Below are 57671 nucleotides of genomic sequence, written 5' to 3' on the forward strand. Positions count from 1 at the left end.
CACCGCGGTCGTCGACGCCATGCCGGCGCTGCACCTGGTGCCGCTCGCGACCCGGTTCGCGGTGCCGCCCGTGCTGGCGACCGAGGTCGTGCGGCAGCTGCGCATGGTCAAGGACGACGAGGAGGTCGCGGCGCTGCGCCGCGCCGGCGCCGCCATCGACCGGGTGCACGCGCAGATGGGACGGTGGCTGCGGCCCGGCCGCACCGAGGCGCAGGTCGCGGCCGACATCACCGCCGCGATCGTCGCCGAGGGCCACACCGAGGCCGCCTTCGTCATCGTCGGGTCCGGCCCGCACGGCGCCGACCCCCACCACGAGGTCTCCGACCGGGTCCTCGAACCCGGCGACGTCGTGGTCGTCGACATCGGCGGCCCGGTCGAGCCCGGCTACTACTCCGACTCCACCCGCACCTACAGCCTTGGCGCGCCCCCCGACGACGTCGCGGCGAAGGTGGCGCTGCTCGAGGCGGCGCAGCGGGCGGCGGTCGACGCGGTCCGGCCCGGGGTCACCGCCGCCTCGATCGACGCCGCCGCCCGCGACGTCCTCGCCGCGCACGGCCTCGCCGGGGTCTTCGTGCACCGCACCGGGCACGGCATCGGGCTGTCCGTCCACGAGGAGCCGTACATCGTCGACGGCAACACCGATGTGCTGCGGCCCGGGATGGCGTTCAGCATCGAACCGGGCATCTACTTCCGCGGCGAGTGGGGTGCGCGCATCGAGGACATCGTGGTGGTCACCGAGGACGGCTGCGAGCCGCTCAACCACCGTCCGCACGGACTGACGGTGCTGCCGGGGTGAGCGGCCCTACTTGTCGAGCACCGAGCCCATCACCCGTTCGACGGTGATCTCCACCACCACCCGGGTCGGGTTGGGCCGCGGCGTCCGGTACCGCGCGGTGTAGCGGCGCACCCCCTCGGCGACGGCCTCCGGTTCCGTCCGCACCCGGGCGGGACCTTCGAGGGTGAGCCAGCGGCCCCGCTCGACCTGGCTGACCGCGCCGTACCCGCGGCGGTCGGCGTTGAGCGCCTTCTGCGAGGTCGCATTGGTGATCACCCGCACCACCCCGGCCTCCGGGTCCCACGTGAAGCCGACGGCCACCACGTGCGGGCTGCCGTCCTTGCGCAGCGTCGTGAGCGTGCCGAGATGGTATTCGGTGAGGAACTGCAACGCGGCGTCGCCGAGCGCGGCGGGGGTGCGGGCCATGCCTGCGACGGTAGCCGAACCCGGCCCGCGCACCCCGCGGCGCCACCCGGCACACTGGTGCGGTGAGCAACGGGCAGGGTTCGATCGTCGTCTTCGGGGGCCGCAGCGAGATCGGGACGGCGGTGGCCGTCCGGCTGGCCCGCGGCCGCACCGTGGTCCTGGCCGCACGCCGCGCCGGCGATCTCGAGGCGCAGCGCCGCGCCGTGCTCGACGCCGGTGCCGTCGCCGTGCACACCGTCGAGTTCGACGCCGACCGGCTCGACACCCACGAGCAGACCCTCGCCGACCTCGCGATGCTGTACGGGCCGATCGACGTGGCGGTCCTCGCGTTCGGCATCCTCGGCGACCAGCACCGCGCCGAACACGACCCGGCACATGCCGTGGCGATCGTGCACACCGACTACGTCGCCCACGTGGCCCTGCTCACGGCGCTGGCGGCGCATCTGCGTGCCCAGGGGTCGGGTCGGATCGTGGTGTTCTCGTCGGTGGCGGGGGTGCGGGTGCGCCGCGCGAACTATGTGTACGGCTCCGCGAAGGCCGGTCTCGACGGCTTCGCCTCCGGCCTGGCGGATGCGCTGCACGGCAGCGGCGTGTCGCTGCTGCTGGTGCGACCCGGGTTCGTCGTCGGCCGCATGACCGAGGGCATGAGCCCCGCGCCGCTGTCGAGCACCCCGGACCGGGTCGCCGACGCGACGGTGACGGCGCTGCGCCGCGGCCGCGGCGAGGTGTGGGTGCCGGCGGTGCTGCGGCCGGTGTTCTTCGGGATGCGGCTGCTGCCGCGGCCGATCTGGCGGCGACTGCCGCGCTGACCGGCGCGGTCAGCGGCGGCGGGACTCGAGCAGCCGCAACCACACCTCGCCGACCGTCGGATACGCCGGTACCGCATGCCACAGCGTCTCGAGTGGCACCGCGCCGACCACCGCGACCGTCGCGGCGTGCAGCAGCTCGGCCACGTCGGTACCCGCGAACGTCGCCCCCACCACGGTGTCGGTGGCGCGGTCGACCACGAGGGCGGCGCGTCCGGTGAAATCGTCCCGCGCCAGCGCGGAGCCGGCCACGGCGATGTCGACCTCGAGCACCTCGATGTCGAGGCCGTCGGCGCGGGCGTCGGCCGCGGTGCGGCCCACGGCCGCGACCTCCGGGGCGGTGAACACCACCTGCGGCACCTGGCCGTGGTCGGCGCGCGCCCGGAACCGGGGCGCGTCGAGGGCGCGTCCCTCGGCGCGGGCGGCGATCACGTCGCCGCAGACCCGCCCCTGGTACTTGCCCATGTGCGTCAGCGCGGTCCGGCCGGTGACGTCGCCGACGGCGTAGAGCCAGTGCCCGTCCACCCCGGCGACGGTCATGTGGTCGTCGGTGCGCAGCGGGCCGTCCCCGTCCCACCCGACCGTGTCGAGCCCGAGTCCGGTGGTCGCGGGCCGGCGCCCGGCCGCGACGATCAGCTCGTCGACCTCGAGGCTGCCGCCGTCGTCGAGGCGCAGCCGCACCGGGCCGCCGTGGATGCGTCCGATGCCGGTGTCCGCGACGTCCGGGCGGGACACCTCCGCCGTCGTCGTGCCGAACCGCAGCCGGACGCCGTGCTCGCGCAGCGTCTCGGCGACGGCGGCGCCGGCGAACGGCTCGGTGCGGGCGAGCAGCCGGTGCCCGCGCACCAGCATCGTCAGATCCTCGGTGCCGAGCTCGCGCAGCCAGGTCGCGATCTCGCAGGCGACGATGCCGCCCCCGACGATCGCGGCGCGCCGCGGCACCTGGTGCAGGTTCGTCGCGTCCCGCGAGGTCCACGGCCGGGCCGCGCGCAGTCCCGGCACGTCGGGCACGGTCGCGGTGCTGCCGGTGGCCACCACCACCGCGTGCCGAGCCCGCAGCCGGCGCGGCTGCGGACCGTCCACGGTGACCTCGCACCGGGCGGTGAGGCGGCCGTGCCCGCGCACGACCGCGATCCCGGCGCCGCGCGCCCACTCGACCTGGGCGGTGTCGTCCCGGTTGTCGGTGAACGCGTCCCGGCGGGCGAGGACGTCGGTGACGTCGACGCCGTGGGCGGCGACCTTGGCGGCGACGCCGGGCATGTGCCGGGCCGCAGCGAGCACCTGGCCCGGGCGCAGCAGCGCCTTGCTCGGCATGCACGCCCAGTAGGAGCATTCGCCGCCGACGAGTTCGTGTTCGACCAGCACGGCGGTGCGGTCGCTGCCGGCGATCGCATAGGCGGCGGCGTTCTCCCCGGCGGGTCCGCCGCCGAGGACGACGACATCGAACACCTCGGACTCGGACCCGGCACCGATGCTCATGAGCCCACGGTAGGCCGCGTGCGGGTCGGGCGCGCCCGGAACACGACCGCGGCCGCAGCGTCCCGCTCGGCTCAGTTCAGCTCGGGGGAGTCGGCGTCGAAGATCAGTCCCATCGGGGCGAGGACCCGCACCACCTGTTCGGCGGCCCACTCGTCGAGGTCGCACAGCAGCACCACCGACCACGGCGTCACCACCAGGGGACGATCCACGGCCGCGAGGAACTCCGCCATCCGCGCCGGCAGCACCGCCCCGGGCAGACCACCGCCGAGGGTGACCGCACCGTCGGGCTGGTCGAACCAGCCCACGGGCCGGGCCGGAGCCGGCGGGCGCGGCGCCGGCGGCGCCGACGGCTCCAGGCCCAGGGCGGCGAGGGTGGCGGCGACCCCGGCCCGGTGGGGCCGCTGCGCCGCCGCGACCAGCGTCTCGACGACGTCGCCGGGAGACAGGCGCACCCCGGTGTCGGTGCCGTCGAGCAGCAGCGCCCACCGCCGGTCGGGCAGCGCCGCCGCCCCCACCTCGGGGCCCAGGGCCGCGATGTCGCCGCTGCCGTCGTCGATCCCGACGACGAGGTCGCGGTCCGGCGCGGGCGCGGGGAGGCGACGATGCACCTCGGCGAGGATCTCCCGCACGTCGACGTGCCCGCCGCGGCGGCCGGACAGCGGCGAGGCGAGCAGGCGGCGTCGGTGCTGTCCGGGCAGGTCGAAGCCGTGGCCGGTCAGCTGCGCGGTGAGCTCGGCGCGGTTCCCGCGCAGCCCGAGACCGTCGGTGGTGAGGACCAGGGTGCCCCCGGCGTGTTCGTGGGCGAGGTCGGCGAGGAGCTGCAGCTGCGCCGCCGCGAGCCGGCCGCCGGGCAGGGACACCTCGACCAGGTCGGCGGGTTCATGAGCGTGCGGCATGGCCTCCAGGCTAGACGGCGGCGGTCGGCGCGGCCCGCCCGTCCGTAGGGTGTGGCCCATGACCCCGACCTTCGGCGACCTCGCCGCCGCGAAGTACGTGCTGCTGACCACCTTCCGCAGGGACGGCACCCCGGTGCCGACCGCGGTGTGGGCGGCCGCCGACGCCGACCGGCTGCTGGTGTGGACCGTCACCGACTCCTACAAGGTCAGGCGGTTGCGCCGTGATCCGCGGATCACCGTCGCGGTGTGCGACGCGCGCGGCACACCGCGCAGCGACGCGGTGCCCGGCACCGCCACGGTGCTCGACGCGGCCGGCACCGAGCGGGCGCGGGCGGTGATCGCCCGCAAGTACGGGATCCTGGGGTGGCTCACGGTCAAGGGCAGTGTGCTGCGCCGCGGGCGCGCCGGCACCGTCGGGCTCGCCTGTGTCGTCGAGGCGGGCGACCCCGCCCCGGAGCCCGGTCCCGGCCGGTGAGCGGAGACCGGCGGGGCCCGGGTCGCCGCGGGGTCAGCGGGCGCGGCTGACCGACGACATGTGGAAGTCGGGGATCCGCAGCGGCGGCATCGCGGTGCGGGTGAACCAGTCCTTCCATTCCCGCGGCAGGGTGCGCTGCGTGCCACCGGCCTCGGTGGTGCGCCGCAGCAGATCCAGCGGGCTCTCGTTGAACCGGAAGTTGTTCACCTCCGCCGTCACCGCACCGTCCTCGACCAGATACACGCCGTCGCGGGTCAGTCCGGTCAGCAGCAACGTCGCCGGATCGACCTCGCGGATGTACCACAGGGTCGTCAGCAGCAGTCCCCGCTCGGTACGGGCCACCATCTCGTCCACGCCGGCGGGGCCGCCGCCGGTCAGGAGCAGGTTCTGCCCGGGCGCGGCGGCCGGCGCCCCGAACTCGGCGGCGGCGGCCCGCGGGTACGCCAGCGCGTGCACCGTGCCCGCCCGCACCCAGTCGACCCGCCCGAGGTCCATGCCGTTGTCGAACACCGACACCGAGTTCGACGAGGCGGTGGCCGTGACGAACGGCGCGTACTCCAGGTCGGGGGCGGCGGGATCGGAGAACAGCGTCAACGGCAGCGCGGTGAGCCGTTCGCCGACGCGGGTGCCGCCGGGCCGCGACAGCGCGGTGTGCCCTTCCTCGGCGCCGCGGCCCTCCATCGACCACATCAGGTAGATCATCAGGTCCGCCACCGCCGACGGCGGCAGCAGCGTCTCGTAGCGCCCGGCCGGCAGCTCGACGGTGCGGCGCGCCCAGTCCAGCCGCCGCGACAGCTCCGCCAGCAGGGACGGGGTGTCGACGTCGGTGAAGTCGCGGGTGCCGGCCCCGGCCCACGCGCTCGGCCCGGTCAGCCCGCCCCGTTTGCCGTTGATCTCCACCGATCCCTCCGGCTCGGTGAACCGGCGCCGCACCCCGCTCGAGGTGCCGAGCCAGGTCGTCGAGATCCGGTGGTGGGCGAAGCCGTAGAGCTGATCGGCGCCGTCGAAGCCGGCGGCGAGATCGTCGACGAGCCGCCCGAACACCGTGATGTCGGTCCCGGCCGCGGCGTCGGCCCAGTCGCCGGGCTCGCCGTCCCCCCCGACGAGCGGCACCGCGTCCTCGGCCGGGGCCGCCGCCGCGGCCGCCGCCACCGCCGCCTGCACGGTCGGGGCGATGTCGGCCGGGTCGACGCTGCTCGATGTCACCACCCCGACCCGGGTGGTGTCGCCGCGCAGGACCGCGATCACCGTCCAGCTGCGGGAACGCGAGATCCCGTTGGTGGTCATCGAGTTGCCGGCCCACCGCAGCGACGCCTCGCCGGTGTCGGTGACCAGCACGATCGTCTCGTCGGCGGTCGAGCAGCGCAGCGCCCGCTCGAGCTGTTCCTGCGCCTCGATCATCGCCGGCCCTCCGCGCGGGTGTTGAGGACGTTCACCGACCGCAGCAGCGCCGACGGGCAGCCGTGGCTGACCGGGGCGACCTGCCCGGGCTGGGCCTTGCCGCAGTTCACGGCGCCGCCGAGTTGCCACGTCGACGGCCCGCCCACCGCCTCGAGCGAGCCCCAGAAGTCGGTCGTGGTGGCCTGGTAGGCCACATCGCGCACCTGCCCGGCGAGCGTGCCCCCCCGGATCCGGTAGAACCGCTGGCCGGTGAACTGGAAGTTGTAGCGTTGCATGTCGATCGACCAGGACTTGTCGCCGACGACGTAGAGCCCGTCGTCGACGCGGGCGATGAGCTCGGCGGTGGTGGTGTCGGCCGCCGGGTCCGGTTGCAGCGACACGTTCGCCATCCGCTGGATCGGCACGTGATGCGCCGAGTCGGCGTACGAGCAGCCGTTCGAACGCGGCAGGCCCAGCCGCGGCGCGAACACCCGGTCGAGCTGGTAGCCGACCAGGATGCCGTCCCGCACCAGGTCCCAGGACTGGGCGGCGACCCCGTCGTCGTCCCAGCCGACGCTGGCGAGCCCGTGCGCGACGGTGCGGTCCGCCGTCACCTGCATCACGTCGGTGCCGTAGCGCAGCGTGCCGAGCCCGTCGGGGGTGGCGAACGAGGTGCCCGCGTAGGCCGCCTCGTACCCGATGGCCCGATCGTATTCCGTTGCGTGCCCGATTGATTCGTGAACCGTCAACCACAGGTTGGTGGGGTCGATCACCAGGTCCGTCGGCCCCGCCTGCACGCTGGGGGCCGTCGCCTTCTCCGCCAGCCACCCGGGGATCTGCGCCAGCTCCGCACTCCAGTCCCAGTGCGCGTCGCCGGCCGCATACTCCCAGCCCCGCCCCACCGGTGGGGCGAGGGTGCGCATCGTCTCGAACTCGCCGGTGCGCCGGTCCACGGCGGTCGCCTCGAGCTGCGGGGCGATCCGGACCCGCTGCTGGGTGATCGTCGAGCCGGCCAGGTCTGCGTAGAACGTCTGCTCCTTGACCTGGACACAGTTCGCCGTCACATGATCGACCTCGTCGGCGTCGAGCAGGTGCCGGGAGAACTCCGCCAGCCGCGCCACCTTCTGCGCGGTGGGCACCGTGAACGGGTCGATCTCGTACGACGAGACCCACACCGCGTCCGGGTAGACCGGCTCGTCGGCGAGTTCGACCCGGTCCCGGTTCAGCGCCCGCAACGTCCGGGCCACCTCGATCGCCTGCCGCGCCGTGGCCGCCGCGACGGCCGGGCTCAGCTCGGCGTGCGAGGCGAAGCCCCAGGTGCCGTCGACCACCACCCGCACGGCCAGCCCGGTGTCGACGCTGTCGACGGCGGCCTGCACGGCGCCGTCCCGCAGGCTCAGCGACTGGCTGTGCACGCGGTGCACCCGCAGATCCGCGTGGGAGGCACCGGCGGCGCGGGCGGCGGACAGCGCCGCGTCCGCGAGTGTCCGCAACGGCAGGGCGAGGAAGTCGGCGTCGACGGTGCTCACGGGCACCACCGTACTGGGTCGCACCCGGCGCGCCGGCTCACCCGAACTGCTGCCAGCCCAGACGCACCACCATCACCAGCACCACGACCAGCAGCACCGCCCGCACGAATCCCGCGCCGCGGCGCAGCGCCGTCCGCGACCCGGCGACCGCGCCCGCGATGTTGCACACCGCCAGCGCCAACCCCAGCGACCACCACACGTACCCGGCCGCCGCGAAATACACCAGCGCCCCGAAATTGGACCCGAGGTTGATCACCTTCGCCATCGCCGCCGACCGCACGAACTCGGTGCCGAGCAGCGTCGCGAACGTGATGATCAGGAACGTGCCGGTGCCCGGGCCGAGCAGGCCGTCGTAGAAGCCGATCACCGCGGCCGCGGTCAGCACCACCAGGACCGTGCGCCGCGCCGTCGGGGGTTCGTGCACCAGGGTCGTGCCGACCTGCGGCCGCAGCGTCACGAACACCGCGACCGCCACCAGCACCACCATCACCATCGGAACGAACAGGTCCTTGTCGATCCGCGAGACCGTCGCCGCGCCCGCCGCGGCCGCGACCGCGGCCAGGACCGCCGCCGGAGCCAGGACCGGCCACTGCAGCCGGATCCGCCGCGCGAAGGTCACCACCGCCGCGCCGGTGCCGCAGATGGCGGTGAGCTTGTTCGTCGCCAGCGCGGCCGCCGGTGTCAGCTGCGGGGCGACGACGAACAGCGCCGGCAACAGGATCAACCCGCCCCCACCGACGACGGCGTCGACCCACCCGGCGGCGGTCGCCGCCGCCATCAGAACCGCCCAGTCGCCCGCGCCCACGCGGCCATTCGATCACAGTGGCCGGGAGCAAAACCGCGGCGCCGTTCGTTGAGCGGGTATGACCGCCGCACCGTTCCCGGCAGCTGGAAGGATCACCCCATGATCGCGCTGCTGTTCCTGGCCTACGTCGTCGTCGAGATCGGGGCGCTGGCGTGGCTCGGGTCCACCCTGGGCATCGGCACGACCATCCTGGTGTTCCTCGGGGTGAGCGTCCTCGGGTACCTGGTGCTCGCCGCGCAGGGCCGGCGTGCCCTGCAGAACCTGGGCCGGGTCCGCAGCGCCACCGGCGCGGACCGGGCCTTGACCGACGGCGCGCTGGTCGGTGTCGGGGCCGGGCTCGTGCTCGTACCCGGACCGGTGACCAGCGCCGCGGGGATCCTGCTGCTGCTGCCCCCGACCCGCGCGCTGCTGCGCCCGCTGGTGCGGGCGCTGGCCGCCCGCCGGGTCGCCGCCTCCGTCGCCCGGGGCGGCACCTTCCGCGGGGAGCGCGTCGTGATCGTCGACGGCGAGGTCGTCGAGCACACCGTGGTCGGCCCGGCCCGCCTCGACAGCCCCGCCTCCGGGACCGGGACCGTGCTCGAGGGCGAGATCGTCGACCCCCCGCACCGTCCGCGCCTGCCGTAGCGGGGCACACTGGGTAGCCGTGAAGTCCCCCGCACCGCGCACTCAGCTTCTCGTCGGCGGCCGCATCTACAGCGCCAGCGCCCCCGACGCCACCTCGATGGCCGTCACCGACGGGCAGATCGTGTGGGTGGGGGAGGACCGGCCCGGCCGCGCCCTGCATCCGGACGCCGAGATCGTCGATCTCGGCGGGGCGTTCGTCGCACCCGCCTTCGTCGACACCCACGTGCACGTCACCGCGCACGGCCTGGCCCTGACCGGTCTCGACCTGTCCGGCACCCGGTCCCGCGACGAGGCGCTGCACCGGGTGCGCGACCACGCCGCCCGTCACGCCGGCGCCGTGGTGTGGGGGCACGGCTGGGACGAGACCCGCTGGCCGGACCCCGCCGCCCCCACCACCGACGACCTCGACGCCGCCGCCCCCGGCCGCGCCGTCTACCTCACCCGCGTCGACGCCCACTCCGCGGCCGCCTCCACCGCGCTGCGCGCCGCCGCCGACCTCGCCGGACTCGACGGCTACCACCCGCAGCGGCCGCTGACCGCGGCCGCGCACCACGCGGTCCGCGCCGCCGCCCGCGCCCTGCTCACCCCGGACGAGCGGGCCCGGGCCCGGGCCGCCGCCCTCGACGACTACGCGGCCCACGGCATCGTCGCCGTGCACGAGTGCGGCGGGCCGGACATCGCCGGCCGCGACGACTTCGCCGAACTGCTCGCCACCGACCACGGGGTGCAGGTCCGCGGCTACTGGGGAGAGGCCGTCACCACCGCCGAGCAGGCCCGGGCGCTGCTCACCGCCACCGGCGGGCACGCCCTCGGGGGCGACCTGTTCGTCGACGGCGCCCTCGGCTCCCACACCGCGTGGCTCACCGCGCCGTACACCGACCGCCCCGGCTGTTGCGGCACCGCCTACCTCACCGTCGAACAGATGGCCGCGCACCTGCGGGCCTGCACCGAAGCCGGCATCCAGGCCGGCTTCCACGTCATCGGCGACGCCGCCGTCGACGCCGCGGTGCAGGCGTTCGCCGCGGTCGCCGCCGACCTCGGCGGCCCGGCCGTCGCGGCCCGCGGACACCGGCTCGAACACCTCGAGATGGTCACCGCCGCGCAGGGCGAGCGGCTCGGCAGCTGGGGTGTGATCGCCAGCATGCAACCGAGCTTCGACGCGCTGTGGGGCGGACCGGACCGGCTCTACGCCACCCGCCTCGGCGCCGGCCGCGCCGCCGGCCTCAACCCGTTCGCCCCGCTCGCCGCGACCGGCATGTCCCTCGCGTTCGGCTCGGACGCGCCGGTCACCGCGGCCCGGCCGTGGCCGATGCTGCGCGCCGCCGTGCACCACCGCACCCCGGGCAGCGGGATCTCCCCCCGCGCCGCGTTCGCCGCCGCCACCCGTGGGGCGTGGCGCGCCGGCGGGGTGCGGGACGGAATCGCCGGCACCCTCGATCCCGGGGCACCCGCGTCGTACGCGGTCTGGGACGCGGGCGAACTCGTGGTCAGCGCACCGAAGGACAGTGTGCAGCGCTGGTCCACCGACCCGCGGTCGCGGGTGGCGCCGCTGCCGAACCTCGAGCCGGGCACGCCCGACCCGGTGCTGCTGCGCAGCGTGCACCGCGGCCGCGTCGTGTACGCCCGGTGATCGGCGCGCGCGCCGCCGCCCGGCCGGTGGTGGTCCGCAGCGTCGCCGCCGTCACGGCGGGGCTGCTGTTGTTCGCGAGCTTCCCGCCGCGTCCGCTGTGGTTCCTCGCGCCGCTGGGCATCGCCCTGCTCACCGGGGTGCTGGGGGCGCCGGCGCTGCGCCGCCGTGCCGGTTTCGGCTACGGCTGTCTCGCCGGCCTGGGATTCTTCGTGCCGCTGCTGCCGTGGGTCGGGGAGTACGTGGGCCCGGTGCCGTGGCTGGCGCTCGCCGCCGCCGAGGCGGTCTTCGTCGGCCTGTTCGGGGTGGTCGCGGTGCAGGTGCGGGCCCTGCCGGGGGCACCGGTGTGGATCGCGGCCGGCTGGAGCCTGACCGAGTACCTGCGGGCGAGCGTGCCCTTCGGAGGGTTCCCCTGGGGCCGGCTCGCGTTCGGGCAGCCGGACGGGCCGCTGGTCGGTCTCGCCGCGGTCGGCGGTGCGCCACTGGTGTCGTTCGCGGTGGCGCTGACCGGCACGGGGCTGTGGGCGTGCGCGCGGGCCGGGCTGCGTTACGCCCGCGGGCACCGGGAGAAGTCACCGCTGCTGCGGGCCGCGGCAACGACCGTCGCCGCGCCGCTGCTCGCCCTGGCGACCTGGCCGGCGCTGCCCGCCCCCGAGTCGGGCGAGCGCACCGTGACGGTCGCCGCGATCCAGGGCAGCGTGCCGCGGCTCGGTCTGGACTTCAACGCCCAGCGCAAGGCCGTGCTGAACAACCACGTGGCGCGCACCTTCGAGCTGGCCGATCGGGTGCGGGCAGGCACCGCGCCGCGCCCGGACGTGGTGATCTGGCCGGAGAACGCCTCCGACATCGACCCGTTGCGCAACCGCGACGCCGCCGCCGACATCGGCGCCGCGGCGGCCGCGGTCGGCGCCCCGATCCTGGTGGGCGCCGTGCTGGTCAACGGGGACGGCACCACGACCAACTCGGTGATCGTGTGGGATCCGGCGACCGGGCCGGGGGAGCGGCACGACAAACGCATCATCCAGCCGTTCGGCGAGTACCTGCCGTACCGCTCGTTCTTCCGGCTGTTCTCCGAATACGCCGATCGGGCCGGGCACTTCGTGCCGGGCAGCGGCGACGGCACCGTCCACGCCGCCGGCATCCCGATCGGGGTGGCCACGTGCTACGAGGTGGCGTTCGACCGGGCCCTGCGGGACTCGGTGCGCGCCGGCGCGCAGCTGCTGGCTGTGCCCACCAACAACGCCACGTTCGGTGACACGGAGATGACCTACCAGCAGCTGGCGATGTCCCGGGTGCGGGCCGTCGAGCACGGCCGCGCCGTGGTGGTGGCCGCCACCAGCGGGGTCAGCGCCGTGGTCGCGGCCGACGGCACGGTCACCGCGCGCAGCGCCCTGTTCGTGCCCGAGGTACTGGTGGCGCAGGTGCCGCTGCGCACGACGGCTACGCTGGCTACTCGGCTCGGACCGATCCCGGAGCTCGTGCTCTGCGTCGGGGCCGTCGCCGCCGTCGGCGTGGCGCTGGTGCGCACACGCGGGCGGAGCACCACCGTGCCGGCCGCAGCCGGCACCGCGAGATGACCGGCCGCCGGCCGGTGCGACAGGAAGGACCTTCGATGGCAGCGGCGACGCCGGCCGGGAACGACAGCGCGCCGAGCGCCCGGACCCTGGTGATCATCCCGACGTACAACGAACGTGACAACATCGGCCTGATCGTCGGCCGGTTGCACGCCGCGCTGCCGCACACGCACGTGCTGATCGTCGACGACGGCAGCCCGGACGGCACCGGAGACGTCGCCGATCGTCTCGCCGCGGCGAGCGAGGGCCGCATCCACGTGATGCACCGCACCGAGAAGAACGGTCTCGGGGCCGCCTACATCGCCGGTTTCCGATGGGGACTCGAGCGTGGCTACACCGTGCTGGTGGAGATGGACGCCGACGGCAGCCACGCCCCCGAGCAGCTGCACCTGCTGCTCGAGGAGATCGACGCGGGCGCCGACCTGGTGCTCGGCTCGCGGTACGTGCCCGGCGGCACGGTCGTGAACTGGCCGTGGCATCGGGAGGTGCTCTCCCGCGGCGGCAACATCTACTCGCGGCTCGCGCTGGGGGTGCGGATCCACGACATCACCGGCGGCTACCGCGCCTACCGGCGTGAGGTGCTCGAGCACCTCGATCTCGCCGCGGTCGCCTCGCACGGCTACTGCTTCCAGGTCGACCTCGCCTGGCGGGCCGTGCAGGCCGGGTTCACGGTCGCCGAGGTGCCGATCACCTTCACCGAGCGGATCATCGGCGAATCGAAGATGAGCGGCAGCATCGTGCAGGAGGCCCTGATCAAGGTCACCGTGTGGGGCGTGCGCAACCGGTGGGCGAAACTGCGCGGCCTGCTGCGCCGCTGAGCCGCGCGCGGGCGGGGGTGGACGGTCGACGACCGGCCACCCCGATTCGGGCGCCGGGGCTCATTCGGCGTTCTTGACCTCGATCTTCTTCCCGGCCTCCTGCTGTTCGGCCAGACCGATCGAGACGGTGAGGATGCCCTTGGCGTAGGACGCCTCGACGTCGTCGTCCTTCGCACCCGGCGGCAGGGTCACCGAACGCCGGAACGAGCCGTAGTGGAACTCCGAGCGTCCCCCCTCGGATTTCTCCTCGGTCCGTTCGGCCGTGATCTCGAGCTGTCCGGCGTTGATCGAGACGTCGATGTCCTTCTCCGGGTCGAGGCCGGGCAGCTCGGCCCGCACGACGTACCGGCCGTTCTCGACACGGTCCTCGACCCGGATGAGGTTGCCGCCGAGAGCGGGACGTAGACCGGCGAAGGGGAAGGCGTCGAAGAACTCGGACAGGTCCGGGAACACCGAACGGGAACGGCGCGCTGGCACAGTGGACATGTCTGCTCCTCTCCTGGAAGCGGATCCACGGAAGGTGGTTCCGTGTCCATTCGACTCTGTGCGGGGCGCAACCGACAGGGCCGGAAGTCCCGACCCCCCGCACCCCGAACGTTCGCACCCGGGACGTTATCCAAACGATCGTTCGCACTCACCGGACGCAGGCTACGAACGTTCGTCGGCCGGGTCCGGGTCGGGTCGGCCGCGTTCGCGCCGCAGTTCCGCGACCTGCATCCGCAGCTCGGCGATGTGGACCCGCGCCTCGCGCAGCTGGGTGGCCCGCTCGTCGGCCAGTTCGGCCCGCACCATCGCGAGATCGGCCTCGAGTTCGGCCACCCGCTGCCAGGCCTCGGCGGCCGAGCGCAGTGCCTCGTCGCGTTCGGTGCGCAGCCGGCTCGCCGCGAGGTCCACCGCCCCGGGGCCGGCCGTGCGGGGCGGATCCGGGACGGCGCCGAGGCGGGTGTCCGCGCGCTCGGGCGGCGACTGGGGCGCCGGCCGGGGTGGGTCGGGGGTCGCAGCCGGTGGTGCCGGGGTGGCGGTCCGGCGCTGGCGTTCGCGCCAGGCGCGCGCACGTTCGGCGCTGTTGGCGTACTGCTTGCGGCGGCCGCCCGTCGCGGGGGTTTCCCCGATCGGTGTGCCGGGCGACGGGGATGCATCGCTCACCACCGCAGATTACCAGGGCGAACCCGCCTCGAACGTTCGAGGGACGACGCCGGATCACGACTCGGGCATCATTCCGAACGTTCGAATCGTTCGTTCGATATCGATCGTTCTACCAGGTGACGGGCAGCTCGTCCGCGACGCCCAGTTCGGCGCACAACCGGCGGATCGCACTGCAGTCCTGCACCACCCGCCGCGGGGGCGCCGCGGCCACGTCCGCGAGCATCTCCCGCCCACCCGGAACGCGCTCCGCGTCCACGACGGCCGCCCAGGTGCCCAGATCCGAGCCGGTGAACGCCTCGATTCCCGCAGCCAGGGCCGCGAGCAGCTGCGCCCGGTCGCCGGGCCCGAGCTCGGTGAACACCATCTTCAGCAGTTCCGCGGCGAGGGAGGCGTGACTGAGTTCGTCCCGCCGGTGCAGCGCCACCGTCGTGCGGTTGACCGGCTGCAGGTCCGCATCCTCGGTCATCAGACCGAGGAACGCGCTGATGGAGGTCTCGGCGACGGTGGTGAACGCCAACCGGACCAACGCCTGTGCCCGCGGATCCGGCGCCGCCGCCACCGCCGCCCGGTGCTCGCGCACCGTCCGGCACGGGGGCAGCGCCGACTCGGGCATGCGCCAGCCGCGGCGGCGGCGGATCACCGCGCTCGCGTTCAGGTGCATGAGGGTGTGGTACTGCTCGTCGACCATCGCCTGCAGCACGCCCGTGGTCACGGTGTCCGACGGTCCGACCTCGAAGAAGTCCGTCGTGATCAGCGCGAAACCGGGGTTGACCACGTACTGCTCGATGTCCATGACATTTTTGTTGTACGCAATCCAGCCCCAGCCGCGCAGCCGGGCCCGGTGCTCCTCGTCCAGGGCGCGGTACCCGGGGTGGGCGTGGAACGGCACGAGCTCGTCCGGGAAATCCAGCCGGCCCGGATCGAACAGCTCGTCCAGATCCGGTTCACTCTTCTTCACCGTGGCGCGCCGCCCCCACGACCGGGCCAGCCCCCGCACGACGGCGCTCTCGACGACGTCGTGCGGATCGTGGTCGGGCAGCGCGGGCGCGAGCAGCGGACCCTGCGAGGCGGGCAGTTCAGGCTCGGCCATGACGGCTCTCCGTTTCCTCGTGCGTCAGCTCCGCGAACAGTTCCGCACACAGCTCACGGTACCGGTCGGTGTCCGCCCCCAGCGGCGTTCCCGCCCGCTCCAGCAGGTCCGCGAACCCGGCCACCGATCCGGTCTCGACCACCGCCTCGAGCTCGTCGAGGGAGGCCCGCAGCGCCGACCGGGCGGCCGCCGCGTGCGGATTGCCGGCCTGCACGTCGAGATACACCTCGGGGGCGCCGCCGGCGATCCGCGCCAGCAACGCCCGCAGCAGCACGTGGGGCGGCGGGGCGGTCGCGGCCGCCACGGACGGGGGCACCCCCAGCCGCCCCAACGCCAGCCCGAACGACAGAACGGCCGCGTGCGTGGCCGCCTGGGTGGCCGCCGCGACCCGGTCGTGGTCGTCCGCCGTCATCCGCACCACCCGCGCCCCCCACCGGTCCAGCGCCGCGAGCAGCGCGTCGACGGCCGGGCCGGGCCGGTACTCGACCGCGGCCACCGGCCGCCCCGCCATACCCAGCGCCGGCGCGAACATCGGGTTCAGTCCGACACACTGCGCAGGCCACCCCCGCTCGCGTCCCGCCCGCGCCCACGCCGACTTCACCGACAGCGTCTCCACCAGCACCGCGTCCGGCGACAGCAGCGGACCGAGCCGGGCGGCGGCCGCCAGCGCCGTGGCCTCGGGCACGGCCAGCACCAGCATCGACGCGCACCGCACCGCGTCCCGCACGACCGCGGTGGGGGCGGTGACATCGTCGCGCAGTGCACCGGGATCGTCGCCGGCGGCCGGGTCGACCACCAGCACGGCGGCGCCGTCGCGGCGCAGCGCCTCACCCAGCATCCGGCCGACCGCGCCGGCACCGCCGACGACCACGACGAGGCCGGTCGTGTCGCTCACGCGGGGGGACCGTCCTCGGCGGGGTCGTTCATCGACAGGGTGCGGCGCATCGCCACCGCCTTGACCATCGTTTCCTCGAGTTCGTCCGCCGGGTCCGACAACGCGACGATGGCGCCGCCGATGCCGAAGCCCACCTCGTGTTCGGTGGCGACCATGGTGCGGATGACGATCGACAGGTCCGCCGCTCCCGTCGGGGACAGGTAGCCCAGCGCACCCGAGTACACACCGCGGGGGCCGTCCTCGAGCTTGTCGATGATCTCCATGGTGCGCAGCTTCGGCGCCCCGGTCATCGATCCTCCCGGGAAGGCGGCCCGCACGCAGTCCACCGCGGTCGCATCCGGACGCAACGTCCCCCGCACCGTGGAGACCAGCTGGTGCACCGCCGCGTACGTCTCGACGTCGAACAGCTTCGGCACGTGCACCGAGCCGGGTACGCACACCCGCGACAGGTCGTTGCGCACCAGGTCGACGATCATCAGGTTCTCCGACCGGTCCTTCTCGCTGTCGAGCAGGCTCTGCCGCAACGCCCGGTCCGCGTCCTCGGTGGTGCCGCGTGGCCGGGTGCCCTTGATCGGCTTGGATTCGACCACCCCGTCCGGGCCGATCCGCAGGAACCGCTCCGGCGAGGCACTGAGCACCGACACCTCGGGGAACCGCAGCAGGGCACTGTACGGGGTCGGGCTCAGTTCGCGCAGCGTCTCGTAGGTGCGCAGCGGATCGACACGGCGCTCCACGGTCGCCGCATTGGTCAGGCACACCTCGTACGTCTCGCCGCTGCGGATCTCGGCGATCGACTGGGCGATCAGCTCGAGGTAGCGCTGCGGCTCGTGCCGCAACCGCACCCGCGGATCCTGCTCCGCCCGCACCAGCGGGGCCGCGACCGGCGCCGCGGCGGACTCGGCCAGGGACTCGAGCACGGCAGCGGTCGCGTCGAACCATGCGGTCGTGGCCGGCTCCCCGGCCCGCTCGCTCAGCGCCAGCAGGTAGCAGCAGCGTGTCTCGTGGTCGAGGACCACGGCGCGGTCGGCGAAGACCATCGCCGCGTCCGCGATGGGGGAGGTGTGCACGAGCTGCCCGCCGGTGTCGGCCTTGAGTTCGTACCCCAGATAGCCCACGTAGCCCAGGGCGAACGCGAACGGCAGGTCGGCGCGCCGGGCGACCGTGCGCTCGGCGAGGCGGCGGTCGACGTGGTCGAAGAAGGTGGTGTGGAACTCGGCGGTCGGGTGCCCGGCGCGCTGTTCCCGCACCAGGGTCTCGGCGACGCTGTAGGTGACGAACTCGGCGCGCGGACCCGACCCGTCCCCGAGGATGGAGAACCGCGAGTTCGGTTCGGTGGCGGCGCTGCCGTCGAGCCAGAAGCTGTGCGGGCCGTCGGCGAACAGCGTCTCGAACACCCGCTGCGGGTCCGGGTGGTGGTCGATCCGGCGGCTTTCGAGGATCAGCGCGGGCGGCGGTGCCGGCGGCGCGGGCGGCGGGACCGGCTCGGGGGGGTGCGGCCGGGCCGGGGTCGCGTCGCGGAAGTTCGCCAGCAGCTCGCGGCCGTATTCGGTGCAGATCGACTCGGGGTGGAACTGCACCCCCCACAGCGGCCGGGTCCGGTGGGCGACCCCCATGAGGAGCCCGTCCTCGGTCCAGGCGACGGCCTCGAGGTCGTCGGGCACCCGGTCGACGACCAGCGAGTGGTAGCGCACCGCCGCGAACGGGGAGGGAATGCCGGCGAACAGTCCGGTGCCGGTGTGCCGGATCCGTGACAGCCGGCCGTGCACCGGCTGCGGTGCCCGCACCACCTCGCTGCCGAACAGGTTGCACAGGCCCTGATGACCGAGGCACACCCCGAGCACGGGCAGACCGGAGTCGAGCAGGGCGTGCGAGCTGATACCGAAGTCGCGGGCCCGGTCGGGGCGGCCCGGCCCGGGGGAGACGACGATGTTGTCGAACCGGTCCAGATCCAGCGACTCCCACGGGGTGTCGTTGCTGACGACCGTGGGCGGGACACCGTTGACCTCGGCGAGCAGGCTGTAGAGGTTGTAGGTGAACGAGTCGTAGTTGTCGATCAGCAGGGTGCGGATCGAACCGGGGGGCGGCGGCGCGGCCATGACCGGTCTCAGGTCCGGGTCTCGCGCAGTTCGGCCGGTGCCGCGCCGGGACCGTCGATGATGAGGTCCTCGACCCGGCACGCCTCCGCGATGAGCAGCGCGTACAACGAATGCAGGAATTCCGGCGACATGTCGTTGCGGTGCGCGTAGGACTCGGCGCGGGCATGCACGACCTGCATCCGGCCCGGCTGCAGCATCGGGATGGCATGCCGCTGTTTCAGGTGCGCGATGCGGGCACAGATGCGCAGCCGGTCGCGGACGGTGTCGAGGAGCCGGGCATCGACCCGGTCGAGTTCGGTGCGCAGCCCGTCGAGCAGGTGGTCCGGTGCGGATTCGGCGGTGGCGACCGCCGGGTGGTCGTTGCTGTTGTCCATTGCGTTTCGCCCCCTGTACCGCGTCCCGAAACCCCAGGGGGTCATTCCGTTTCGCGTCGTCCGAGGTCGCCGGTCCGAGAATCCGGCCGGTGTTCGATCATGATGACACGCGGGCGGAGCCGCTGTCGGCGTTTGATCTATTTGTGCCGTGCGTGCAACACGGCCGACGCGGCAGGACGCGCACCGCCCCCTCGGTACGCACGAGGCCGCCCCCGGGACGGATCCCGGGGGCGGCCTCGTGCGTACCGGTCGACCCGGTGTCAGGCGCCGCGCCGCTTGGTCTTGAGCAGTTCGAGACGCTCCTTGAGCAGCTCGTCGAGCTCGTCGATGGAGCGGCGTTCGAGCAGCATGTCCCAGTGGGTGCGCGGCGGCTTGACCTTCTTCGCCTCCGGTGCCGCGCCCTCGACCAGGGTGCCTTCCAGGCCGTTCTTGCAGATCCAGGTGCCGGGGATCTCCGCCTCGTCGGCGAACGGAACGTCGAACTCCTCGCCGTTGTCACAGCGGTAGCGGGCGATCCGCCGCGGCGCCAGATCGTGGTCACGGTCGGTCTCGTAGCTCACCGCCCCGAGCCGGCTGCCTCGCAGTACACGATCTGCCATGGTGGTGTCCTCTCTTGTGTGCTCCGCCCGGTGCGCTCGCCTCCGGGGCGAACGCGCGTCCACAGTGCGGTCGACATCGGCGGATGCCGGCCACTTCTGTCAACGCACACGCGGTCGAATCGGTTCCCGACCGCCCCGCGGTCGTGGGCGCGGGTGAGTCTACCGCCCCGGCCGCGGTGGCTCCGGCGGGCGGTAGGGTGTGCGGCCATGATCGGACGTACCCGTGAACCGGAGAACTGCCTCTGGTGTGGCCGTCCGGTCGCCGACGCCCCGCTCGGGCGGCGCCGCCGCTATTGCCGCCGGTCGTGCCGCCAGCGGGCCTACGAACAGCGCACCCTCACCCGGGAAGCGGGCCTGCCGGAGGACGCGGTGGTCCTGACCGCCGAGGAGGCGAGCGCCGTCGCCGACCGTGCCTTCGAGGTGCGGTGCGCGGCCGAGGACGTCGCGACCGCGGTGGGTGAGGGCGCCGGTCCGGCGGAACTGGCGGCCCTGTGCGACGAGCTGGTGCGCCTGGCCCGCGCCGCCGAACGGCTCCGCTGAGCCGGCCGCCTCAGGCGAAGAACGCTCCCATCGTGTACACCACCTGGCAGAAGGTGCCGTCGACGTACTGCACGGATCCGAACAGCGCCGACAGCACCGGGCCGGTGCCGGTATCGAGGGTCTTCGACAGCTGCGGCACCCCGCCCACGGTGTCGTCGAGGGTGTCCACGCCGCCTCGGAAGTTCTCCATGTTCAGCCACACGAACTTCAGGTCGGCCCGCGCGGGCAGGGTGGGGATCGTGGGGGAGACGAAGATCTTCAGCTGGCCGATCTGCACCGGGGGCACCGCGTTGGGGCCCGGCTGGGCCCAGCCGGTGGTCATCGCGTACGGGGTGAAACCGCCGCCGCAGCCGAGCCCGAACGTGGGGGCGGGCTGCATGAACGGCTGCGGGGTGTTGCGCGGGGGCGGCTCGAACAACGCCGGGGTGCGGGCCGCGTCGAGCAGCGACTCCACCGCCCGCAGCGCCTCGGGGGACTCCGCGGCCGCGGCGGCGCGCAACGCGTCCGGCGGCAGCCCCGGGGGGTCGGGTTCCGCGACGGCGTGAGCGGGCACGGCCACCGCCGCAGCGACCGCGGCCGCGGCGGTGAGCGAACGAACGGTCCATCGGCGCTGCTGCATCCAGAGCTCCTCGAGGATGGGACGGGCACGGGCGACGGCGTGGTCGGCTCGACAATAGGGGGGGCCGGGGCCGGCGCGGGCCGTTTCCGGAAACCGGACCGAAAAGCGGGTCCCGAAACCGTGATTCGAGCGCATCCGGTGACCGGAGCGCGATGGAACGGTAACAATCTCCCGTCGATCCGCCGTCGAGACGGCCACGGACCCCCGCCCAGGTCTCGACTCGGGAACGATGCGGCCCCGGGGGTCGATTTTTCGCTCCGGTTTCGGGTCGGGACGTCGGCGCGGTGGTCTAGCTTGAGGGAGCGCCCGCTGTCACATCTTCGAGGGCGCGGACGATCGAAGGGGTGAGGGCTACAGCCACGTCGATCCGATCGAGAGGTTTTCCTGCACGGTGCCGGGGGGTGCCAGGACATCACTGGAATCACTTTCGTGAAGGGGAGTTCGTTGCAAGAGCGGCTGCACATTCCGCCCGGGGCCTTCCCGTTGTCGTCCGCCCAGCGTTCGATCTGGGTCGCGCAACAGCTGGCACCCGAGGTCCCCGTCTGCATCGCCCAGTACGTCGACCTGTCCGGAGACCTCGATCTGGATCTGCTGCGCGCCGTCGCGCACGAGGCCGCTCGCGAGTTCCAGTCGCCGTACCTGCGCGTCGTCGAGGTCGACGGCGAGCCCTACCAGTACGTCGATCCGGACCTCGACCGCAGCGACGTCCCGCTGCTCGACTTCTCCGATGCCCCGGACCCGATGACCGCGGCGCAGCAGTGGATGAACACCGACTACGCCACCCCGGTCGATCTGGCCCACGACCCGCTGGTGAACATGACGATCCTGCGGATCGGCGAGCGACGACACCTGTGGTACAGCCGGATCCACCACGTCGCCCTCGACGGTTTCGGCGCCATGACGATGGTCAACCGGATCGCGGCCCTGTACTCGGCGGCCCACGAGGGCCGGGCCCCCGAACCACCCACCGCCGCCGACCTGTACGCCCTCTACCAGTCCGACCTCGACTACCGCGGTTCGGGCCGGTACACGAGCGACCGGGACTACTGGATCGAGCGGGTCGCCGGGCTCGAGGACGGATCGACCCTGGCGCGGCGGACGGCCCCGACCGCCGCGCGCAGCACCCTCGACAGCGTCACCCTGCCCGACGACCTGGTCGCGCGGTTGACCGACGCGGACGCCGCGAGCGGATCGTCGGCGGCCGCGACGGTGGTCGCGGCGTTCGCGTGCTACCTCTCCCGGATCACCGGCCGCGCCGACGTGATACTCAACCTGCCGGTGTTCGCGCGGACCACCGTGGCGGCGAAGCGTTCCGGCGGCATGCTCGTCAACACCGCGCCGCTGCACATCCGCCTCGAGGACGACGACACCCGCGGTGACCTGGTGCACCGCGCCCAGCTGGAGCTGACCGGTGCGCTGCGCCACCAGCGGTTCAGCCTCGAGGACATCCGCCGCGAGACCGGCACCGCCGGCCGGGTCCACAGCTACGGCGGGCCGATGATCAACGTGATGCTCTTCCGGCAGGAGATCGCGCTCGGCCCCATCCGCGGCGAGTTCCACATCATGACCTCGGGCCCGGTCGAGGACCTGCTGGTCAACATCTATCAGAGCGGCACCCCCGCCCGGACCTTCCTGGATTTCCGCGGCAATCCCAATCAGTACGAGCCCGGTGAACTGCGCGAGCACCACGGTCGCTTCCTCGAGCTGTTCACCGAGTTCCTGCGGGCCGAACCGGACACGCCGGTCGCGCGGATCCACCCCGCGACCGCCGCCGTCGCCGAGCGCCTGCGCCGCGACGCCGACCTCGAGCGGTTCTGGCGGGCCGCCCTGGCCGGGGCACCCGAACACCTCCAGCTGCCCACCGACCGTCGCCGCACCGGTCCGCGCAGCACCCCCGCCGCCGCCCGGCTCGACCTGCCCCTCCCCGCCGAGGTCGAGGACCGGGTGGGCGCCCTCGCCCGGCGCCACGGCGCCACCGCCCCCGAGGTGCTGCACGCCGCCGCCGCGGTCCTCGTCGGCCGGCTCACCGCCGGCACCGACACCCTCGTCGGCCTCTCCGCCCCGGCCGGGGCGTTGCCGCTGCGGGTCCAGCTCGACGAGAACGAGCCGTTCGCCGAGCTCCTCGGCCGGATCACGGCGATCCACGCCGCCGCCACCGCCCACGCCGACATCCCGGCCGACCGGCTCGCCCGGTGCTTCGACGCCCAGCACGTGCCCGCCCTGCCGGTGCTGCTCGACCCCGCCGGCACCGCCGCCGACGACGGCCTCGCGCACGCCGAACTCGTGCTGCACACCGCGACCGGCCCCGACGGCACCCACCTGCGGTGCACCTACGCCACCGACCTCTTCGACCCCGCCACCGCACGATCGTTCTGCGAACGTTTGCTGCGGGTGCTGGGCGCCGTCGTCGCCGACCCCACGGCGCCGGTCGGCAACGTCGACGTCGTCTTCCCGGAGGAAGCGGGGGAGCTGAGCCCGGTCCGCGGACTACCCGGATCGTCCCCGCAGCTGTGGCCCGAAATCCTCACCGCGGTGGCCTCGCACGTCCCGGAAGCGAGCGCGATCGAGTTCGAAGGCCGCACGATGACGTACGGGCAGCTCGACGCCTGGTCCAACCGGGTCGCCCGGGTGCTGATCGACGCCGGCGCCGGCCCGGAGACGTTCGTCGCCCTCGGCATCGCCCGATCCCTCGAATCGGTGGCCGCGATCTGGGCGGTGGCCAAGTCCGGTGCCGCCTACATGCCGGTCGACCCGACCTACCCGGCCGAGCGGATCGAGTACATGCTCGCCGACTCCGGGGCGGTGCTCGGTATGACCACCACCGCCCACCGTGACGGCCTGCCGGACGACGTGCCGTGGCTGGTCCTCGACGCCGCGGAGTTCGTCACGGCGCTGGATCCGGTCCCCGACGGCCCGGTGTCCGACCTCGACCGCCGCGGCGCGCTGCACTTCGACCATCCCGCCTACCTGATCTACACCTCCGGCTCCACCGGTCGACCGAAGGGCGTGGTGGTCCCGCACCGCGGTCTGGCGAACCTGTGCGCCGAACTGCACGGCCGGCACGGCCCCACCCCGCACTCGCGGGTCTCGCACTTCTCGTCCCCGAGCTTCGACGCCTCGGTGTACGAGTACATGACCGCCTTCGCGATCGGCGCCACCCTCGTCGTGGTGCCCCCGACGATCTACGGCGGCGAGGAACTCGCCCGTTTCTTCCGGGAGGAACGCATCACCCATGCCTTCTCCACCCCCGCGGCGCTGGCCTCGGTCGACCCGGAGGGCATCGCGACCGAGTCGGTCACCGTCGCCGGCGACGCGTGCCCGCCCGAACTCGTCGCCCGCTGGGCCCCGGGCCGGCGGATGTTCAACGCGTACGGCCCGACCGAGTGCACCATCGTCGTCAACATCTGCGGCCCGCTGACGCCGGCACCGACGATCCCGATCGGCACCCCCGTGCGCGGCACCCACGAGGTCGTCCTGGATTCCCGGCTGCGGCCGGTGCCGGTCGGGGTCGCCGGTGAGCTCTACATCGCCGGACCGGGCATCACCCGCGGCTACCGCCGCCGGCCCGGGCTCAGCGCCGAAAGGTTCGTCGCCGATCCGTTCGGGGCGCCGGGGGAGCGGATGTACCGCACCGGCGACGTGGTGCGCTGGCGCACCGACGGCGCCCTCGAATATCTGGGGCGTTCCGATTTCCAGGTCAAGGTCCGCGGGTTCCGGATCGAACTCGGCGAGATCGACACCGTCCTGACCGAGCACGACGATGTCACGTTCGCGGTGACGATCGGGCACACCGCCCCGTCCGGCGACACCGTCCTGGTGTCCTACGTGCTGCCGCCGGCCGGGCACACCGCCGAACCCGGCGCCCTCCTCGCGCACCTGACGCGGAGCCTGCCGGCGCACATGGTGCCCACGGCGATCGTCGTCCTCGACGCGATCCCGCTCACCCCCGTCGGCAAGCTCGACCGCCGCGCGCTGCCCGCTCCGGTGCTCGCGCCCGACGGCGGCACCTACGTCGCGCCGACCTCCGACGCCGAACGGACGGTGGCGCAGGTGTTCGCCGAACTTCTCGGCGTCGACCGCGTCGGTCTCGACGACAGCTTCTTCGACCTCGGCGGCAACTCGCTGATCGCCACCCGCGTCGTCGCCCGCGTCAACGCCGCCTTCGGCACCGACCTGGGGGTGCGGGCGTTGTTCGAGGCGCCGACGGTGCGGACCTTGGCCGCCCTGACCGCCGGCGCCGCCGCGAGCACCCGGACGGCGCTGGTGGCGGGACCCCGCCCGGACGTGCTCCCGGTCTCCGCAGTGCAGCAGCGGATGTGGTTCGTCAACCAGCTCGACACCACCTCCCCGGCCTACAACATCCCGATGGCGATCCGGCTGCGCGGCCGACTCGACCGCGACGCCCTCGCCGCCGCCGTCACCGATGTGCTCGCCCGCCACGAGGCCCTGCGCACCGAGTTCCCGGCCACCGCCGACGGACCCGTCCAGCGGATCCGCCCGGTCGAGCAGGTGCCCGTCGACCTCACCGCGACGACCGTCACCGCCGGGGAGCTGGCGCAGCGGGTGGCGGCGGAGGTGACCGCGGGGTTCGATGTGGCGGCGCAGGTGCCGGTGCGGGCGCGGTTGTTCGTGCTGGGCGACGAGGAGCATGTGCTGGTGTTCGTGGTGCATCACATCGCGGCGGACGGGGCGTCGATGGCGCCGCTGGCGCGGGATCTGATGACCGCCTACGCCGCCCGCACCGACGGCTCCGCCCCCGCCTGGACGCCCCTCGAGGTGCAGTACGCCGACTACGCGCTGTGGCAGCGGGCGGTCCTCGGCGACCCGGCCGACCCGGACTCGCTCGCCGCCGCCCAGCTCCGGTACTGGCGCGAGACCCTGTCCGGAGCACCGGAGGTGCTGGCGCTGCCCACCGACCGGGCCCGCCCGCCGCACCAGTCGTTCCGCGGCGCCACCGTCCGCTTCGACATCGGTGCCGAGCTGTACCGGGCCGTCGGCGACCTGGCCCGCACCCACGGCGCCACCCCCTTCATCACGGTGCACGCCGCCCTGGCGGTGCTGCTGGCCCGGCTGTCGGGCAGCGACGACATCACCGTGGGCACCCCCGTCTCCGGTCGCGGCGACCGCGCCCTCGACGATCTGGTCGGCATGTTCGTCAACACCGTGGTACTGCGCACCCCCGTCGACGCCGGGCACACCTTCGCCGAACACCTGACCCGCGTGCGGGACCGGGACCTCGACGCCCTCGCCCACACCGACCTGCCGTTCGACGCCCTGGTCGATGCCGTCCCCGGCCACCGGTCCGAGGCGTACGCGCCGCTGTTCCAGGTGATGCTGGCGTTCCAGAACAACGAGTCGGCCCACCTGCAGCTGCCCGGCCTGACCGTCGACATCTCCGAAATCGACACCGGCACCACCAAATTCGACCTGCATCTGACCCTGACGGAGGTCCCCGGCCAGGACGGGGCCGCCCCCGCTCTCACCGGTGCCCTGTCGTATGCGACCGACCTGTTCGACGCCGGCACCGTCACCGCCCTCACCGAACGGTTCGTGCGGCTGCTCGCCGCCGTGACCAGCGCCCCGCACGTGCCCGTCGGCGACCTCGACCTGCTCGACGGCGCGGAACGCGAGCTGATCCTGCGGCGCTGGAACGCCACCGACGCGTCCCGCACCGCACACACCCTCGCCGACCTGTTCGCCCGGCAGGCCGCCCGCACCCCCGACGCCGACGCCGTCGTGTTCGGCGACGAGACCGTGACCTACGCCGACTTCGACGCCCGCACCAACCGGCTCGCCCGGCACCTGATCGCCGCTGGGGTCGGCCCGGACCGTCTCGTCGGCCTCGCGATGCGCCGCTCGGTCGAGCTGCTCGTCGGGATGTACGCGGTCGTCAAGGCCGGCGGCGCATACCTGCCGCTCGACCCCGACCATCCCGCCGACCGGCTCGAATACGTCCTGGCCGACGCCCGCCCGGTGTGCGTGCTCACCACCACCGCCGACCGGACGCCGCTGCCCACCCCCGCGCCGGTCCTCGAGCTCGACCGGCTGGAGCTGAGCGGCGAATCCGCCGCCGCCCTCACCCCGCAGGAACGCCCCGCCCCGCTGACGGGTGACCACCTCGCCTACGTGCTCTACACCTCCGGCTCCACCGGCCGCCCCAAGGGCGTCGCGGTCACGCACGCCGCGATCGTCAACCGGCTGCGGTGGATGCAGCACACCTACCCGCTCACCGCCGAGGACACCGTCCTGCAGAAGACCCCCTTCACGTTCGACGTGTCGGTGTGGGAGTTCTTCTGGCCCCTGCAGACCGGGGCGCGGCTCGTCGTCGCCGCCCCCGACGGACACCGCGACCCCGCCTACCTCACCGCCGTCGTCGAGCAGCAGCACGTCACCGTGGCGCACTTCGTGCCGTCCATGCTCGCGGTGTTCGTCGCCGCCACCGACGCGACCCGCTGCACGTCGCTGCGGCTGCTGTTCTGCAGCGGCGAGGCGCTGCCCCCGGCCACGGTCACCGCCGCCCGCGCGGCATTCCCCGCCGCCGCGCTGCACAACCTGTACGGGCCCACCGAAGCCGCCGTCGACGTCACCTCGTGGGCCTGCACCGACGACGACCTCGACGTCGTGCCGATCGGGGCACCGGTGTGGAACACCCGCGTCCACGTCCTCGACGCGCGGCTGCACCCCGTCCCCGTCGGTGCCGTCGGGGAGCTGTACCTGTCCGGCATCCAGCTCGCCCGCGGCTATGTCAGGCGCGGCGACCTGACCGCCGACCGGTTCGTCGCCGACCCCTTCGGCCCGCCCGGCACCCGCATGTACCGCACCGGCGACCTCGTGTCCTGGCGTCGCGACGGCAATCTGGTCTACCTCGGCCGCACCGACTTCCAGGTCAAGCTCCGGGGCCTGCGGATCGAACTCGGCGAAATCGAGCACGCGTTGCTCGCGGACCCGGGCGTCGCGCAGACCGCCGTCGTGGTGCACCGGCCCGCCGGCGCCGCCGACGGTTCCGACGGGGTGCTCGTGGCGTACGTGGTGCCCGAGTCCGACCGCACCGTCGACACCGCGGCAATGCTCGAGGCGGCCGCGGCCCGGCTGCCCGGCTACATGGTGCCCACCCACGTCGTCGTCCTCGACCGGTTCCCGCTCAACCCGAACGGCAAGCTCGACCGCAAGGCCCTGCCCGCCCCGGATCTCGCGGCCGGCCGGGCGACGGACCCCGTCGCGCCGCGGACCCCGGTCGAGCAGGTGCTGGCCGAGATCTTCGCCGATCTGCTCGCGGTGCCGAGGGTCGGGGTGCACGACAACTTCCTGGAACTGGGCGGCAACTCCCTGCTGGCCATGCGGATGGCCGCGCGCATCGCCGCCGCCACCGGCACCGACGTGGGCGTGCGCGACCTGTTCGACGCCCCCACCGTCGCGGCCCTGGCCGAGCGGCTGCGCGACCGCGACGCCGCGGCCCGGCCCCCGCTCGCCGCCGCCGCGACCCGGCCGCCGGTGGTCCCGCTGTCCCCGGCGCAGCAGCGCATGTGGTTCATCAACCAGTTCGACACGACGTCCCCGGCCTACAACATCGCCGTCGCGTTGCGCCTGACCGGGACGCTCGACCACGCGGCGCTGCGGGCCGCCGCCGCCGACGTCGCAGCCCGCCACGAGACGCTGCGCACGCGCTACCCGCTCACCGACGACGGCCCGGTACAGGTCGTGCTGCCCGTTGCGGTGTGGCAGCCCGACCTCACCGTCACCCCCGTCGAGACCGAGGACACGGTGCCCGCGCACATCGACCGGATCGTCGGCACCGGCTTCGACGTCGCCACCGAGGTGCCGGTGCGGATCCGGCTGCTCACCGTCACCGACACCGACCACGTGCTGGTCCTGGTCGTGCACCACATCGCCGCCGACGGATTCTCGATGGGGCCGCTGGGGCGGGATCTGATGACCGCGTACGCCGCCCGCGCCGAGGGGCACGCCCCCACCTGGTCGCCGCTGCCGGTGCAGTACGCCGACTACACGCTGTGGCAGCACGCCGTCCTCGGCGACGAGTCCGAGCCCGCCACCCTCGCCGCGCGGCAGCTCGCGTTCTGGCACGAGGAACTGGCCGGGGCACCGGAACTGCTCGAGCTGCCGTGGGATCGGCCGCGTCCGGTGCAGCAGTCCGGCCGCGGTGCCCGCGTGGCCTTCGAGATCGGCACCGAGACCCATCGCGGGATGCTCGCGCTGGCCCGCGCGCACGACGCGTCGCTGTTCATGGTCGTGCACGCGGCGCTCACGGTGCTGCTGGCGCGGCTGTCCTCCAGCGACGACATCGTGATCGGCACCCCCGTCGCCGGCCGTGGCGACCGCGCCCTCGACGATCTGGTCGGCATGTTCGTCAACACCGTGGTGCTGCGGGCCCCGGTCGACGAACGCGAACGGTTCGACGCGCTGCTGCGGCGCATCCGGTCGGCGGACCTGGCGGCGTTCGGGCAGGCCGACGTCCCGTTCGAGCGGCTCGTCGAGGCCCTCGACCCGCCCCGGTCGACGTCCTACCCGCCGCTGTTCCAGGTGCTGCTCGAATTCCAGGACATCGAGCGCCCCGAGATCGCCCTGCCCGGCGCCACGGCCCGCGTGCTCGACCTCGATCCCGGCCTGTCCCCGTTCGACCTGCAGCTGTCGATCGCCGAACGGCCCGGACACGCCGGCGTGCAGGCGGCGTTCACCTACGCCACCGATCTGTTCGACGCCGCCACGGTCGCCTCGTTCGCGGACCGGTTCGTGCGGATCCTCGACGCCGTCACCGCGGATGCGGCCGTGACGGTGGGGGACGTGGAGATCGTCACCCCCCGTGAATTCGCCGCCCTGGCCCCGGCGCGGGGCCGGCCCGCGGTCTCCCCGCAGCTGTGGCCCGAACTGCTGTCGTCGGTGGCGGCGATCGTGCCGGAGGCGGTCGCCCTGTCGTTCGAGGGCCGCACCGTCACCTACGGGGAGCTCGACGCGTGGTCCAACCGGCTGGCCCGGGTCCTCGTCGAGCGCGGCGTCGGGCCCGAATCCTTCGTCGCGCTAGGGATTTCCCGGTCGATCGAGTCGGTGGCGGCGGTGTGGGCGGTGACCAAGTCCGGAGCGGCGTTCGTCCCCGTCGATCCCGGCTACCCGGCCGAGCGGATCGCCTACATGCTCGACGACTGCCGGGCCGTCCTCGGGCTGACCACCACCGCGCACCGCGACGTGTGGCCCACCGACTCGGTGCCGTGGCTGCTGCTCGACGACCCCGGCCTGCGCCGCGGGCTCGACGCCGTCTCGCCCGCCCCGGTCACCGACGACGACCGTCGGGCCCCGCTGCGGTACGACCATCCGGCCTATCTGATCTACACCTCCGGCTCGACCGGCCGCCCCAAGGGCGTCGTCGTCACCCACCGCGGCCTGACGAACCTCAACGCCGAAGTGCGCGAACACTTCTCGATCACCCACCGGGCCCGCGTGTCGCACCTGGCGTCGCCGAGCTTCGACGCGTCCCTGTTCGAGCTGACCAAGGCGTTCTGCGCCGGCGCCACCCTCGTCATCGTGCCGCCCACCGTCTACGGCGGCGAGGAACTCGCCCGCATCCTGCGTGAGGAACACATCACCCACGCCTTCGTGACCCCCACCACCCTCGCCTCCCTCGACCCCACCGGGCTCGACGAGCTGCGCGTGCTCGTCGTCGCCGGGGAGGCCTGCCCACCGGAACTGGTCGAGCGGTGGGCGCCGGGCCGGCACATGTACAACGGTTACGGCCCGTCCGAGGCCACCATCGAAACCAGCGTCAGCCCCGACATGCGTCCGGACACCACCGTCACCGTCGGCGGGCCCGCGATCGGCTTCCACGAAGTCGTCCTCGACGAACGACTGCGGCCGGTCCCCACCGGGGTCGCCGGTGAGCTCTACATCGCCGGCGCCGGCCTCGCCCGCGGCTACCATCGTCGCCCCGACCTCACCGCCGCCCGGTTCGTCGCCGACCCGTTCGGGGCGCCGGGGGAGCGGATGTACCGCACCGGCGACGTGGTGCGCTGGCGCACCGACGGCACCGTCGAGTACCTGGGGCGTTCCGATTTCCAGGTCAAGGTCCGCGGGTTCCGGATCGAACTCGGCGAGATCGACACCGTCCTCGCCGCCCACGACGACGTCGCCTTCGCGGTGACGATCGGGCACACCGCCCCGTCCGGCGACACCGCCCTCGTCGCCTACGTGCTGCCGGAGACCGGCCACCACGTCGACACCGCCGCGCTGCGCGGGCACGTCGCCGGGCAACTGCCGGCCCACATGGTGCCCGCCGCGGTCGTCGTCCTCGACGAGATCCCGCTCACCCCCGTCGGCAAACTCGACCGCCGCGCCCTCCCGGTGCCGGACCTGTCGGCCACCGGCGAATACCGCGCCCCGGCCACCGACACCGAGACCGTCATCGCCGAGATCGTCGCCGAGGCCCTCGGCCACGAGAAGGTCTCCGTCGACGACAGCTTCTTCGACCTCGGCGGCAACTCGCTGATCGCCACCCGCGTCGTCGCCCGCATCAACAACGCCCTCGGCACCGACGCCGGCGTGCGGGTGCTGTTCGAGGCTCCCACGGTGCGGACCCTGGCCGCCCGCATTCTCGACGACCACGCCGGCGGCCCCCGCGTCCCCCTCACCGCGGGCCCGCGCCCGGACCGGATCCCGCTGTCCCCGGCGCAGCAGCGGATGTGGTTCGTCAACCAGTTCGACACCACCTCGGCCGCATACAACATCCCCCTGGCGATCCGGCTGACCGGCCGACTCGACCGGGCGGCGCTCACCGCCGCCGTGCACGACCTGATCGTCCGCCACGAAACCCTGCGCACCTGGTACCCGAGCGAGAACACCGGACCGGCGCAGCTGGTCACCGATCCCGCCCAGGCCACCCCCGACCTCGACCCGGTCCCGGTGTCCGCCGGGGAGCTGGCGCAGCGGGTGGCGGCGGAGGTGACCGCGGGGTTCGATGTGGCGGCGCAGGTGCCGGTGCGGGCGCGGTTGTTCGTGCTGGGCGACGAGGAGCATGTGCTGGTGTTCGTGGTGCATCACATCGCGGCGGACGGGGCGTCGATGGCGCCGCTGGCGCGGGATCTGATGACCGCCTACGCCGCCCGCACCCGCGGGCAGGACCCGGCCTGGACGCCGCTGCCGGTGCAGTACGCCGACTACGCGCTGTGGCAGCGGGCGGTCCTCGGCGACGCGGCCGACCCGGACTCGCTCACCGCCCGGCAGCTCGACTACTGGCGCACCACCCTGGCCGACCTGCCCGAAGTCCTCGCCCTGCCCACCGACCGGCCCCGCCCGCCGCACCAGTCGTTCCGCGGCGCCACCGTCCGCTTCGACATCGAACCCGAGCTGCACCGCCGCCGCGCCGACCTCGCCGCCGCCCACGGCGCCACCGTGTTCATGGCGGTGCACCCGGTGCTGGCGGTGGTGCTGGCGCGGTTGTCGGGCAGCGACGACATCGCGGTGGGGACTCCGATCGCCGGGCGGGGGCATCGTGCCCTCGACGATCTGGTCGGCATGTTCGTCAACACCCTGGTGCTGCGCACCCCGGTCACCCCCGCACTGCCGTTCACCGACCACCTCGAACGCACCCGCGAGGCCGATCTCGCCGCGTTCGGCCACGCGGACCTGCCCTTCGAGAAACTCGTCGACGCCCTCGCCCCCACCCGCGCGACCGACCACGCCCCGCTCGTCCAGGTGGTCCTCGAATTCCAGAACAACGAACGCGCCCACCTGCAGCTGCCGGACCTGACCGTCGACGCCCTCGACGCCGACGCCCCCGTCGCCAAGTTCGACCTGCAGCTGACGATGGGGGAGAACCCGACCGCCGGTCCCGACCCCGCCGGCATGACCGGTGCCTTCACCTTCGCCACCGACCTGTTCGACGCCGACACCGTCACCACCTTCGCCGAACGGTTCGTGCGGCTGCTCACCGCCGTCACCACCGACCCGGCCCGGCCCGTCGGCGACCTCGACCTGCTCGACCCCACCGAGCGACCCGCGCCCGCGCCCCGCGCCGGCCGGCACGCCGAGACCCTCACCGCCGTGTTCGCGCGGTCCGTCGCCGCCGGACCCGACACGGTCGCGATCACCGCCCCCACCGACCCGGCGACCCCGGCGCTGACCTACCGCGAACTCGCCGCACGGGCACGTCGCCTGGCCCGGGCCCTGGTCGCCCACGGAGCCGGACCCGACCGGCTCGTCGCCGTCGCCGTGCCCCGCTCCACCGACCTGATCGTCACCCTGCTCGCCGTCCTCGAGACCGGCGCCGGATACCTGCCCGTCGACGTGTCCTACCCGCCGGAGCGGCTCGCGTTCCTCTTCGACGACGCCCGGCCCGTGTGCATCGTCACCACCACCGCCACCACCGCCGCCCTGCCCGCCGGGGACACCCCGATGCTGCTGCTCGACACCCCCGACACCGCCGCCCGCCTCGCGGACCTGCCCGACGGCCCACTCACCGACGCCGACCGGCTCGGTGCGCTGCACCCCGACCACACCGCCTACGTCATCTACACCTCCGGCTCGACCGGCCGACCCAAGGGCGTCGTCGTCCCGCACCGCAACGTCGTCACCCTCCTCGCCGAAACCCAGGGCCGATTCGGGTTCGACGAGCACGACGTGTGGACCATGTTCCACTCCTACGCCTTCGACTTCTCGGTATGGGAACTGTGGGGCGCCCTCGCCTACGGCGGCCGCCTCGTCGTCGTCGACCACCACACCGCCCGCTCCCCGGAGGCGTTCCTCGACCTGCTGCGCCGCGAGCACGTCACCGTGCTCAACCAGACCCCCACCGCGTTCTACCAGCTGATCGAGGCCGACCGCGCCGCCGGTGACCACGCCCTGTCGCTGCGCTACGTCGTCTTCGGCGGCGAGGCCCTCGACCTCGCCCAGCTCGAACGCTGGTACCGCCGCCACCCGGACACCGCCCCGGCGCTGGTGAACATGTACGGCATCACCGAAACCACCGTGCACGTGACCCTGCAGCCGCTGGACCGGCAGTTCGCCGCGACCGCGTCGGCCAGCGTCATCGGCGACGCCATCCCCGGCCTGACCGTGCACGTCCTCGACCGGCGCCTGCACCCGGTGCCGCCGGGAGTGATCGGCGAGATGTACGTCTCCGGGGAACAAGCCGCCCGCGGCTACCTCGGCCGCCCCGACCTGACCGCCGCGCGCTTCGTCGCCGACCCGTTCACCGGACCGGGCGCCCGCATGTACCGCACCGGCGACCTCGCCCGCCGGCGCCGCGACGGCCGCCTCGAGTACCTCGGCCGCAGCGACTTCCAGGTGCAACTGCACGGTTTCCGCATCGAACTCGGCGAAGTCGAGGCGGCGCTGCTGCGCTGCCCGGGCGTCGCCCGCGCCGTCGTCGTGCTCCACCGCGACGAACGGGCCGCCGACCGCCTCGTCGGGTACGTGGTTCCGCAGATCGGCGCGACCGTCGACGTGGCCGCCACGCTCGAGCAGGTCGCCGGCGGTCTCGCCGCCTACATGGTCCCGGCCACCCTCGTCGTCCTCGACACCCTGCCGGTCACGGCCACCGGCAAGCTCGACCGCAGGGCACTGCCCGACCCCGACTTCGGTGCGCTGGTCACCGCGACCCGCGCCCCCGCCGGCCACCTCGAAAAGCAGCTCGTCGAGCTGTTCGCGCAGGTCCTCGGCCTCGACACGGTCGGCGTGGACGACTCGTTCTTCGCGCTCGGCGGGGACAGCATCATGTCCATCCAGCTGGTCTCGCGCGCCCGCGCCGCCGGGATCGAGCTGAGCCCCCGGGACGTGTTCGAACGCAAGACCCCCGCCGCGCTCGCCGCCGTCGCCACCCTCGGCGACGGCCCGGCCGTCCTCGCGGAGCTGCCCGGCCGCGGCGTCGGCGCCGTTCCCCTGACCCCGATCGTGCGGTGGATGCTCGAACGCGGCGGCAGCATCGACCGCTACTCCCAGGCCGCGCTGCTGCGGCTGCCCGCCGGGCTGGACCGCGCCACCCTGACAGCCACGCTGCAGGCGGTGCTGGACCGGCACGACATCCTCCGCGCCCGCTTCGTCCCCGACGTCGACGACCCCGCCGGAGTCGGCCTGCAGGTCCGCGGACCCGGCGCGGTCACCGCCGACACGCTCATCCACCGCGTCCCCGTCACCACCGCCGCCGACACCGACGACTTCTTCGCCCTCGCCGCCGCCGAACTCGACGCCGCCGCCGACCGGCTCGACACCGCCGCCGGAATCCTGCTGCAGGCAGTATGGTTCGACGCCGCCGCCGGCTCCGGGCGCCTGCTGCTGGTCGTGCACCACCTCGCCGTCGACGGCGTGTCCTGGCGCATCCTCGTCCCCGACCTCGCGGCCGCATGGGCCGCCGCCCGCCACGGCACCGCGATCGAGGACACCCCCGCCGGCACCTCCGTGCGGCGCTGGGCGCACGCCCTCGTCGACGCCGCGCACCGCGCCGACCGTGTCGCCGAACTCGACCGCTGGACCACGATCCTCGACGGGGACGACCCGCTGCTCGGGGACCGTCCCCTCGACCCGGTCGTCGACACCAACGCCACGGTCCGCACCGTGGCCACCGACCTGCCCGCCGACGTCACCGCCGCGCTGCTGACCACGGTGCCCGGCGCGTTCCACGGCACCGTCAACGACGGCCTGCTCACCGCCCTGGCACTGGCGGTCACCGCCTGGCGCCGCGACCGCGGAACCGTCGCCGACGACGTGCTGATCGGCCTCGAAGGCCACGGCCGCGAGACCGCGGTCGCCCCCGGCGCGGACCTGTCCCGCACCGTCGGCTGGTTCACCACCATCCATCCGGTCCGGCTCGACCTGGGCGATGTCGACCTGCCGGACGCGTTCGACGGCGGCGACGCTGCCGGCGCGGCCGTCAAGGCCGTCAAGGAACAGCTCGCCGCCGTCCCCGACCACGGCATCGGGTTCGGCCTGCTGCGCTACCTCAACGCCGACACCGCCGCCCGGCTGCGCACCCACCCCGCCCCGCAGATCAGCTTCAACTACCTCGGTCGTCTCACCCCGGCCGTCGCCGACACGGACACCCCGTGGCTCCCGGTCGACGCCTTCGACCGGGGCGGCGCGCAGAGCCCGGACATGCCGGCCGCCGCGGTCGTCGACATCAACGCCGTCACCGTGCCCACCCCCGACGGGCCCGTGCTGCGCGCCACCTGGTCCTACCCGCAGCACCTGCTCGCCGACACCGACGTCGCCGCCCTCACCGAGCGGTGGGCGGCCGCCGCCGCCGCCCTCGCCCGGCACGTCCACCGCCCGCACGCCGGTGGCCTGACCCCCTCCGACGTGCCCCTCGTCGCCCTCGACCAGCCCGCCCTCGACCGCCTCGAACGCCACTACCGCGGGGCCGGCCACGACGGCGGCCTGGCCACCGTGTGGCCCGTCGCCCCGCTACAAGCCGGGCTGCTGTTCCACGCCCTGCTCGCCGAGCAGTCCGCCGACGCCTACGTCGTCCAACTCGTCCTCGACCTGCACGGCACCGTGGACCCCGACCGGCTGCACCGAGCCGCGCAACTGCTGCTCGACCGCCACCCCAACCTGCGGGCCGCGTTCGCCGACGACGGCTCCGGCGGCTTCGTGCAGGTCGTGCCCGCCCGCGTCGACCTACCTTGGACGGTGCTCGACCTGACCGGACTCGACGATCCGGACCGCCAGGCGGCACGCCTGCTCGACGAGGACCGCCGCACCCGCTTCGACACCGCCGTCGCCCCGCTGCTGCGCGCCACCCTCGTGCGGGTCGCCGTCGACCGGTACCGGCTGGCCCTGACCAACCACCACATCCTGCTCGACGGCTGGTCCACCCCGCTGCTGGTCAAGGACCTGCTGTTGCTCTACGCCACCGACGGCGACACCGCGTCCCTGGGCCGCCCGCGCAGCTACGGCGACTACCTGCAGTGGCTGGCCGGGCAGGACACCGACGCCGCCGCGGACGCCTGGGCCCACGCCCTCGCCGGCCTCGACGAGCCCACCCTGCTCGCTCCCACCCACCGGCCCGGCCGCACCGCCGCGGTCTCGCAAGACCTCGACCTCGACCTTCCGGGTGGGCTCGCCGCGCGCCTCGACGCCGTCGCCGCCGACCGCGGCGTGACCGTCAACACCGTGGTGCAGACCGCATGGGCGCTCGTGCTCGGTGCGCTGACCGGCCGCGACGACGTCGTCTTCGGCGCCACCGTCTCCGGCCGGCCCCCGCAGGTCACCGGAATCGAGTCGATGGTGGGGCTGTTCATCAACACCGTCCCGGTCCGGGTCACCGTGCGCCCCGCCGAGACCCTCGGCGCCCTGCTCGACCGGGTACAGGCCGAGCAGGCAGCCATGCTCGACCACCACCACATCGGTCTGAGCGCCATCGAACGCCGGGTCGGCGCCGCCGCCGGCTTCGACACCCTCACCGTGTTCGAGTCCTACCCCGTGGACCGGGCCGGTCTGACCGAGGACACCGACATCGCCGGGATGCGGGTGGCCGGGATCAGCGGCCACGACGCCACGCACTACCCTCTGAGCATCGTCGCCCACCCGTCCGGCAGCGGGGACACCGCCACCCTGCACCTGCGGCTGAAGTACCTGCCCGAGGTGTTCGACCGGGCGACCGTCGAGACCGTCGCCCACCGCGTCGAGAAGGTCCTGACCGCTCTCGCCGGCGATCTGCACGCCCCGGCCGCGGCCGTCGACGTGCTCGTCGGCGACGAACGCGCCGCCCTGGCGCCGGTCCGGGGTCCCGTCGGCGGCACCACCCGCACCCTGCCGGAGGTGTTCGGCGCGACCGCCGCCGCGCACCCGGATGCCGTCGCGATCGTCGACGGCGCCGCCCGGTGGACCTACCGCCGCCTCGACGACTGGTCCACCCGTGCCGCGCGGATCCTGGCCGACCTCGGCGTGGGCCCGGAAACGTTCGTGGCCCTGGGGATTTCACGGTCACTGCATTCGGTGGCCGCGATGTGGGCGGTGACCAAGACCGGTGCCGCGTTCGTGCCCGTCGACCCGAACTATCCCACCGACCGCATCGCCTTCATGCTCGCCGACAGCGGCGCCGCCCTCGGGCTGACCACCGCCGCCCACCACGACACCCTGCCCGGCACCGTCCGCTGGCTCCCCGTCGACACCGACGACTTCGCCGCCCGGCTCGCCGCCACCCCGGCCGTCCCCCTCGGCGACGCCGACCGCCGCGGCCCCCTGCGGCTGGACCACCCCGCCTACCTCATCTACACCTCCGGTTCCACCGGCCGCCCGAAGGGTGTGGTGACCACCCACCGCAGCCTCGAGAACTTCGCCCTCGACCAGCGGGAGCGGTTCGGCGCCGGACCCGGCGCGACCGTCATGCACTTCTCCTCCCCGAGCTTCGACGCCTCGATCTTCGAGTACCTGCTCGCGTTCGGCTCCGGCGCCGCCCTCGCGGTCGTCCCACCCACCGTGTACGGCGGTGAGGAACTCGCCCGCGTCCTGCGCGAGCACGGCGTCACCCACGGCTTCATCACCCCCGCCGCCCTCGCCTCCCTGCCCGCCGCCGACCTCGACGCCTTCGTCGACCTCGCCGTCGGCGGCGAGGCGTGGCCGGCCGAACTACGCGACACGTGGGCACCGGGCCGGCGCATGGTCAACGCCTACGGTCCCACCGAGACCACGATCATGGCCGCGATCAGCGCCCCGATGACCGCCGCCGGACCCGTCACCCTCGGGGGCCCGCTGCGCGGGGTCCGCGCCGTCGTCCTCGACGCCGCCCTGCGCCCCGTGCCCGCCGGCGTCGCCGGCGAGCTGTACCTCGGTGGCCTCGGCCTGGCCCGCGGCTATCACGCCCGCCCCGACCTGACCGCCGCCCGGTTCGTCGCCGATCCGTTCGGAGCGCCGGGGGAGCGGCTGTACCGCACCGGCGACGTGGTGCGCTGGACCGACGCCCTCGAACTGGAATATGTTGGCCGTTCCGACTTCCAGGTCAAGGTCCGCGGGTTCCGCATCGAACTCGGCGAGATCGACGCCGCGTTGTGCAGTCACCCGGACGTCGCGTTCGCCGCGACCCTCGGCCACACCGCACCCTCCGGGGAGACCGTGCTCGTCGCCTACGTGCTGCCCACCCCCGGCCACGGAATCGACACCGACGCCCTGCGCGCGCACGTCGGCGACCGGCTGCCCGCGCACATGGTGCCCGCCGCGGTCGTCGTCCTCGACGAGATCCCGCTCACCCCGGTCGGCAAACTCGACCGCCGTGCCCTGCCCGCACCGGACCTGTCCGGCGGCAGCGGGGACTACACTTCACCGGCCGACGGGCTCGAATCCGTCGTCGCCGGGGTGTTCGCCGACGTCCTCGGCCTCGACCGGGTCTCGGTGACCGACAACTTCTTCGACATCGGCGGCAACTCCCTCGTCGCCACCCGCGCCGCGTCCCGTCTCGGCGCCGCCCTCGGCGTCGACCTCGGGGTACGGGCCCTGTTCGAAGCGCCCACCGTCCGCGCCCTCGCGGCCCGGCTGGCCGCGACCCCGGGCGCCGAACCGGCCACCGGTGCCGGCCCGGTCCGCCGCCCCCGCCCGGACCGCATCCCCCTGTCCCCGGCCCAGCAGCGGATGTGGTTCGTCAACCAGTTCGACACCAGCTCCCCGGCCTACAACATTCCGCTCGCGATCCGGCTGACCGGTCATCTGTCCGTCGCCGCGCTCGACACCGCCGTCCGCGACGTCCTGGCCCGGCACGAGAGCTTGCGCACCGTCTACCCGGCCGGTCCCGACGGGCCCGTGCAGCGGATCCTCGACGCCGACGACGTCGGTCTCACCGTCGACGTCGTGCCCGCGACCGAGGACACCGTCCTCGCCGCCGCCGCGGAGTTCGCCGCCACCGGATTCGACATCACCGTCGACGTGCCGCTGCGGGCACGGGTGTATGCGCTCGGCCGCGACGAGCACCTCGCCGTCCTCGTCGTCCACCACATCGCGGGGGACGGTTTCTCCACCGGGCCTCTCGCCCGCGACCTGATGACCGCCTACCAGGCACGCACCCGCGGCGACGCACCCGCCTGGGCGCCGCTCGACGTGCAGTACGCCGACTACACCCTCTGGCAGGTCGACCGCCTCGGCGACGCCGCCGTCCCCGGCTCCCTCGCCGCCACCCAGCTCGACTACTGGCGCACCGCCCTCGCCGGTCTGCCCGAAGTCCTCGCCCTGCCCACCGACCGGCCGCGGCCCGCCCAGCAGTCCTTCCGCGGCGACGTCGTCCGCTTCCCCGTCGACGCCGCCCTGCACGAACGCCTCACCCGCCTCGCCGCCGCGCACGGCACGACCGTGTTCATGGCGGTGCACGCGGTGCTGGCGGTGTTGCTGGCGCGGTTGTCGGGCAGCGACGACATCGCGGTGGGGACTCCGATCGCCGGGCGGGGGCATCGTGCCCTCGACGATCTGGTGGGCATGTTCGTCAACACCCTGGTGCTGCGCACCCACGTTCCCGGACAGCTCACCTACGCCGAGCTGCTCACCGCCGTCACCAGCACCGACCTCGACGCCTTCGCCCACGCCGACGTCCCCTTCGAACAGGTCGTCGAAACCGTCGACCCGGCTCGTTCCACAGCCCACGCGCCGCTGTTCCAGGTCTCGCTCGAATTCCAGAACACCGCACGTCCCCGCCTCGAACTGCCGCACCTGACCGTCAGTGGGGTGCCGCTCGACCCGACGGTCGCCAACTTCGACCTCGAACTCCTCCTCGGCGAGAACCACGACGACACCGGCGCCCCCGCCGGCTTCGACGCCGCCCTCGTCTACGCCACCGACCTGTTCGACGCCGACACCGTCACCGCCTTCGCCGACCGGTTCGTCCGCCTCCTCGACGCCGTCACCGCCGCCCCCGACACACCCGTCGGTGACATCGACCTCGTCACCGCCGAGGAGAGCCGCGCCCTGGTCCCCGCCCACGGCCCGCACACCCTCGGCACCCGGGTGTGGCCGCAGATCCTCGCCGACGCCGTCGCCGTCGACCCGGACGCCCTCGCCGTCGTCGACGGGCCCCGCCGCGCCACCTACCGCGAACTCGACGCCCACTCGAGCCGCCTCGCCCGGATGCTCGTCGACTACGGCGTCGGCCCCGAGACCGTCGTCGCCCTCGGTCTGCCCCGCAGCCTCGACTCCGTGACCGCCCTGTGGGCCGTGACCAAGACCGGCGCCGCATTCGTGCCCGTCGACCCGAGCTACCCGCGTGAACGCATCGAGTACATGCTCACCGACAGCGGCGCCGCCCTCGGCCTCACCGTCACCGCCCATCGCGACGCGCTGCCCGCCACCGTGCCGTGGTTCGCGCTGGACTCCGCCACCACCGTCGCCGAACTCGCACCGTACTCACCCGAACCCCCGACCGACGCCGAGCGCACCGCCCCCCTCGACCCCGATCATCCCGCCTACCTGATCTACACCTCCGGGTCGACCGGCCGCCCCAAGGGCGTCGTGCTCACCCACCGCGGCCTGTCCGACCTCGCCGTCGAGGAACACCTGCACCTCGACGTCCGGCCCGGCAGCCGCGTCTCGCACCTGGCCTCGCCGAGCTTCGACGCCTCGGTGTTCGAACAGATGATGGCCCTCTCCGCCGGTGCCGCCCTCGTGATCGTGCCCCCGGCCGTGTACGGCGGCAGCGAGCTCGCCGAGGTCCTGCACACCGAGCAGGTCACTCACGCGTTCATCACCCCGACCGCGCTGGCGTCCCTCGACCCGGACGCCGTCGACAGTGTCGGGGTGCTCCTCGTCGCCGGGGAGGCCTGCCCACCCGAACTCGTCGCCCGCTGGGCCCCCGGCCGCCGCATGGTCGACGCCTACGGCCCCACCGAGGCGACCATCATGACCTCCATCAGCGATCCCCTGGCGCCGGGTGAGCCCGTCACCATCGGCCGCCCCACCCGCGCCTTCCACGCCGTCGTCCTCGACGCCCGGCTGCGGCCGGTGCCCGTCGGCGTCGCCGGCGAGCTGTACGTCGCGGGACCGGGCCTCGCGCGGGGCTATCACGCCCGCCCCGACCTGACCGCCGCCCGGTTCGTCGCCGATCCGTTCGGGGTGCCGGGGGAGCGGCTGTACCGCACCGGCGACGTGGTGCGCTGGACCAAGGACCACAACCTCGAGTACGTCGGCCGCTCCGACTTCCAGGTCAAGGTCCGCGGGTTCCGCATCGAACTCGCCGAGATCGACGCCGCGCTCACCGGGCACCGGGACGTGGTGTTCGCCCACACCGTCGGCCGCACCGCCCCGTCGGGGGAGACCGTCCTCGCCTCCTACGTCCTACCGGCCCCCGGCGCCGCCCCCGATCCCGCCGACATAAAATCATTTGTGGCACAACAGCTTCCGGCCCACATGGTGCCGACGGCCGTGGTCGTGCTCGACGGGATCCCGCTCACGCCGGCCGGCAAACTGGACCGGCGCGCCCTCCCGGAGCCGGACTTCGCGGCGCTCGGCGGCACCTACCGTGCCCCGGCCACGGAACTCGAGCGCACCGTGGTGGGGGTGTTCGTCGACTACCTCGGCCTGGATCGGGTCTCGGTCGACGACAACTTCTTCGACCTCGGCGGCACCTCGCTGCTCGCCACCCGGATGCTGCCGGCGCTCGGTGAGCGTCTCGGGCGGCCCGTGCCGCTGCACTCGATCTTCACGCATCCGACCCCCGCCGGCCTCGCCGCCCATCTGAGCGGTCCGCAGGACCGCGCCGGCATCGACGCGGCGCTGCAGGTGCTCGTACCGCTGCGCGACGGGACCGGCACGCCGCTGTTCTGCGTCCACCCGGCCGCCGGGTTGTCGTGGGCCTACGCGCCGCTCGCCCAACGCATCGGCGGTGACCGCCCCGTCTACGGTCTCCAGTTGCCCACTCTCAGCGGTGGTCCCGCCCCGGAGTCGGTCACCGCGCTGGCCGAGCGGTACGTCGAGGAGATCCGCCGCATCCAGCCGCACGGCCCCTATCACCTGCTCGGCTGGTCGCTCGGCGGGGTCGTCGCCCACGCCGTCGCCGTGGAGCTGCGCCGGGCAGGGGAGCGGGTGGACACCCTCGCCCTGCTCGACAGTCACCTCAGCGTCCGCGGCGCCGGCTCGGTCGGGATCCGCGACATGCTCCGCGATCTGGGTGTGCCGTTCGACACCGAACAGGAGCCGACCTACGAGCAGGCGTCGGAACTGCTCGATGCGGCGCTGGGCGGCGGCACCGGTCTGACGGCTGCGCACCTCGAGCGGATCCACCGGGGTTCGGCCGCCGCGTTGCGGGCGGCCCGCCGGCACGCGCCCGCCACCTTCGACGGGGACGTGCTGTTCTTCACCGCCGTCCGGTCCGCAGCCCCGGTCGCGGCGGTCGCGGCGTGGCACAACGTGGTGTCGGGGGAGATCCACCAGTACCGGATCGACTGCGATCACCACGAGATGGTGTCCCCGCACGCGGTCGAGGCGATCGTGCAGGTCCTGTCGGCGCGGCTGGCGGACCCGGCGGTCACCGGCGCGGGCCCGCGGAACTGACACCGCCGTCCGGACCGCATCATCCTTCCGCCACCGGGCTGCTCATGCGATCCGCCGCGCGTCGCTCGAGGCGAGGGCCGGGCACGCGGCGGTGACCCGGGATCAGCGTTCGGTCACCGCCGCAAGCGCCCGCTCATCGTCCGAGCGGGCTGGAGAAGACCAACCCGGTGCCCTTGTTGTCGTAGACCACGGCGCGGCGCTCGTGCGCGTCGTCGTACGGGCCCTTCGCGATGCCGCCGCCGGCTTCTTCGACGGCCTTCGCGGCCGCATCGACGCCGCCGGTCTTGATACCGACGACCACCCGGCCGAGGATCGGATGATCGATTGCGGTCGCGAGCGCGAGGGTGACCCCGCCGCCGTCGAGGGCAGCGAAATAGGCGCCGTCCCGGAACGTCGACGCCATGCCCAGGGTCGCGCTGTAGAACTTGATCGACTCGTCGGGCGACAGCACGATCATCTTCACTTCATGGCTGCTCACGAAAACCCTCGTTCGGCGAACGTCCGGAAAGCCTGAGGTGATCGCCACCGAGACAACGAGAGTCGATCGTCCCGTCGGACACCGGTCGACCCACCCCGCCCGAGTTACGTCACAGTGTCGAATCGATGCGGAGCTTCCCACGGGCGAGGGGAGGAGGGTCGCGCCCGCCTCGCGGATCGCGAGCCCACGGCGGCGATAGTCCGGCCCGCACGATGCCGGCACACGCCGGATGATTCCGAGGTGTGCCGGCAACGCGCGCGAGCGAGTCGCCGTGGATCGAATGCCGGTGCGCCAGCGCACGAGCTGCCAGCTCTCGCCCCGTTAATCGTCACTGTGACGAATTGATCGTCAGCCGCCGAGCCGTGGAGGGGACGAGGCGGGTCGCGCCGGAACGCGAGCGAGGCCGAGCGGAGATTCGCGGGTGGTAGCCGGGGCGCGTCCGGCGGGCGGGTGCAGGCAGTCGTCGCGCCGGTCACGAACCGCCGATGCGAATGCCGGGCGGCGTGCGCCGCACCGGGGCGGACGAACGCCGTCGGTGCGGACGCCGCCGGCACGGACACGTTCGCGGTGTTCTCGGCACTCGACCGGGCCTCGCGCGGAACAAACGGCTGGTCACCGCCGTACACCAGATTGCCGATAATGCACATTATGTCAAGTAGCGTGCCGGAAGCCTCCCCACGGACGGTGGGACGCGGGCGCCCGAACCGGCCGATGGCCCGAACCGGGCGCGTGCAGGATCGGCACCGGCAGACGTGGCCGGCCGGCCCCACCCGCGCCTCCCGCCGGCGGCGTGGCGTCAGGCCCGGTCGTTTGCGTCGCCTCGACGATCAACCGAATCGTCGCATTCGACGGGCAATCTTCCCGGCGTGGATCCAGGCGTGACAGTCGGTGCCGCACTAGCTGTCGAGGTCCGTGCCACATGCGCCGCAGCGCCGGCCCACGCCCTCTCCCCACCACTCCCGCGGACCACTCACCTATTATTGATAATAATAATGATGGATAATCACCGTTATCCATCACACCCGCAAGGGTGCGCGGCGGTGTCGTTGGACGAGCCGCGCCCGGTCCCCACACGGCGCCGCCGCGGGCGTCGAGCCTCGGCCTACCTCGAGTCGTTGCCGACCGCCACGCCCGCTGACCCCCGGCCCCGCACCGCCCGCACTGTCGCGGCGAGGGCTGTCACACACCACCATCTCCTCCCCTCGGTGGACGAGGTCGGCCACGTCGCCGGACCGGTCCCCCTCGCCGTACAGTCGGTGCGACGAACGGCAGGTCCGTGGGGCCGGCCCCGGAGTCGGGAGGAACGGCGATGCCGCCGAACGTGTGGTTGACCCCGGGCGAGTTGTCGGCCCGGTCGGGGGTGGCGGTGTCCGCGCTGCACTACTACGAGGCCCGCGGCCTGATCGCCAGTAGACGCACCACCGGGAACCGGCGCAGCTACCGGCGTGACACGCTCCGTCGCCTGGCCTTCATCCGCGTCGCGCAGGGGGTGGGGGTTTCCCTCGACGAGATCCGGGAGGCCCTCGACTCGTTGCCGGACAGCCGGGTGCCCACCGCGGCGGACTGGGCGCGGCTGTCGCGGCAGTGGCACGACCGGCTCACCGAACGGATCGAGGCACTCACCGCCCTGCGGGACAGTTTCACCGAGTGCATCGGCTGCGGCTGCCTGAGCCTGGCGTCGTGCCCGTTGGCCAACCCCGGCGATGTGCTCGGCGCCCGGGGACCGGGACCCCAGCGCCTCGGCGGGACCGGGTCACACCGGTAGTCCGCGACCGCAGGTCCCACCGTTCCCGTCGGCCCCGGATGTCACACTGGTATCGCACAGGTGTACGACGGGGATGCGGGGAGGGTGATGACAGGCCGGGTGGATCCGGGGCTGCTGGACTGGGTGGCCGCGTACCTCGAGACGCTGCAGACGGCGAAGCGGTCCGCGCACACGATCAAGGCGTACCGGCTGGATCTGCACGCGGTGTGCGAGGAGCTCGCCGTCCGGCTCTCGGTCGCCCCGGGCGAGCTGTGCGTGCAGGACATCACGATCCGGGCGATGCGCTCGGCGTTCGCCACCTTCGCGCGGGAGCGGCAGCCGGCGTCGGTGCGGCGGGCCTGGTCGGTGTGGAACAGCTTCTGCAACTTCCTGGTCTCCGAAGGCGTGTCGGAGGGCAACCCGATGGCGTCGATCGCCCAGCCGAAACGCCCCCAGCACACCCCGAAGTCGTTCACGCCCAAGGCGATCGGGCAACTCGTCGACACCCTCACCGTCGAGGCGCAGCGGCCCGCCGCCTCGGCGCGGCAGTGGCCCCAGCGGGATCTGGCGCTGATCGCGACCTTGCTGCTGACCGGTATCCGCTCGGAGGAGCTGATCCGTCTCGATCTCGGCAGCGTGCTCGGCGGCACCCGCTCCCCCGTGCTGCGGGTGATGGGCAAGGGCGCCGTCGAACGGCAGATCCCGCTCGAGCCGAGCTGGACCGCGATCGTCTCGGCGTATCTCGAGGAGCGCTACACCCGGTTCCCGCCGACGCATCGGCCCCGGCGCGGCGACGACGAGACACTCGCGGTGTGGGAGCGCTATCCCCCGGCCGATCCGCTGTTCGTCGGCGCCGACGGCCGCCGGATCACCCGCGGCACGCTGCAGTACCGGGTGCGGCGGATGTACCGGATGGCGGGCATCGAGGGCGAGCGCAAACGCGGCGCCCTCGCCCACGCGCTGCGGCACACCTTCGCCACCAGCCTGGCCGACGGCGGGGCGACGATGGTGGAGCTGCAGCAGCTGCTCGGCCACCGGTCGTTGCAGACCGTGCAGATCTACACGTCGGCGACGGACGACGCGGTGCGGCACGCCGCCCGGCACAACCCGGTCTACGGGCTGCTCGACCGGCACGAGTGACGCCCGGGCCGCACGGGACGCGTAAGCCTGTGGCGAGCGGGTATAGCTGACAGACTGGGGGCGGCGCGGGAGCCCCGCCGCTTCTCCGCCACCGGTTGCCCGGTCGACCCGAGACATCGAGGAGCACGGAATGAGCATCCAGTCGGTTGAGCCACGTCGTCACCATGTGGTGGTGATCGGATCCGGATTCGGGGGTCTGTTCGCCACCAAGGCCCTCGCACGTGCCGACGTGGACGTCACCGTCGTCGCTCGGACCACCCACCACCTCTTCCAGCCGCTGCTGTACCAGGTGGCGACGGGCATCCTGTCGGTGGGTGACATCGCGCCGCCGACCCGGCTGGTACTGCGCAAGCAGAAGAACGCGCAGGTGCTGCTCGGCGACGTCGAGTCGATCGATCTGGCGCGGCAGACCGTGACGTCCCGGTTCCTCGAGCGGGAGACGGTCACGCCGTTCGACAGCCTGATCGTGGCCGCCGGGGCGGGCCAGTCGTACTTCGGCAACGATCACTTCGCCGAGTTCGCGCCCGGCATGAAGACGATCGACGACGCGCTCGAGTTGCGGGGCCGGATCCTGGGGGCGTTCGAGCAGGCGGAGCTGTCCGAGGACCCGGCCGAGCAGCGCCGGCTGCTGACGTTCGTGGTGGTCGGGGCGGGACCGACGGGGGTGGAACTCGCGGGACAGATCGCCGAGTTGTCCCATCACACGCTGCGGGGCGCGTTCCGCAACATCGATCCGGCGGCCGCGCGGGTGGTGCTGCTCGACGGGGCGCCGGACGTGCTGCCGGTGTACGGGGGCAAGCTCAGCGCCAAGGCCCGCCAGACCCTTGAGAAGCTGGGGGTGGAGATCCAGCTCAACGCGATGGTCACCGACGTGGATGCGACGGGCCTGACGGTCAAGGACAAGGACGGCACCGAGCGCCGGATCGAGTCGCAGTGCAAGGTGTGGTCGGCGGGCGTGTCGGCGAGTCCGCTGGGCCGCCGGCTCGCCGAGCAGTCCGGTGCCGAGGTCGACCGGGCGGGCCGGGTCCTGGTGAATCCGGACCTGTCGCTGCCCGGTCATCCGAACGTGTTCGTCATCGGCGACATGATGGCGCTGGACAAGTTGCCGGGCCTGGCGCAGGTGGCGATGCAGGGCGGCAAGTATGCGGCGCGGCAGATCGTGGCGGGCCTGGCCGGTCACAGTCCGGCCGAACGCAAGCCGTTCAAGTATTTCGACAAGGGGTCGATGGCCACGATCAGCCGGTTCAGCGCGGTCGCGAAGGTCGGCAAGCTCGAGATCAGCGGGTTCGTCGGCTGGGTGGCCTGGCTGGGGATCCACCTGCTGTACCTGGTGGGGTTCTCGAGCAAGCTGTCGACCCTGCTGTCGTGGGCGACGACGTTCCTGACCCGGGGCCGCAACGAGATGGCCTCGACGGAGCAGCAGGTGTTCGCCCGGAACGCGATCGATCGGCTGCAGCGACATACCGAGGAGGCCGAGCGCGGCAGCCGCGGGCGCCGCGCCGCGGGGTGAGGCGGGTCGGTCGGCAGCCGGGCCGCCGGTCAGTTGCCCAGGGCGTCGGGATCGAGGATGTTGGCCAGGCGCACCTGCCCGTGCGCGACGGTGCGCTGCTGCTCGTCGGTGATGGCGACCTGCCACAGCTGCTGGCTGCGCCCCCGCTGGACGGGGGTGGCGGTGGCGGTGAGCACCCCTTCGCGGGTGGCGCGGATGAAGTCGGTGTTGTTGTTGACGCCGACCACCTTGCCGCGGTCGCCGAGCCAGATGCTGCCGGCGAAGCTGGCGACGGATTCGACGACGGCGCAGTAGACGCCGCCGTGGACGATGCCGAACGGCTGGTGCTGGTTCGGGGTGACGGTCCAGTGGGCGCGGACCCGGTCGGGAGTCAGTTCGGTGAACTCGAGGCCGAGGACGGAACCGAAGCCGTCGTTGTGCTGGGCGGTGACGGCCGCGGGGTCGGAGAGTTGTTCCTGGGTGGGCAGATCGGTCATGTGTCACTCCGTCCGGGTCGTGCCAGCTTTCTGGCGCGGGCCCGGCGCCGGTCGCCGGGTCTGGAAGGGATGCTAGGACATCGCCGGCGGCACGCAGTGCCGGGACGAGCCGGCGGGCCTCGCGTGGTGCACGCGAGGCCCGCCGTGGGAAGGACCGGGGGTCTCTGCAGCCCTCAGGACTCCGGCACGGTCCGGCAGCAACAACACCACCAACTATAGGGAAGCCTTACCTAATTTGCAAAGTCCTCGTACCGGCACACCCAGCGCCAGGAACGCGTCCAGCAGGAGCTGACCCCGGCGCGCCGCGACGGCGCGGGAGGTGCCGGCCAGCAGGGGGATCTGCGCGGCGCCCGCCACGACGGTGCGGCCGAGCAGGGACCACAGGCGCGGCTGCTCGACGGGGGCACACCGCGCCAGCGACGCGTAGGCGGCGTGCAGCGCGGTGGTGGCGCGGTGTGCGGTCCACCGGGCGAGCGCCTCCTCGCACGGCAGCACGACGACCGTCTCGTCGGCGGCGGGATCGTCGGGCAGCACCCGCAGGGTGTCGTCCGCGACCGCGGCCCAGTCGATGCCGCCGTCGCTGTCCTGGTGGATCCACAGGTTGTCGAGCCCGGGGTCCCAGCAGCGCGCCTCGAGCAGGTAGGGGGCGAGGACTCGGCCCGCGACGACGTGGACGAGGGCGGCCGCCACCTGGTCGGCGGCGATCCGCGGATCGGCGACGTCCTCGAGCGCGCGGGCGTACAGCAGCGCGATCCGCCGGTCCCGGTCGGGGTCGGCGAGCCGCCACCAGCGGCGGCGGGGTTCGTCGTCGATGCGGGCGACGGCATAGACGCGGGGAGCGTGCGGCACCAGCAGCCGCAGGCGGGCGTCGGTGTCCTCGAACGCGGGGACCTGCACCGGGGTGGATCTCGGTGCCTGCACCGGGGTGGATCTCGGTGGCAGCAGGATTGTCATCCACACCTCCTGATCGGCGGATCATCAATATTAGGTAAGCCTAACCATGTCATTGCGGTCCGGTGGATGCAACCCCGGAAGATAGGGTTCGGTAACCTAACCCTCGTTCGGCCGAGAACGCGTCCCCCGAGGAGCCCCCGCCTGTGACCACCCTCCGCCCACCGGAGACGCCGCCTGTCGCGGACGCCCCCTCCCTCCACCGCCGTCTCGCCGCCGAGGCCGGCGACCTGAGCCTGCTCGCCGTGCCCGCCGTCATCGGCGTGCTGCTCGTCCGCGCCCTGTCCGACGCCCACGGTGGCGGCCAGACCGACCGCGTCGTCTTCGGGGGCACCGCCCTCGCCGTCACCGTCGGCCTGTGGTGGTACAACCGTGGGCACCGCGAAGGCACCACCGGACGCAGCCTCGGCAAACAGTGGACCGGACTGGTCACCCGCGACCGCGGCCACGGCGGACCGGTCGGGGCGCGGCGCAGCCTGCTGCGCCGCGGCACCGAGGTCGTCACCGACCGCGTCGTGGCCGCCGACGGATTCGTCCCCCTCGCGGCCGACACGAGTGTCGGCGCCGTCCGCCGTCGCCGCCTGCTCGGCCTGCTGGCCATCGCCGCGGTACTGGTGGTGGTGCTGCTCGCCGGGATCGCCGTCGGCGCCCGGCCGATGACCATCGCCGAGGTCGTCCACGCCCTCACCGCCGCCGACGGCTCCGACACCGACGTGATTGTGCACACCCTGCGGATCCCGCGCACCGTGCTCGGCCTCGTGGTGGGTATCGCTCTCGGCGTCGCCGGCGCCCTCATCCAGGGCCACACCCGCAACCCCCTGGCCGACGCCGGCCTGCTCGGACTCAATGCCGGAGCGGCCTTCTTCGTGGTCCTCTCGATCTATCTGCTCGGGATGGCCACCCCCGGGCAGTACCTGTGGTTCGCCTTCGCCGGGTCGTTCACCGCCAGTGTCGTGGTCTTCGGGTTGTTTTCCCTCGGGGGCGGCCGCGCCGGACCGTTGACCCTGGCCCTGGCGGGCGCGGCCGTGGCGTTCTTCCTGCAGGCGATGACGCATGCGGTGGTGCTGCTCGACCAGACCACCCTCGACGGCTACCGGTTCTGGATCGTCGGTTCGGTCGCCGGCCGCGACCTAGAGGTGCTGTGGCAGGTGCTGCCGTTCCTCGCGACCGGACTGCTGCTGGCGGTGGTGAACACTCCCGGCCTCAATGTGCTCGGACTCGGTGAGGACGTCGCCCGGTCCCTGGGCACGAACGTCGCCGCCGCCCGCACCGTCGGCATCGTCGCCATCACCCTGCTCACCGGCGCCGCGACCGCGGCCTGCGGACCGATCGCCTTCATCGGCCTCGTGGTCCCGCACGTCGCCCGGGCGATCACCGGCCCGGACTACCGCTGGTTGCTTCCCTACGCCGGGCTGCTCGGCGCAGTGATGCTCGTCCTGGCCGACGTCATCGGCCGGATCGTGGTCCGCCCCGGGGAACTGCAGGTCGGCATCGTTCTCGCCCTGATGGGTGCACCGTTCTTCATCGCGCTCGTGCGCCGGCGCCGGCTGGTGGCCCTGTGACCGCGCCGGCCGACACCGGCCGCACCCGGGCGACGGTCCCGTCCCGACCGGCACTGCGGATCGGCCCGGTCTCCCTCGTGTGGCGACCGCGTGCGGTGGTCGTGTGCCTGGCCCTGGTGGCGGCGACGTTCCTGCTGCTGTGCGTCGGGCTCGGCCGCGGCGACTATCCGCTGTCGGTACCGCAGGTGATCTCGGTGCTCGCCGGCGCCGGGGAGCAACTCGACCGGTTCATCGTCCTGGAGCTGCGCCTGCCGCGCGGCCTCGCGGCGGTGCTCGTCGGCGCGGCACTCGCCGTCGCCGGTGCCCTGACCCAGACGGTGTCCCGCAATCCGCTGGCCAGCCCGGACATCCTCGGTGTCACCGCCGGCGCGAGCGCGGCCGCGGTCGCGCTCATCGTCGCCGCCGGATCCGGGACGCTCGCCGGGGTACTCGGCGCGCTCGGACTGCCCCTGGCCGCGCTGTGCGGGGCCCTGCTCACCGCCACGGCGGTGTACGTCCTGGCCTGGCGCGGCGGGGTGGAGGGCTTCCGGCTCGTGCTGATCGGGATCGGCGCCAACGCGCTGTTCGTCGCGCTGACGAACTGGATGCTGGTCTCGGCCGACATCAACGACGTGTCCCAGGCGCAGGTGTGGCTCACCGGGTCGCTCAACGGCGCCGGATGGTCGCAGGTCGTGCCGACGGCCGTGGCGCTGGCCGTCCTGACCGGCTGGCTCGCCACCGCCGCCTTCACGATGGGGGCCCTGCGGCTCGGGGACGAGACGGCCCGCTCCCTCGGGGTGCGATTGCAGACCCAGCGGGCGGTGCTGCTGCTGTCCGCCTGCGCCCTGGTCGGTGTCGCCACCGCGGCGGCGGGGCCGATCGGGTTCGTCGCGCTCGCGGCCCCGCAGATCGCCCTGCGCCTCGTGCGCTCCCCCGGCCCGCCGCTGATCGCATCCGCCCTGACCGGAGCGGCCCTGGTCACCGGCGCCGACATCCTCGCCCGCACGGTGCTGCCCGTCGCGCTGCCCGTCGGTCTGGTCACCTCCGCCCTCGGCGGACCGTTCCTGCTGTATCTGCTCGTGCGCTCGAACCGGAAGGTGTCGCTGTGACCCGAACCCCCCGCACCGACGACGTCGCCGCGCCCGATCCCGCGGACAGCGCCGGCGCCCCGCCGCGGCTCGTCGCGCGGGACCTCGCGCTCGGCTACGGCGACCGGCTCGTCGTCGACGGCCTGGAGCTGACCGTGCCCACCGGGGTGATCACGACCGTGATCGGGCCCAACGGGTGCGGCAAGTCCACCTTGCTGCGGGCGCTGGCCCGGTTGCTGCGCCCGCGCCGCGGCAGCGTGCTGCTCGACGGGCACGCGATCTCCTCGATGCGCACCCGCGACGTCGCGCGGGTGCTGGGCATGTTGCCGCAGGCACCGGTTGCGCCGGAGGGCCTGACCGTCGCCGACCTCGTCGCCCGGGGGCGGCACCCGCACCAGTCGTGGCTGCGGCAGTGGTCCGCCGACGACGAGGGTGAGGTCGCCGTCGCACTGGACCGGACCGGCATCACCGAACTCGCCGACCGCCCGGTCGACCAGCTCTCCGGCGGGCAGCGGCAGCGGGCTTGGATCTCGATGGCGCTGGCGCAGGGCACCGACGTGCTGCTGCTCGACGAGCCGACCACCTATCTGGATCTGGCGCACTCGGTGGAGGTGCTCGACCTCGTCGACCGGCTGCACTCGGAGCTCGGCCGCACCGTGGTGATGGTGCTGCACGATCTGAATCTCGCGATCCGCTACAGCGACCACCTGGTGGTGATGAAGGAGGGCCGGATCGTCCGCGCGGGCCCGCCGGCGCAGGTGATCACCGAGGAGTTGCTGCGGGAGGTGTTCGCGCTCGACTCCGCGGTGATCGACGACCCGGTCTCGGATCGGCCGCTGGTCGTACCGATCGGCACCCGGCACGTGTTCGGCACGGCGGGCGGACCGGACACGAGAACACGTACTACTTCAGGTAGTACGACACACTCGTCGGAGACCCGGTAAACTTGTGTCATGGCAGCACTCGGAGAACTCGAACGCGCAGTGATGGACCACCTGTGGTCCTCCACCGAACCGCAGACCGTCCGGCAGGTCCACGAGGCCCTCGCCGCCCGGCGCTCCCTCGCGTACACCACCGTCATGACCGTTCTCCAGCGCCTCGCGAAGAAGAACCTCGTCATCCAGCAGCGCGACGACCGCGCCCACCGCTACGTGCCGGTGCACGGCCGTGAAGAACTCGTCGCCAGCCTCATGGTCGACGCCCTCGACCAGGCCGACGAGTCCGCCGGGCGGGTCGCCGCCCTCGTCCACTTCATCGGGCGTGTCAACCCCGACGAGGCCGCCGCGCTGCGCGAGGCCCTCGCCGCCCTCGAGGCCCAGCAGGACGGGCAGAACCGTCCCGCCGTCGCCGACCCGGGTACCGGTCGGGCGAGCTGACTGGCACACTCGGTGCCATGAACGCGACCACCGCGCTGGTCTTCGGCATCCTCGCGCTGCTGCTGGCCGGGCCGGTTCCGGCCCTGCTCAGTCGCGCCACCTGGCCGTACCGCAACCCCCGCCCCGCCCTGGTGCTGTGGCAGGCGGTGGCGCTCGCGGCCGTGCTGTCCGCGTTCAGCTCCGGCCTGGCCATCGCATCGCTGCTGCTCGTCCCCGGTGAGGACGGCCGGCCCACCACCGCCCCGCTCCAGGAGATCGACGCCCTCGGCCTGCCCCTGTGGCTGACCTACGTCGTGGTCTTCGCTCTCACCGTGCTGATCGGTGCACGGCTGATGTATTCGATTCTGCGTGTCGGTGTCCGCACCCGCCGCCGCCGGGCCCGGCACCGCATGCTCGTCGACCTGCTCGACCGGCGCGACAGCGGCGCCTCGGTGCGACAGCTGTCCCATGTGCGCGTCCTCGACACCGCCGAACCCGTCGCCTACTGCCTGCCGGGCCTGCGGCACCGGGTCGTGCTCAGCGAAGGCACCCTCGACCACCTCGCCGACGACGAGATCCGCGCCATCCTCCGCCACGAGCACTCGCACCTGCGGGCCCGGCACGACCTCGTCCTCGAGGCGTTCACCGCCGTCTACGAGGCCTTCCCCCGCTGGGTGCGGTCCCGGTCGGCGCTCGGCTCGGTGCAGCTGCTCGTCGAGATGCTCGCCGACGACTCCGCCGTGCGCGTCACCGGCCCCACCCCGCTGGCCCGGGCCCTGGTCGCCTGCGCCGGCGCCCGCACCCCCCAGGGCGCCCTTGCCGTCGGCGGCCCGTCCACCGTGCTGCGGGTCAAGCGCCTCGCCGAACCCGGACCGGACCTGCGCACCGCCGTGACCGCCTACACCGCGGCCGCCGCCATCCTCGTCGTGCCCACCGTCGCGGTCGCCGTGCCGTGGCTGACCGAACTCGGCCGCCTGCTGCGCGCCTGGTGACCCCCCGCCGGCCGCGCCGGTAGCACGCCCCCGATTTCGATCCCGTCCGGGTTCGGGGGAAGCTGTACCCATGACCGTCGAACGCACCGAGAATCCCCGCGCCCAGATCGGCGTGACCGGCCTGGCCGTCATGGGGTCGAACATCGCCCGCAACTTCGCCCGCCACGGCCACACCGTCGCGCTGCACAACCGCAGCGTCGCCAAGACCGACGCCCTGCTCGAAGCGCACGGCGACGATGGCGACTTCGTACGCACCGAAACCATCGACGAGTTCGTCGCCGCCCTGCAGAAGCCGCGCCGGGTGCTCGTCATGGTCAAGGCCGGCGACGCCACCGACGCGGTCATCGACGAACTCGCGCACGCGATGGAACCCGGCGACATCATCATCGACGGCGGCAACGCCCTCTACACCGACACCATCCGCCGCGAAGCCGCCCTGCGCGCACGCGGCCTGCACTTCGTCGGCGCCGGCATCTCCGGCGGCGAGGAGGGCGCCCTCAACGGCCCGTCGATCATGCCCGGCGGCCCCGCCGAGTCCTACGAGGCCCTCGGCCCGCTCCTCGAGTCCATCTCCGCCCACGTCGACGGCACCCCGTGCTGCACCCACATCGGCCCCGACGGCTCCGGCCATTTCGTGAAGATGGTGCACAACGGCATCGAGTACGCCGACATGCAGCTCATCGGCGAGGCCTACCACCTGCTGCGCGACGCGCTCGGCTACGACGCCCCGAAGATCGCCGAGGTGTTCTCCGAGTGGAACACCGGCACCCTCGAGTCCTACCTGATCGAGATCACCGCCGACGTCCTGCGCCAGACCGACGCGAGCACCGGCAAACCCCTCGTCGACGTCATCGTCGACGCCGCCGAGCAGAAGGGCACCGGACGCTGGACCGTCAAGTCCGCCCTCGACCTCGGTGTGCCGGTCACCGGCATCGCCGAGGCCGTGTTCGCCCGCGCCCTGTCCGGCTCCCGCACCCAGCGGGCCGCCGCCCGCGGCCTGGCCTCCGGCACCCTCGGCGACAAGCCCACCGACGCCGCACAGTTCACCGAGGACATCCGCCGCGCCCTCTACGCGTCGAAGATCGTCGCCTACGCGCAGGGCTTCGATCAGATCGCCGCCGGCAGCGCCGAATACGGCTGGAACGTCGACCGCGCCGCCCTGGCCACCATCTGGCGCGGCGGCTGCATCATCCGCGCCCAGTTCCTCAACCGCATCAAGGAGGCCTACGACGCCGACCCGCAGCTGCCCAGCCTGATCCTCGCCCCCTACTTCCGCGAGGCCATCGAGGCCGGCATCGACAGCTGGCGCCGCGTCGTCGCCACCGCCACCATGCTCGGCATCCCCGTCCCCGCGTTCGCCTCCTCGCTGTCGTACTACGACGGTCTGCGCGCCGACCGCCTGCCCGCCGCCCTCACCCAGGGCCAGCGCGACTTCTTCGGCGCCCACACCTACGAGCGCATCGACGCCGACGGCAAGTTCCACACCCTCTGGAGCGGGGACCGCACCGAGGTCCGCGCCTGACTGCGCCCGCACCGGCACCTCGGTAGGGCATAGTTTGTGCCCATGAGCGGCACCGTCACGGCGTCCGTCGTGTGCGCGCTGGCCGCCGCGCTCCTGTTCGCGGCGGCCAGCGTCGCCCAGCAACGCTCCGCCGAAGCCGTTCCCGCCGGCGAGTCCCTCGTCGCCGCCCTGATCCGCAGCCCCCGCTGGTGGGCCGGGGTGGTCGGCGACGGCGGCGGCTACCTGCTGCAGGTCGCCGCCCTCGCCCTCGGGCCGGTTCTGGTGGTCCAGCCGCTGCTGGTGTCGTCGCTGCTGTTCGCCCTCCCCCTGTCCGCCGCGTTCTCCGGTTCCCGCATCACCCGCCCCACCTGGCTGACCGCGGCGGCGTTGTGCGCAGCGCTGGTGGTGTTCCTCGTCGTCGGCGACCCCACCGCCGGCGAGATCGACGCCCCCTGGCACGAGTGGATCCTCCCACTCGGCGCGGTGTGCGCCGTCGTGTCCGCCGCCGCCGCGACCGGGCTGCTCGGCCACGACCCCGGCACGCGGGCGATGGCGCTCGGCGCGGCCAGCGGCCTGCTCTACGGCGTGGCGGTGGCGTTCACCAAGTACGTCACCGACCTGTTCGAACACGGCCTGCGTCCCGTGGTCGGCGCCTGGCAGACCTGGGCCCTGCTCGGCGCCGGCCTGCTCGGCGTCTACCTCCAGCAACGCGCCTTCCAGGCCGGCCCGCTCGCCGCGTCCCTGCCGGCGATCACCATCGGCGAACCCCTCGCCGCCGTCTTCCTCGGCATGACCGTCCTCGACGAACGGCTCCGGGTCGACGGCCCGGCCCTCGCCCTCGTCGTCGCCTCGGTCGTGGTGATGCTGATCGCCACGGTGGCGCTCTCCCGCAGCCAGGCCCGGCTCACCACGCCCGCCGCCACCGGCGCGTAGCATTCGGCAGGTGCGCTTCCTCGACGGTCACCAGCCCCCGTACGACCTGACCTACGACGACGTGTTCCTCGTCCCGAACCGCTCCGCCGTCGCGTCCCGGTTCGACGTGGACCTGTCCACCGTGGACGGTTCCGGCACCACCATCCCCATCGTGGTCGCCAACATGACCGCCGTGTCCGGGCGCCGCATGGCCGAGACCGTCGCCCGCCGCGGCGGACTCGTCGTGCTCCCCCAGGACCTGCCGGCCGGCACCGTCGCCGAGACCGTCGCGTTCGTCAAGAGCCGCCACCTCGTCGCCGACACCCCCGTCACCCTCGGTCCCGAGGACTCCGTCTCCGACGCCCTCGCCCTCCTGCCCAAACGCGCCCACGGCGCCGTCGTCGTCGTCGACGAGAACCGCTGCCCCGTCGGGGTCGTCACCGAAGGCTCCTGCCGCGAGGTCGACCGGTTCGCGCGGCTGCGCACGGTCGCCATCCGCGACTTCGCTACCGCCTCCGTCGGCTCGTCGCCCCGGGAAGCGTTCGCACTGCTCGAAGCCAAACACGACCCGCTGGTCGTGCTCACCCACGACGACGGCACCCTCGCCGGGGTCCTGACCCGCACCGGCGCCGTCCGCGCCGGCATCTACACCCCGGCCGTCGACGCCGCCGGGGCACTGCGCATCGGCGCCGCCGTCGGCGTCAACGGCGACGTCGCCGCCAAGGCCGCGGGCCTCGTCGACGCCGGCGTCGACCTGCTCGTCCTCGACACCGCGCACGGTCACCAGGAGAAGATGCTCGACGCCCTGAAACGGATCGCGGCGCTCGACCTGCCCGTCCCCCTCGTCGCCGGCAACGTCGTCTCCGCCGCCGGCACCCGCGAACTGCTCGACGCCGGCGCGGACATCGTCAAGGTCGGCGTCGGACCCGGAGCCATGTGCACCACCCGCATG

Annotated in this window: 37 protein-coding genes (2 of these 37 cut by a window edge); 20 read left to right on the forward strand and 17 right to left on the reverse strand. The window is 73.5% G+C overall.

The genetic code is table 11. The annotated features are described in order from the left end of the window. Window positions 1–796, forward strand: the 3' portion of a protein-coding gene (locus tag QYS60_RS12215) for a M24 family metallopeptidase (protein WP_371383277.1). 335 nt of this gene lie to the left of the window's left edge; the window shows 796 of its 1131 coding nt (coding positions 336–1131); its start codon lies beyond the left edge, outside the window; its stop codon occupies window positions 794–796. Window positions 797–802: 6 nt separating this feature from the next. Here QYS60_RS12215 and QYS60_RS12220 read toward each other — a convergent pair whose 3' ends face one another. Beyond that, window positions 803–1201 (reverse strand): TIGR03618 family F420-dependent PPOX class oxidoreductase, encoded by a 399-nt coding sequence (locus QYS60_RS12220; RefSeq protein ID WP_371383278.1) that lies wholly within the window; start codon window positions 1199–1201, stop codon window positions 803–805. A 62-nt stretch (window positions 1202–1263) separates the two neighbouring features. Between QYS60_RS12220 and QYS60_RS12225 the strand changes: the two genes are divergently transcribed. After that, a complete protein-coding gene (locus tag QYS60_RS12225; RefSeq protein WP_371383279.1) occupies window positions 1264–2010 on the forward strand; it encodes an SDR family NAD(P)-dependent oxidoreductase in 747 nt (248 codons plus the stop codon). A gap of 9 nt (window positions 2011–2019) precedes the next feature. Here QYS60_RS12225 and QYS60_RS12230 read toward each other — a convergent pair whose 3' ends face one another. Further along, window positions 2020–3486, reverse strand: a complete 1467-nt coding sequence (locus QYS60_RS12230; RefSeq protein WP_371383280.1) for an NAD(P)/FAD-dependent oxidoreductase — start codon at window positions 3484–3486, stop codon at window positions 2020–2022. A gap of 71 nt (window positions 3487–3557) precedes the next feature. Then, a complete protein-coding gene (locus QYS60_RS12235) occupies window positions 3558–4382 on the reverse strand; it encodes a precorrin-3B synthase (RefSeq protein WP_371383281.1) in 825 nt (274 codons plus the stop codon). Window positions 4383–4440: 58 nt separating this feature from the next. On the opposite strand from QYS60_RS12235, the gene QYS60_RS12240 reads away from it, so the two are divergent. Further along, window positions 4441–4857, forward strand: a complete 417-nt coding sequence (locus QYS60_RS12240) for a PPOX class F420-dependent oxidoreductase (RefSeq protein WP_289382147.1) — start codon at window positions 4441–4443, stop codon at window positions 4855–4857. 33 nt (window positions 4858–4890) lie between these two features. Here QYS60_RS12240 and QYS60_RS12245 read toward each other — a convergent pair whose 3' ends face one another. From QYS60_RS12245 to QYS60_RS12255, 3 genes are read right to left on the reverse strand one after another with little or no spacing between them, the layout of a single operon-like run. After that, the gene (locus tag QYS60_RS12245; protein WP_371383282.1) at window positions 4891–6258 is read right to left on the reverse strand and encodes a metallopeptidase TldD-related protein; all 1368 of its coding nucleotides are present in this window, start codon (window positions 6256–6258) and stop codon (window positions 4891–4893) included. Continuing rightward, window positions 6255–7766, reverse strand: coding sequence for a TldD/PmbA family protein (locus tag QYS60_RS12250; protein ID WP_371383283.1), 1512 nt, complete (start codon window positions 7764–7766; stop codon window positions 6255–6257). The genes QYS60_RS12245 and QYS60_RS12250 overlap by 4 nt, the downstream gene beginning before the upstream one ends. A gap of 37 nt (window positions 7767–7803) precedes the next feature. Beyond that, window positions 7804–8571 carry a TSUP family transporter gene (locus QYS60_RS12255; protein ID WP_054375322.1) on the reverse strand — a complete coding sequence of 256 codons (768 nt, stop codon included), beginning with the start codon at window positions 8569–8571 and terminating at the stop codon, window positions 7804–7806. Window positions 8572–8670: 99 nt separating this feature from the next. Between QYS60_RS12255 and QYS60_RS12260 the strand changes: the two genes are divergently transcribed. Genes QYS60_RS12260 through QYS60_RS12275 form a run of 4 tightly spaced genes read left to right on the forward strand, consistent with a single transcriptional unit; the run spans window position 8671 to window position 13214 of the window. Further along, a complete protein-coding gene (locus QYS60_RS12260; RefSeq protein ID WP_371383284.1) occupies window positions 8671–9195 on the forward strand; it encodes an FxsA family protein in 525 nt (174 codons plus the stop codon). Between the two features lie 19 nt (window positions 9196–9214). After that, entirely contained in the window at window positions 9215–10825 is a 1611-nt protein-coding gene (locus QYS60_RS12265) for an amidohydrolase (protein ID WP_371383285.1), read from the forward strand. Beyond that, the gene (gene lnt, locus QYS60_RS12270) at window positions 10822–12399 is read left to right on the forward strand and encodes an apolipoprotein N-acyltransferase (protein ID WP_371383286.1); all 1578 of its coding nucleotides are present in this window, start codon (window positions 10822–10824) and stop codon (window positions 12397–12399) included. The genes QYS60_RS12265 and lnt overlap by 4 nt, the downstream gene beginning before the upstream one ends. Window positions 12400–12434: 35 nt before the next feature. Next, on the forward strand, window positions 12435–13214 hold the full coding sequence (locus QYS60_RS12275) for a polyprenol monophosphomannose synthase (protein WP_371383287.1): 780 nt from the start codon (window positions 12435–12437) through the stop codon (window positions 13212–13214). A 60-nt stretch (window positions 13215–13274) separates the two neighbouring features. Here QYS60_RS12275 and QYS60_RS12280 read toward each other — a convergent pair whose 3' ends face one another. From QYS60_RS12280 to QYS60_RS12310, 7 genes are all read right to left on the reverse strand, one after another. Further along, complete coding sequence (locus QYS60_RS12280) at window positions 13275–13700, reverse strand: Hsp20/alpha crystallin family protein (RefSeq protein ID WP_003937237.1); 426 nt, start codon at window positions 13698–13700, stop codon at window positions 13275–13277. Between the two features lie 162 nt (window positions 13701–13862). Then, a complete protein-coding gene (locus QYS60_RS12285) occupies window positions 13863–14360 on the reverse strand; it encodes a hypothetical protein (RefSeq protein ID WP_371383288.1) in 498 nt (165 codons plus the stop codon). Window positions 14361–14469: 109 nt separating this feature from the next. Further along, window positions 14470–15450 (reverse strand): diiron oxygenase, encoded by a 981-nt coding sequence (locus QYS60_RS12290; protein ID WP_371383289.1) that lies wholly within the window; start codon window positions 15448–15450, stop codon window positions 14470–14472. Further along, complete coding sequence (locus tag QYS60_RS12295; protein ID WP_371383290.1) at window positions 15437–16345, reverse strand: prephenate dehydrogenase dimerization domain-containing protein; 909 nt, start codon at window positions 16343–16345, stop codon at window positions 15437–15439. Before QYS60_RS12295 ends, QYS60_RS12290 begins: the two co-directional genes overlap by 14 nt. Further along, entirely contained in the window at window positions 16342–18441 is a 2100-nt protein-coding gene (pabB, locus tag QYS60_RS12300) for an aminodeoxychorismate synthase component I (RefSeq protein WP_371383291.1), read from the reverse strand. The genes QYS60_RS12295 and pabB overlap by 4 nt, the downstream gene beginning before the upstream one ends. Before the next feature lie 8 nt (window positions 18442–18449). After that, on the reverse strand, window positions 18450–18815 hold the full coding sequence (locus tag QYS60_RS12305) for a chorismate mutase (RefSeq protein ID WP_371383292.1): 366 nt from the start codon (window positions 18813–18815) through the stop codon (window positions 18450–18452). 260 nt (window positions 18816–19075) lie between these two features. Next, on the reverse strand, window positions 19076–19414 hold the full coding sequence (locus tag QYS60_RS12310) for an RNA polymerase-binding protein RbpA (RefSeq protein ID WP_003937243.1): 339 nt from the start codon (window positions 19412–19414) through the stop codon (window positions 19076–19078). 207 nt (window positions 19415–19621) lie between these two features. On the opposite strand from QYS60_RS12310, the gene QYS60_RS12315 reads away from it, so the two are divergent. Beyond that, window positions 19622–19954 (forward strand): hypothetical protein, encoded by a 333-nt coding sequence (locus QYS60_RS12315; protein WP_371383293.1) that lies wholly within the window; start codon window positions 19622–19624, stop codon window positions 19952–19954. Window positions 19955–19964: 10 nt separating this feature from the next. Here the strand turns inward: QYS60_RS12315 and QYS60_RS12320 are convergent, their stop codons facing one another. After that, entirely contained in the window at window positions 19965–20573 is a 609-nt protein-coding gene (locus tag QYS60_RS12320) for a hypothetical protein (RefSeq protein ID WP_054375003.1), read from the reverse strand. A 444-nt stretch (window positions 20574–21017) separates the two neighbouring features. Between QYS60_RS12320 and QYS60_RS12325 the strand changes: the two genes are divergently transcribed. Then, the gene (locus tag QYS60_RS12325) at window positions 21018–43031 is read left to right on the forward strand and encodes a non-ribosomal peptide synthase/polyketide synthase (protein WP_371383294.1); all 22014 of its coding nucleotides are present in this window, start codon (window positions 21018–21020) and stop codon (window positions 43029–43031) included. A gap of 133 nt (window positions 43032–43164) precedes the next feature. Here QYS60_RS12325 and QYS60_RS12330 read toward each other — a convergent pair whose 3' ends face one another. Further along, entirely contained in the window at window positions 43165–43509 is a 345-nt protein-coding gene (locus QYS60_RS12330) for a VOC family protein (RefSeq protein WP_371383295.1), read from the reverse strand. 1309 nt (window positions 43510–44818) lie between these two features. Between QYS60_RS12330 and soxR the strand changes: the two genes are divergently transcribed. From soxR to QYS60_RS12345, 3 genes are all read left to right on the forward strand, one after another. Next, window positions 44819–45274: a redox-sensitive transcriptional activator SoxR gene (gene soxR / locus QYS60_RS12335; RefSeq protein ID WP_003937248.1), complete on the forward strand. Its 456-nt coding sequence runs from the start codon at window positions 44819–44821 to the stop codon at window positions 45272–45274. An 87-nt stretch (window positions 45275–45361) separates the two neighbouring features. After that, window positions 45362–46393 carry a tyrosine-type recombinase/integrase gene (locus QYS60_RS12340; protein WP_289382433.1) on the forward strand — a complete coding sequence of 344 codons (1032 nt, stop codon included), beginning with the start codon at window positions 45362–45364 and terminating at the stop codon, window positions 46391–46393. A 130-nt stretch (window positions 46394–46523) separates the two neighbouring features. Further along, window positions 46524–47903 (forward strand): NAD(P)/FAD-dependent oxidoreductase, encoded by a 1380-nt coding sequence (locus QYS60_RS12345; protein WP_040782818.1) that lies wholly within the window; start codon window positions 46524–46526, stop codon window positions 47901–47903. Window positions 47904–47932: 29 nt separating this feature from the next. Here the strand turns inward: QYS60_RS12345 and QYS60_RS12350 are convergent, their stop codons facing one another. Continuing rightward, window positions 47933–48379 carry a PaaI family thioesterase gene (locus tag QYS60_RS12350; protein ID WP_054375012.1) on the reverse strand — a complete coding sequence of 149 codons (447 nt, stop codon included), beginning with the start codon at window positions 48377–48379 and terminating at the stop codon, window positions 47933–47935. Window positions 48380–48592: 213 nt separating this feature from the next. Further along, a complete protein-coding gene (locus tag QYS60_RS12355) occupies window positions 48593–49333 on the reverse strand; it encodes a hypothetical protein (protein ID WP_371383296.1) in 741 nt (246 codons plus the stop codon). Window positions 49334–49476: 143 nt separating this feature from the next. Between QYS60_RS12355 and QYS60_RS12360 the strand changes: the two genes are divergently transcribed. The 8 genes from QYS60_RS12360 to QYS60_RS12395 form a co-directional block, all read left to right on the forward strand. Continuing rightward, window positions 49477–50892 carry an iron chelate uptake ABC transporter family permease subunit gene (locus QYS60_RS12360; protein ID WP_371383297.1) on the forward strand — a complete coding sequence of 472 codons (1416 nt, stop codon included), beginning with the start codon at window positions 49477–49479 and terminating at the stop codon, window positions 50890–50892. Then, window positions 50889–51980 (forward strand): FecCD family ABC transporter permease, encoded by a 1092-nt coding sequence (locus tag QYS60_RS12365; protein ID WP_371383298.1) that lies wholly within the window; start codon window positions 50889–50891, stop codon window positions 51978–51980. Before QYS60_RS12360 ends, QYS60_RS12365 begins: the two co-directional genes overlap by 4 nt. Then, window positions 51977–52903, forward strand: coding sequence for an ABC transporter ATP-binding protein (locus QYS60_RS12370; protein ID WP_371383299.1), 927 nt, complete (start codon window positions 51977–51979; stop codon window positions 52901–52903). Before QYS60_RS12365 ends, QYS60_RS12370 begins: the two co-directional genes overlap by 4 nt. 9 nt (window positions 52904–52912) lie before the next feature. Continuing rightward, the gene (locus QYS60_RS12375; RefSeq protein ID WP_371383300.1) at window positions 52913–53335 is read left to right on the forward strand and encodes a BlaI/MecI/CopY family transcriptional regulator; all 423 of its coding nucleotides are present in this window, start codon (window positions 52913–52915) and stop codon (window positions 53333–53335) included. Between the two features lie 17 nt (window positions 53336–53352). Beyond that, a complete protein-coding gene (locus QYS60_RS12380) occupies window positions 53353–54306 on the forward strand; it encodes a M56 family metallopeptidase (RefSeq protein WP_003937257.1) in 954 nt (317 codons plus the stop codon). A gap of 70 nt (window positions 54307–54376) precedes the next feature. Beyond that, complete coding sequence (gene gndA, locus QYS60_RS12385; RefSeq protein WP_003937258.1) at window positions 54377–55828, forward strand: NADP-dependent phosphogluconate dehydrogenase; 1452 nt, start codon at window positions 54377–54379, stop codon at window positions 55826–55828. Between the two features lie 42 nt (window positions 55829–55870). Continuing rightward, complete coding sequence (locus QYS60_RS12390) at window positions 55871–56740, forward strand: DMT family transporter (RefSeq protein WP_371383301.1); 870 nt, start codon at window positions 55871–55873, stop codon at window positions 56738–56740. A 10-nt stretch (window positions 56741–56750) separates the two neighbouring features. Then, window positions 56751–57671 carry the 5' portion of a GuaB1 family IMP dehydrogenase-related protein gene (locus tag QYS60_RS12395; protein WP_371383302.1) on the forward strand. 519 nt of this gene lie beyond the right edge of the window, so only the first 921 of its 1440 coding nucleotides appear in the window; the start codon lies at window positions 56751–56753; its stop codon lies off the right edge, out of view.

The sequence above is a fragment of the Rhodococcus sp. GXMU-t2271 genome (genome assembly GCF_041414735.1).
GTDB classification, from domain to species: domain Bacteria; phylum Actinomycetota; class Actinomycetes; order Mycobacteriales; family Mycobacteriaceae; genus Rhodococcus; species Rhodococcus indonesiensis.

Bases quoted from the DNA above. Each gene is read 5' to 3' on its own strand.
- QYS60_RS12350 (WP_054375012.1), bottom strand. From the start codon at position 48,379: ATGACCGATCTGCCCACCCAGGAACAACTCTCCGACCCCGCGGCCGTC.
- QYS60_RS12235 (WP_371383281.1), bottom strand. From the start codon at position 4,382: ATGCCGCACGCTCATGAACCCGCCGACCTGGTCGAGGTGTCCCTGCCC.
- QYS60_RS12275 (WP_371383287.1), top strand. From the start codon at position 12,435: ATGGCAGCGGCGACGCCGGCCGGGAACGACAGCGCGCCGAGCGCCCGG.
- QYS60_RS12280 (WP_003937237.1), bottom strand. From the start codon at position 13,700: ATGTCCACTGTGCCAGCGCGCCGTTCCCGTTCGGTGTTCCCGGACCTG.
- QYS60_RS12355 (WP_371383296.1), bottom strand. From the start codon at position 49,333: ATGACAATCCTGCTGCCACCGAGATCCACCCCGGTGCAGGCACCGAGA.
- QYS60_RS12240 (WP_289382147.1), top strand. From the start codon at position 4,441: ATGACCCCGACCTTCGGCGACCTCGCCGCCGCGAAGTACGTGCTGCTG.
- QYS60_RS12310 (WP_003937243.1), bottom strand. From the start codon at position 19,414: ATGGCAGATCGTGTACTGCGAGGCAGCCGGCTCGGGGCGGTGAGCTAC.
- QYS60_RS12380 (WP_003937257.1), top strand. From the start codon at position 53,353: ATGAACGCGACCACCGCGCTGGTCTTCGGCATCCTCGCGCTGCTGCTG.
- QYS60_RS12315 (WP_371383293.1), top strand. From the start codon at position 19,622: ATGATCGGACGTACCCGTGAACCGGAGAACTGCCTCTGGTGTGGCCGT.
- QYS60_RS12230 (WP_371383280.1), bottom strand. From the start codon at position 3,486: ATGAGCATCGGTGCCGGGTCCGAGTCCGAGGTGTTCGATGTCGTCGTC.
- QYS60_RS12220 (WP_371383278.1), bottom strand. From the start codon at position 1,201: ATGGCCCGCACCCCCGCCGCGCTCGGCGACGCCGCGTTGCAGTTCCTC.
- QYS60_RS12260 (WP_371383284.1), top strand. From the start codon at position 8,671: ATGATCGCGCTGCTGTTCCTGGCCTACGTCGTCGTCGAGATCGGGGCG.
- QYS60_RS12305 (WP_371383292.1), bottom strand. From the start codon at position 18,815: ATGGACAACAGCAACGACCACCCGGCGGTCGCCACCGCCGAATCCGCA.
- pabB (WP_371383291.1), bottom strand. From the start codon at position 18,441: ATGGCCGCGCCGCCGCCCCCCGGTTCGATCCGCACCCTGCTGATCGAC.
- QYS60_RS12340 (WP_289382433.1), top strand. From the start codon at position 45,362: ATGACAGGCCGGGTGGATCCGGGGCTGCTGGACTGGGTGGCCGCGTAC.
- QYS60_RS12320 (WP_054375003.1), bottom strand. From the start codon at position 20,573: ATGCAGCAGCGCCGATGGACCGTTCGTTCGCTCACCGCCGCGGCCGCG.
- soxR (WP_003937248.1), top strand. From the start codon at position 44,819: ATGCCGCCGAACGTGTGGTTGACCCCGGGCGAGTTGTCGGCCCGGTCG.
- QYS60_RS12345 (WP_040782818.1), top strand. From the start codon at position 46,524: ATGAGCATCCAGTCGGTTGAGCCACGTCGTCACCATGTGGTGGTGATC.
- QYS60_RS12290 (WP_371383289.1), bottom strand. From the start codon at position 15,450: ATGGCCGAGCCTGAACTGCCCGCCTCGCAGGGTCCGCTGCTCGCGCCC.
- QYS60_RS12375 (WP_371383300.1), top strand. From the start codon at position 52,913: ATGGCAGCACTCGGAGAACTCGAACGCGCAGTGATGGACCACCTGTGG.
- gndA (WP_003937258.1), top strand. From the start codon at position 54,377: ATGACCGTCGAACGCACCGAGAATCCCCGCGCCCAGATCGGCGTGACC.
- QYS60_RS12390 (WP_371383301.1), top strand. From the start codon at position 55,871: ATGAGCGGCACCGTCACGGCGTCCGTCGTGTGCGCGCTGGCCGCCGCG.
- QYS60_RS12245 (WP_371383282.1), bottom strand. From the start codon at position 6,258: ATGATCGAGGCGCAGGAACAGCTCGAGCGGGCGCTGCGCTGCTCGACC.